Annotated in this window: 39 protein-coding genes and 1 rRNA gene; 20 read left to right on the forward strand and 20 right to left on the reverse strand. The window is 33.3% G+C overall.

Annotated elements, in window-relative coordinates; translation table 11 throughout:
* Positions 1-27 precede the first annotated feature (27 nt).
* Positions 28-137, forward strand: a 5S ribosomal RNA gene (gene rrf / locus ACYSNX_RS07380).
* Positions 138-506: 369 nt separating this feature from the next.
* On the opposite strand, the gene ACYSNX_RS07385 is transcribed toward rrf, so the two are convergent.
* The 3 genes from ACYSNX_RS07385 to ACYSNX_RS07395 form a co-directional block, all read right to left on the reverse strand.
* Positions 507-2,498 carry a heavy metal translocating P-type ATPase gene (locus tag ACYSNX_RS07385; protein WP_461754041.1) on the reverse strand — a complete coding sequence of 664 codons (1,992 nt, stop codon included), beginning with the start codon at positions 2,496-2,498 and terminating at the stop codon, positions 507-509.
* 90 nt (positions 2,499-2,588) lie between these two features.
* Positions 2,589-3,911 (reverse strand): MATE family efflux transporter, encoded by a 1,323-nt coding sequence (locus ACYSNX_RS07390; RefSeq protein WP_461754042.1) that lies wholly within the window; start codon positions 3,909-3,911, stop codon positions 2,589-2,591.
* 108 nt (positions 3,912-4,019) lie between these two features.
* Positions 4,020-4,721: an OmpW/AlkL family protein gene (locus ACYSNX_RS07395; RefSeq protein ID WP_461754043.1), complete on the reverse strand. Its 702-nt coding sequence runs from the start codon at positions 4,719-4,721 to the stop codon at positions 4,020-4,022.
* A 170-nt stretch (positions 4,722-4,891) separates the two neighbouring features.
* On the opposite strand from ACYSNX_RS07395, the gene ACYSNX_RS07400 reads away from it, so the two are divergent.
* Entirely contained in the window at positions 4,892-5,248 is a 357-nt protein-coding gene (locus ACYSNX_RS07400) for a CoA-binding protein (RefSeq protein WP_461754044.1), read from the forward strand.
* Here the strand turns inward: ACYSNX_RS07400 and ACYSNX_RS07405 are convergent.
* Positions 5,219-6,727 (reverse strand): sodium:solute symporter, encoded by a 1,509-nt coding sequence (locus tag ACYSNX_RS07405; RefSeq protein ID WP_461754045.1) that lies wholly within the window; start codon positions 6,725-6,727, stop codon positions 5,219-5,221. The genes ACYSNX_RS07400 and ACYSNX_RS07405 overlap by 30 nt on opposite strands.
* Positions 6,728-6,877: 150 nt before the next feature.
* Here ACYSNX_RS07405 and recR point away from each other — a divergent pair, with 150 nt between their 5' ends.
* The 3 genes from recR to feoB all read left to right on the forward strand — a co-directional run bounded on the left by recR (position 6,878) and on the right by feoB (position 10,067).
* On the forward strand, positions 6,878-7,498 hold the full coding sequence (gene recR, locus ACYSNX_RS07410; RefSeq protein ID WP_461754046.1) for a recombination mediator RecR: 621 nt from the start codon (positions 6,878-6,880) through the stop codon (positions 7,496-7,498).
* Between the two features lie 138 nt (positions 7,499-7,636).
* The gene (locus ACYSNX_RS07415) at positions 7,637-7,870 is read left to right on the forward strand and encodes a FeoA family protein (RefSeq protein WP_461754047.1); all 234 of its coding nucleotides are present in this window, start codon (positions 7,637-7,639) and stop codon (positions 7,868-7,870) included.
* A 22-nt stretch (positions 7,871-7,892) separates the two neighbouring features.
* Positions 7,893-10,067 (forward strand): ferrous iron transport protein B, encoded by a 2,175-nt coding sequence (feoB, locus tag ACYSNX_RS07420; RefSeq protein WP_461754048.1) that lies wholly within the window; start codon positions 7,893-7,895, stop codon positions 10,065-10,067.
* Positions 10,068-10,105: 38 nt separating this feature from the next.
* On the opposite strand, the gene ACYSNX_RS07425 is transcribed toward feoB, so the two are convergent.
* The 7 genes from ACYSNX_RS07425 to ACYSNX_RS07455 form a co-directional block, all read right to left on the reverse strand.
* Positions 10,106-10,768 (reverse strand): SanA/YdcF family protein, encoded by a 663-nt coding sequence (locus ACYSNX_RS07425; protein ID WP_461754049.1) that lies wholly within the window; start codon positions 10,766-10,768, stop codon positions 10,106-10,108.
* A 40-nt stretch (positions 10,769-10,808) separates the two neighbouring features.
* On the reverse strand, positions 10,809-12,056 hold the full coding sequence (locus ACYSNX_RS07430) for a DEAD/DEAH box helicase (RefSeq protein WP_461754050.1): 1,248 nt from the start codon (positions 12,054-12,056) through the stop codon (positions 10,809-10,811).
* A 111-nt stretch (positions 12,057-12,167) separates the two neighbouring features.
* On the reverse strand, positions 12,168-14,294 hold the full coding sequence (gene scpA, locus ACYSNX_RS07435) for a methylmalonyl-CoA mutase (RefSeq protein ID WP_461754051.1): 2,127 nt from the start codon (positions 14,292-14,294) through the stop codon (positions 12,168-12,170).
* 3 nt (positions 14,295-14,297) lie between these two features.
* Entirely contained in the window at positions 14,298-15,668 is a 1,371-nt protein-coding gene (locus ACYSNX_RS07440; protein WP_461754052.1) for a methylmalonyl-CoA mutase subunit beta, read from the reverse strand.
* Positions 15,669-15,686: 18 nt separating this feature from the next.
* Positions 15,687-16,013: an FtsB family cell division protein gene (locus ACYSNX_RS07445; RefSeq protein WP_461754053.1), complete on the reverse strand. Its 327-nt coding sequence runs from the start codon at positions 16,011-16,013 to the stop codon at positions 15,687-15,689.
* Positions 16,014-16,033: 20 nt separating this feature from the next.
* Entirely contained in the window at positions 16,034-16,642 is a 609-nt protein-coding gene (udk, locus tag ACYSNX_RS07450) for a uridine kinase (RefSeq protein WP_461754054.1), read from the reverse strand.
* Positions 16,643-17,231: 589 nt separating this feature from the next.
* Positions 17,232-17,411 (reverse strand): hypothetical protein, encoded by a 180-nt coding sequence (locus tag ACYSNX_RS07455; protein WP_461754055.1) that lies wholly within the window; start codon positions 17,409-17,411, stop codon positions 17,232-17,234.
* 465 nt (positions 17,412-17,876) lie between these two features.
* Between ACYSNX_RS07455 and ACYSNX_RS07460 the strand changes: the two genes are divergently transcribed.
* The 4 genes from ACYSNX_RS07460 to ACYSNX_RS07475 all read left to right on the forward strand — a co-directional run bounded on the left by ACYSNX_RS07460 (position 17,877) and on the right by ACYSNX_RS07475 (position 22,011).
* Positions 17,877-18,698, forward strand: a complete 822-nt coding sequence (locus tag ACYSNX_RS07460; RefSeq protein ID WP_461754056.1) for a siderophore-interacting protein — start codon at positions 17,877-17,879, stop codon at positions 18,696-18,698.
* Positions 18,699-19,183: 485 nt separating this feature from the next.
* The gene (locus ACYSNX_RS07465) at positions 19,184-20,503 is read left to right on the forward strand and encodes an aspartate kinase (RefSeq protein ID WP_461754057.1); all 1,320 of its coding nucleotides are present in this window, start codon (positions 19,184-19,186) and stop codon (positions 20,501-20,503) included.
* Positions 20,504-20,507: 4 nt separating this feature from the next.
* Entirely contained in the window at positions 20,508-21,668 is a 1,161-nt protein-coding gene (lysA, locus tag ACYSNX_RS07470) for a diaminopimelate decarboxylase (protein ID WP_461754058.1), read from the forward strand.
* Positions 21,669-21,765: 97 nt separating this feature from the next.
* On the forward strand, positions 21,766-22,011 hold the full coding sequence (locus tag ACYSNX_RS07475) for a hypothetical protein (protein WP_461754059.1): 246 nt from the start codon (positions 21,766-21,768) through the stop codon (positions 22,009-22,011).
* A gap of 45 nt (positions 22,012-22,056) precedes the next feature.
* Here ACYSNX_RS07475 and ACYSNX_RS07480 read toward each other — a convergent pair whose 3' ends face one another.
* Together ACYSNX_RS07480 and ACYSNX_RS07485 are read right to left on the reverse strand one after the other, a co-directional pair.
* Complete coding sequence (locus ACYSNX_RS07480; RefSeq protein ID WP_461754060.1) at positions 22,057-22,530, reverse strand: hypothetical protein; 474 nt, start codon at positions 22,528-22,530, stop codon at positions 22,057-22,059.
* Between the two features lie 132 nt (positions 22,531-22,662).
* Positions 22,663-24,033: a porin gene (locus tag ACYSNX_RS07485; protein WP_461754061.1), complete on the reverse strand. Its 1,371-nt coding sequence runs from the start codon at positions 24,031-24,033 to the stop codon at positions 22,663-22,665.
* A 121-nt stretch (positions 24,034-24,154) separates the two neighbouring features.
* Here ACYSNX_RS07485 and prmA point away from each other — a divergent pair, with 121 nt between their 5' ends.
* The 3 genes from prmA to ACYSNX_RS07500 all read left to right on the forward strand — a co-directional run bounded on the left by prmA (position 24,155) and on the right by ACYSNX_RS07500 (position 26,178).
* Positions 24,155-24,988 carry a 50S ribosomal protein L11 methyltransferase gene (gene prmA, locus ACYSNX_RS07490; RefSeq protein WP_461754062.1) on the forward strand — a complete coding sequence of 278 codons (834 nt, stop codon included), beginning with the start codon at positions 24,155-24,157 and terminating at the stop codon, positions 24,986-24,988.
* Between the two features lie 16 nt (positions 24,989-25,004).
* Positions 25,005-25,280 (forward strand): ATP-dependent Clp protease adaptor ClpS, encoded by a 276-nt coding sequence (locus tag ACYSNX_RS07495; protein ID WP_461754063.1) that lies wholly within the window; start codon positions 25,005-25,007, stop codon positions 25,278-25,280.
* A 145-nt stretch (positions 25,281-25,425) separates the two neighbouring features.
* Positions 25,426-26,178 carry a hypothetical protein gene (locus ACYSNX_RS07500; RefSeq protein WP_461754064.1) on the forward strand — a complete coding sequence of 251 codons (753 nt, stop codon included), beginning with the start codon at positions 25,426-25,428 and terminating at the stop codon, positions 26,176-26,178.
* Positions 26,179-26,247: 69 nt separating this feature from the next.
* Here ACYSNX_RS07500 and ACYSNX_RS07505 read toward each other — a convergent pair whose 3' ends face one another.
* Positions 26,248-26,640, reverse strand: a complete 393-nt coding sequence (locus ACYSNX_RS07505) for an SRPBCC family protein (RefSeq protein ID WP_461754065.1) — start codon at positions 26,638-26,640, stop codon at positions 26,248-26,250.
* Between the two features lie 26 nt (positions 26,641-26,666).
* Positions 26,667-27,308, reverse strand: coding sequence for an orotate phosphoribosyltransferase (pyrE, locus tag ACYSNX_RS07510; RefSeq protein WP_461754066.1), 642 nt, complete (start codon positions 27,306-27,308; stop codon positions 26,667-26,669).
* A 7-nt stretch (positions 27,309-27,315) separates the two neighbouring features.
* On the opposite strand from pyrE, the gene ACYSNX_RS07515 reads away from it, so the two are divergent.
* Entirely contained in the window at positions 27,316-27,924 is a 609-nt protein-coding gene (locus ACYSNX_RS07515) for an NUDIX hydrolase (protein ID WP_461754067.1), read from the forward strand.
* A 41-nt stretch (positions 27,925-27,965) separates the two neighbouring features.
* Here the strand turns inward: ACYSNX_RS07515 and coaD are convergent, their stop codons facing one another.
* Together coaD and ACYSNX_RS07525 are read right to left on the reverse strand one after the other, a co-directional pair.
* Positions 27,966-28,418, reverse strand: coding sequence for a pantetheine-phosphate adenylyltransferase (coaD, locus tag ACYSNX_RS07520; RefSeq protein ID WP_461754078.1), 453 nt, complete (start codon positions 28,416-28,418; stop codon positions 27,966-27,968).
* 6 nt (positions 28,419-28,424) lie between these two features.
* Positions 28,425-29,405, reverse strand: coding sequence for a D-alanine--D-alanine ligase (locus ACYSNX_RS07525; RefSeq protein ID WP_461754068.1), 981 nt, complete (start codon positions 29,403-29,405; stop codon positions 28,425-28,427).
* A gap of 125 nt (positions 29,406-29,530) precedes the next feature.
* Here ACYSNX_RS07525 and ACYSNX_RS07530 point away from each other — a divergent pair, with 125 nt between their 5' ends.
* From ACYSNX_RS07530 to purB, 6 genes are all read left to right on the forward strand, one after another.
* Positions 29,531-30,124: a PASTA domain-containing protein gene (locus ACYSNX_RS07530; protein ID WP_461754069.1), complete on the forward strand. Its 594-nt coding sequence runs from the start codon at positions 29,531-29,533 to the stop codon at positions 30,122-30,124.
* Positions 30,125-30,141: 17 nt separating this feature from the next.
* Complete coding sequence (locus ACYSNX_RS07535; RefSeq protein ID WP_461754070.1) at positions 30,142-31,200, forward strand: RluA family pseudouridine synthase; 1,059 nt, start codon at positions 30,142-30,144, stop codon at positions 31,198-31,200.
* A 127-nt stretch (positions 31,201-31,327) separates the two neighbouring features.
* The gene (gene tilS / locus ACYSNX_RS07540; protein ID WP_461754071.1) at positions 31,328-32,644 is read left to right on the forward strand and encodes a tRNA lysidine(34) synthetase TilS; all 1,317 of its coding nucleotides are present in this window, start codon (positions 31,328-31,330) and stop codon (positions 32,642-32,644) included.
* 26 nt (positions 32,645-32,670) lie between these two features.
* Entirely contained in the window at positions 32,671-34,626 is a 1,956-nt protein-coding gene (locus ACYSNX_RS07545; RefSeq protein ID WP_461754079.1) for a protein-disulfide reductase DsbD family protein, read from the forward strand.
* A 328-nt stretch (positions 34,627-34,954) separates the two neighbouring features.
* Positions 34,955-35,812, forward strand: coding sequence for a DUF2911 domain-containing protein (locus ACYSNX_RS07550; RefSeq protein WP_461754072.1), 858 nt, complete (start codon positions 34,955-34,957; stop codon positions 35,810-35,812).
* Between the two features lie 74 nt (positions 35,813-35,886).
* Positions 35,887-37,230: an adenylosuccinate lyase gene (gene purB, locus ACYSNX_RS07555; RefSeq protein WP_461754073.1), complete on the forward strand. Its 1,344-nt coding sequence runs from the start codon at positions 35,887-35,889 to the stop codon at positions 37,228-37,230.
* A gap of 603 nt (positions 37,231-37,833) precedes the next feature.
* Here purB and lpdA read toward each other — a convergent pair.
* The 3 genes from lpdA to truA all read right to left on the reverse strand — a co-directional run bounded on the left by lpdA (position 37,834) and on the right by truA (position 42,058).
* On the reverse strand, positions 37,834-39,225 hold the full coding sequence (gene lpdA / locus ACYSNX_RS07560; RefSeq protein ID WP_461754074.1) for a dihydrolipoyl dehydrogenase: 1,392 nt from the start codon (positions 39,223-39,225) through the stop codon (positions 37,834-37,836).
* 344 nt (positions 39,226-39,569) lie between these two features.
* On the reverse strand, positions 39,570-41,324 hold the full coding sequence (locus ACYSNX_RS07565) for an ABC transporter ATP-binding protein (RefSeq protein ID WP_461754075.1): 1,755 nt from the start codon (positions 41,322-41,324) through the stop codon (positions 39,570-39,572).
* On the reverse strand, positions 41,321-42,058 hold the full coding sequence (gene truA / locus ACYSNX_RS07570; protein WP_461754076.1) for a tRNA pseudouridine(38-40) synthase TruA: 738 nt from the start codon (positions 42,056-42,058) through the stop codon (positions 41,321-41,323). Before truA ends, ACYSNX_RS07565 begins: the two co-directional genes overlap by 4 nt.
* 254 nt (positions 42,059-42,312) lie before the next feature.
* On the opposite strand from truA, the gene ACYSNX_RS07575 reads away from it, so the two are divergent.
* Entirely contained in the window at positions 42,313-43,581 is a 1,269-nt protein-coding gene (locus ACYSNX_RS07575; protein ID WP_461754077.1) for a M64 family metallopeptidase, read from the forward strand.
* Positions 43,582-43,792 lie beyond the last annotated feature (211 nt).

Consider the following 43,792-nt stretch of genomic DNA (forward strand, 5'->3'; position numbering starts at 1 on the left):
GTTATCCTAAAGTGATGACAACCGATTTAGGGTGGTTATTGCAGCGGGGCTCACCTCTTCCCATTTCGAACAGAGAAGTTAAGCCCGCTTGCGCAGATGGTACTGCTAACCAGTGGGAGAGTATGACGCCGCCCTTCTTTTATAAAATCCTCAACATGTTTATGTTGGGGATTTTTTTTTGGAGTAAACTCAAGTAGATACACTCCATAATGAGGATTTTAGTATTACAGTGGGTTAGGAGTTTTATAATCGACATTGGGATGAATTAAGGTATTAGCAAGGATGATAATTTGTAATCACTAATAGGGTTAAACAAGTGCTAGCTTTGTGCTTGGTACACTAGAGTAAGCATATGGATCGCACCGGACTATACTTTAGCTATATAATGGCAGATTTAAGGGGAATTAAGACCTTTATAAGATATACTTAATATCTTTTATATAAGATAAAAAAACGCAACATTAAGAATTTAATGCTGCGTCTTAAAATTTGGCTAATCTTCTATTTTATAATTTTGAAGAATCTATATGTTGTATTCTAACTGAATTTAGAATCGCTATAATGGAAACACCTACATCGGCGAAAATAGCCTCCCATAGGTTAGCTTGTCCAAAAGCTCCCAGGATTAGTACTAATAGTTTAATACCAATGGCTAAAGAAATGTTTTGTATTACAATTTTTCGCGTTCTTTTAGCGATTTTAATAGATAATGGGATTCTACTAGGTTGATCGTTTTGTATTACGATATCAGCTGTTTCTATGGCTGCGTCACTTCCTAATCCTCCCATAGCAATACCTGCGTCGGATAGTGCAATAACAGGGGCATCATTAATTCCATCTCCAGTAAAGGCGATTTTATGGCCTAACTCTTTTAGCCTTTCAACGTGTCTTACTTTATCATCTGGTAGTAAGTCTCCGAATGCTTGGTCAATTTGTAGTTCTTTTGCTACCTTATTTACAATGGAGGTTTTATCTCCACTTAGCATTACAGTGAGAATTCCCATCTCTTTTAGCTTTTGAATTGCCTGGAAAGAGTCAGGTTTTATTTTATCAGCAATAGTAATATATCCTGCGTAATTATCCTCTATAGCAACAATAACAATTGTCTCTACAATTTCATGAATTTCGTTAGGGTAAGCAATAGAAAACTTATCTAGTAATTTTGCGTTTCCTACTAATACTCTTTTACCATTTACATTTCCTTGTAGTCCATGGCCTGCTATTTCAGATATATTTTCTACTTGTAGCTCTTTGTTAGGAAGGTTTTCCTTTACATATTGGGTGATAGCTGATGCGATAGGATGGGTGGAGTGCTGTTCAATTGCCGCAGTATACAAAAGTAGATCTTCCTCAGATACCTCATTAGGTTGTATTTGTTGTACACTAAATACCCCTTGAGTTAATGTTCCTGTCTTATCCATTACTACAGTATCTACCGTTGTCATAACGTCTAGGTAGTTACTCCCTTTAAATAGTACTCCATTTCTTGAAGCTAGTCCTATTCCACCAAAGTATCCTAAGGGTACAGAGATAACTAGTGCACAAGGACAAGAAATTACCAAGAATACAAGTCCTCTATATAACCAGTCATTAAAGACATAATCAACAAAAATAAACTTAGGGATAATTACAATTAGTGCTGCAAGAAGCACAACAATAGGGGTATATATTTTAGCAAATCGAGTTATAAAAAGTTGTGTTTTAGATTTTTTAGATGTTGCATCTTGGATCATGTAAAGGATTTGGGATAGCTTGGTATCTTCAAATTTAGCAGTTACTCGTATTTCACATACCGTATTTAAATTAATCATACCTGCTAAAACACTTTGTCCTTCTTGTTTGGTATCTGGTTTACTTTCTCCGGTTAGAGCTGCAGTATTAAAAGACGAATTTTTAGTAAGTAAAATACCATCTAAAGGTACTTTTTCTCCTACTTTAACACGTATAATTTCTCCTACCCCGATTTGTTTAGGATCGATTTCAATGGCCTTTCCCTCTCGAATAACCGTTGCAATATCGGAGCGAACATCTAATAGGGCTTGAATACTTTTTTTAGCTCTATTGGCTGCAGCTTCCTGAAATAATTCACCTACGTAGTAGAATAACATTACAGCTACACCTTCTGAATATTGGCCTATAGCAAAAGCACCAATGGTAGCGATACTCATAAGGAAGAATTCATTGAAAACCTCTCCATTTAGAATAAAGTTGTAAGCATTCTTTAATACGCCAAAACCTACAATTAAATAAGCTACTAAATACCATGCAAATTGAAATACACCTGTAAAGAAGCTTAGTTGTAGATGCTCCATCACAGCACCGGCGATAATTAAGAGTAAACATACAATAGCAAGTGAAAAATCTTTTAGGGTTAAGCTATGGACTTCTTGGCTATTTAAGTCAATGGTATCATGGTCATGGTTATGTCCTTTGTGGTCTACATTGGAATTTGCATGATTGTGTTTCACATTGTTTTTAGCATTATCTGACTGGCACATAGTATTATTATTTATGTTAATCACTCAAAGTTAAGAAAGTAAATTAGCATTTAATAGTACTTAAGTGTATTTGCAACACTGTTGCAAAGGCTAGTTATTTACATATGTTTTCTTAAATATATAGATTACTGGGAAAGTTCTTAAACACATCCAAACAGCAAAAGCTAGCCAAATACTGTACATCTGAAGTCCGAAATAATCTGCTATAAGTAAAGTAGGTATATACCCTAAGAAAGTTGCCATCATTAGATTATTACGCAAGAATTTGGCATCCCCTAAGCCTTTATAGACACCATCAAAAATATAAGCCAATGCATTAATGGGCTGCATAAGTAAAACAATCCAAAATACAGAGGTGAAGATAATGTTCACTTGTGGGTCACTATTGAAAATTAGGCCTATGTCTTGGTAGAACACTGCGCAGACTGCTACTAGAATAAGGGATATGATGATGGAGTATTTACTAATATCTTTAATCATTTTCCACATAGCTGTAAAATTTCTTTCTCCCAATAAACGTCCTGATATCGCATTTCCTGCACTAGCATAACCGTCGATAAAGAAAGAGAAGAAAAGCCATATGTTCATTAAAATACTTTGTGCAGCTATAAAATCTTTACCATAGCCAGTGGCGTATTTACTGGCCATATAAAGAGTAATATTTAAAGTAGCAGTTCTTAAAATGAAATTAAAGCTCATGATAATTAGTGGCTTTAAGGCAGGATTGAGCTTTTTCCTAACCTTAAGGCTAAAGGGTGTATATTTTAAGAAGTAATATAGGGCCATAGCTAACATAACCCCTTGTGCAATAACACTGGCATAGGCTGCTCCCATAATATGTAAAGCTGGGAAATAGCCTTCTATACCAAAGACAAAAATATAATCTAAAACAATATTTAATACAGCTCCTACCAGGCTACATTTCATAGCCCAAATAGTATTTTGTAAACCTCTAAATACCCCGTATAAAGCGAAAGTGATTAAAGTAAGTGGGAAACCCCATGCTCTAACCAAATAGTATTGTTTTGCATAAGTAAGAATCAAACCAGTTGCTTTGTAGGCAACGAATATTTCGTGTACAAAGTAGGTAGTGATTATAAATAAAAATACACTTAAGATAAAATTAAATAAGATAGCCTGCGGCACTAGAGTTTTTACTGCAAACAATCTTTTTTTACCTAAATGTTGGGATACAGTTGCTGAAATGGAGGTTTTGGTTTGGGCAACAACCCAAATAATAGCCGATAAAAAGGAACCAACAAGACCAACAGCAGCTAAAGCCTCCACTGAGTTATGTTTTAAATTACCAACCATTGCAATGTCGGTAAGAGATAGAATGGATTCAGAAATTCCTGCAAATATAGCTGGTATAGCTAGTTTATTAATGTCTTTAAAACTAATAGATTTGATCATTTTTGCCTTTTTTTAGCTGGGGGCAAAGGTCGGGCAAATAGCACATAAAAGCAAACTGCCCTAAGAAGGGCATTTTCTTAAGGCAGTTTTTTGATTTATGAGAAAAAATTAAAAGCGCATTCCTATACCAAATCCTATTAACATTGGATCTAGCTTCACTTTGGCTGGTATTGCTAATTCGCTACCAGGGGCAGCCGATGCTGGTAATAAATTGGTAGCGTCTACTGTTACGTTTGTTTTTAAGAATAATTTTTTAAAGTCAACGTTAATGAAAAATTTATCGGTAATGTCAATGTCAAAACCTAGTTGGTATCCCCATCCAAATTTATCTTCATATTTTACTTTTTGTGCAACACCATTTTTAACATCTAAGAACATAGTATAGTTAACACCCGCTCCTACGTAAGGTTTAAAGACCTTAGCAAAGGTATGGTGGTATTGGAACATTAATGTTGGAGGTAGTAAAAGTGCACTACCAAGATCTACATTTGCAGAAGACGGTCCTTCAATTGCACTTAAGTTAGAACCTAATGTTTGAACGGAGTGTCTAGATACTCCTAGGATTAATTCGGCTGCAAAATGTTCTGTGAAGAAGTAGGTAAAGTCTAGTTCAGGGATGAAATTGTTATCTGCATCTATTTGACCTCCTATAATACCTATGTCCGCTTTATTATGGGGAAATACCCCAACACCTCTTAATCTCATTTGCCATTTGTAATCTTGCTTTTTAAAGTTTTGAGATTCATGGGCAAATACACCTGTAGTACTTAATAATACTACTGCTAAAAATGAAAGTAGTAATTTCTTCATAGTGTTTAATTTTAAATTTTATTTAAATTTACGAGCTAAACTATGTTAATTAACCTATTTTAACTAAATATTATGTATATATACTTAAAACTACTGAGATAATAGTATTTTTAAATAGAGTTGATTAAAAAGCCGTAAATTTAGTAGAATCAATACTAAAAAAATAAATCATGAATGTAGTAGTTATAGGAGCTTCTTTGAAACCAGAAAGATATTCCAACCAAGCCATTTGTTTACTTAAACAATATCACCATAATGTGTATGCCTATGGACCAAGATCAGGTAGTGTTTGCCAGGTTAATATAGATACAGAATTAAACAAATACAAAGACATCCATACCGTTACAATGTATATTAACCCTAACGCTCAGATGGAACTCTACCAATATATTATTTCCTTACAGCCCAAACGAGTGCTCTTTAATCCAGGAACAGAAAATCCAGAGTTTTATGCTTTACTTAAAGAAAATGGAATCAATTACGAAGAGGGTTGTACTTTAGTTTTGCTCAGAACTAATCAATTTTAAAGGTTTGCTTATAGCAAGTAGTAGTAAAACAGTTAGAAGAGCATTAACAATGATAAGCTCTACATCAAAGGTATAGTTTTGTAATAACCAATAAGAATTAACTTGTATCCACCAAGTTAATAATGGAGTGATCATACAAATGTAAGGTACCCATTTGTCTTTTATACTTCTGTTTTTGAAGAGTATAGCATAAGAGAAGAGGCCCAATAGCGGTCCATATGTATAAGTAGCAATCTTAAAAATCATACTTACAATAGAGGCGTCATTAATTTGGTTGAAAACAATAATAACTATAAACATTAGAAAGCAAAAACCTAGGTGAATTAGTTTTCTTTGGGTGACTAATTTTTTGGTAGGCTCTTTTTCATCCATGGATAAAAAGTCAATACAAAAAGAGGTGGTTAAAGCAGTTAAAGCGGAATCTGTTGTAGCGAAAGTAGCAGCTGTTAAACCTAATAGGAAAATTACAGCTGGTACAATGGCAAAGTACTCAAAGGCAATTAAAGGAAAAAGTAGATCTGTTCGAGGCGCATTGGTAATAGGATCGATGGGTATTTGTATAGAATTAGATGATGCATAAATATATAGTAATGCTCCTACACTTAGAAAAAGTAGATTGATTACTAAGAAGATTGCTGTGAAGCTATACATGTTTTTCTGTGCCAGTTTTATATTAGCACAGCTTAAGTTTTTTTGCATAAGATCCTGATCAAGTCCTACCATGGCTAGGGTTACAAATATTCCTCCTAAAAATTGCTTTAAGAAATGGTATTTACTTGTCCAAAAATCCTCCCAGAAAAATATTTTAGAGTAATTACTTTCTTTAATACTCTCAAAGGCCTGAATTGGATTATACCCCATTTGCTTACAAATAAAGTATATAGTAAAGATAACCGAGGCAACTAAAAAGAAAGTTTGTAGAGTATCAGTTATAATAATGGTTTTTAAGCCTCCCTTATAGGTGTAGGCGTATATTAATAAAAGAGTTAGTAAAACCGTTGCAAAAAAAGGAATGTTATAATGATCAAATACAAACTTTTGCAATACAATTACCACTAGGTATAATCTAAATGACGACCCTATTGTTCTACTTATTAAAAAGATCATAGAGGCGCTTTTATAACTATAAAAGCCTAGTTTGTCTTGAATAAAAGTATAAATGGATATTAGGTTATATTTATAATACAAGGGCAAAAGAACTTTAGCAACCAGTATAAAACCTACTACGTTACCAAGTACAAATTGAAAGTATTTAAACTGTTCACCATTTATGGAGCCCACTTCTCCTGGTACAGAAATAAAAGTCACCCCTGATAATGCAGTACCAATCATCCCAAAGGCTACTAAATACCATTTGGAATTTTTATTAGCAATGAAAAATGCCTTATTTGAGCTATTGTTTTTACTGACTACTTGTGAAATAATTATCAAGATGGAAAAGTAAACCACCATTAGGCAAACAATAGTAAAGGGACTCATAGATAAAGGATTATAGGGTTATTAACCAAATGTAAAATATTAAAATAGTATTACAATTAAAAAGGGTGAAATTTTTATCTTCTTGTTAAACTCTTGGTTTTACCACGGGCTTTGTTTTTAAAAACTCTCGTATTTTAGTATATTTGCACCATGGAATTTCCTTCAAAATTATTAGAAAAAGCAGTAGACGAAATGTCGCAATTACCAGGGATTGGTAAAAGAACTGCGCTTCGATTAATGTTACATTTACTTAAACAACCCAGTGAACAATCCCTTCGGTTAGCTCAGAGTTTGGTTAAAATGCGCACGGATTTAATTTTCTGTGAGAGCTGTCATAACATTTCTGACCAACTAAGGTGTGATATTTGTAATAATGCAAGTAGAGACCACCAAACTATTTGCGTAGTGGAGGACATTAGAGATGTTATGGCTTTAGAAAACACCCAATCCTATAAGGGGGTTTATCATGTATTAGGTGGTAAAATCTCTCCTATTGATGGGATTGGACCAAGTCAACTTAAAATAAGTAGTCTTGTGGATAAAGTAAAACAAGGACAAGTAAAGGAAATCATTTTCGCTTTAAGCTCTACTATGGAAGGGGATACGACGAACTTCTATATTTTTAAACAAATAAAGGACTTTAATATTATTACCAGTACCATAGCAAGAGGTATTTCTGTTGGAGATGAATTACAATATGCTGATGAAGTTACTCTTGGAAGAAGTTTAATTCATAGGGTCCCATTTGAAAGTGCCTTTAAAAACATATAATACTGTCTTTAAAAGATCTTACAATGCCAATATTCATAAGAGTATTGGCATTTTTTTTTAAAAAAAAGTAATAATTATGACTAAATTAATTGTTAGGCGTATCTAATTTTGTATTTTTGTAACTCTAAAGTGAATGATATGACTTTATTAGATTTACATAAAGGACAAAAAGCTACTATTTTAGGGATAAATAAAAGTTGTCCTGTAGAAATTTTTCAGCGATTATTAGATTTGGGATTTGTCCACGGTGCTACTATAATTATTCATAGCATTAGTCCTTTAAATGATCCTATTGCTTATAGTATTTTTAATACTATTATTTCTCTAAGAAAACAGGATGCAAAATACATTGAAATACAAACTAAGAATTAAATTCTTTTCAAAATTTTAAATTATGGCTAAAACAGCCTGTGATATATGTGACTTAAACACTTCCTCCTCTTTAAAAAAAATGGGAGGGGATAATGTGAAAGTAGATTTTACTATTGCCTTAGCAGGAAACCCTAATACGGGAAAAAGTACTGTTTTTAATGCTTTAACTGGTTTAAAGCAACACACGGGGAATTGGCCAGGGAAGACAGTAACTAGTCAAATTGGCCATTTTAAATTCGGGGAAGATTATTTTAGCATAGTAGATTTACCTGGGACGTATTCCTTACTTTCTACCTCTGAAGACGAACAAGTGGCTAGAGATTTTATTTTATTCTCTAAGCCTGATGTAACGATTGTTGTTGTAGATGCTAGTAGATTGGATAGACATTTATCTTTAGCTTTACAAATTAGACAAATCACCTCCAAGGTAGTTGTCTGTGTAAACCTTATGGACGAGGCTAAAAGACATGGTATAGAAATTGACTTAAGAGGACTTTCTAAGGATTTAGGAGTTCCTGTTGTTGCTACTTCTGCTAGGAGTAAAGTAGGGATTACTGAATTACTTCAAGCCATTGAAAGTGTAGCTCACCAAAGAAATCCACAAGTGGCAGGCAATATAAAATTAGTTGAAGGAAAAACTAATGGGCCAATAGATGTTATTGGTAAGCAACTATCAGATCTAGAACCTAATTTACCTAGTGTTTCTTGGATTGCAATGCGTTTGATCCAACAAGATAAAAGTATAGAGCAAGCACTGCTTTCAAAGGAACTTTCCACAACTATAAATCAAGATAATTTAGCTCCAATTTTACAACAAGCTAAGAGGTACCATGAAGATTTAGCAATGGATTTTGCTCAAACATTAGCAGAGGGTATCTTTTCCCAAGTCAGTAAGATTGTTGGTCAAAGGGTAGATTCTCCAGATAGGGCTAGGGCTTTCAAATTTGATAGAGCCATGGATAGTATTGTTACTAGTAAGCGATTTGGTTTTCCAATTATGCTTTTAATTTTAGGAGTGGTGCTTTGGTTAACTATTATTGGATCTAATTATCCATCTAGCGCCCTTTCTTTCTTATTGGTGGATAAAGGATATTTTTGGTTAAAACACTTTGGAGAATTCTTACATTTACCTTGGTGGCTAAGCGGTATTCTTATTGATGGAATTTATTTATGCACTGCTTGGGTGACAGCAGTTATGTTACCACCTATGGCTATATTCTTTCCTTTATTTACTTTATTAGAGGATTTTGGGTATTTACCAAGGGTAGCATTTAACTTAGATCGTTTATTTAAAGGTTCAGGTGCCCATGGAAAACAAGCTCTAACTATGAGTATGGGATTTGGATGTAATGCAGCAGGTGTGGTGTCAACTCGTATTATAAATTCCCCTAGGGAAAAATTGATCGCTATTATCACCAATAATTTTTCGTTGTGTAATGGTAGGTGGCCTACGCAAATTTTAATGGCTACTATTTTTATAGGGGCTTTAGTTCCTACTTATCTAAGGGGAGTAATCTCCACTTTTGCCGTGGTAGGTGTAGTAGTGTTGGGGATTTGTTTTACTTTTTTTAGTTCTTGGCTATTATCTAGAACACTATTAAAAGGGGAAGCTTCCTTTTTTACTTTAGAATTACCACCTTATCGTCCACCATTGTTTTTACAAACCATTTATACTTCCTTAATTGACCGTACCCTAATTGTTTTAGGTAGAGCACTTTTATTTGCTGCTCCAGCTGGTGCAATTATTTGGCTAATATCCAATGTGAGTATTGAGGGACAAAGTATTGCTTTACATACTATTTTTGCCTTAGAGCCAGTTGGTCTGTTACTTGGATTAAATGGAGTAATTCTATTAGCTTATATTGTTGCAATACCTGCCAACGAAATCGTAATTCCAACTATATTAATGCTAACAGCGATGGTATTAGGGGATAGTGTGGTTTCTCACCAAGCTGGTGTAATGTTCGAAACAGGGGATTCAGAAATTGCTAGTATTTTACAATTAGCAGGATGGACTACTTTAACTGGAGTGAATTTGATGCTTTTTAGTTTATTGCACAATCCATGTAGTACAACCATTTATACCATCTATAAAGAAACAAATAGTATCAAATGGACTTTTGTAGCTTCTGTTCTACCTATAGTTTTTGGGGTTATACTATGTTTGATAACAACTCAAATATGGCATTTGTTTTAAATTTATAAAAAAAAAGAGGTCTACAAGACCTCTTTTTTTTATGGAATAATTATTTTATGTCCTAGAAACTTTGGTTTTTTTCCAAAGAATTGATCAAGTAGTACCTTTACTTTAGCCAGCTTCTCTCGAAGTATGGTCTTATAGCCAAAGGAAGAGTTAACATCTTTAGCGTTATAGCCAATTGCATTTAGGCCTAAGTACTTTGCGATATATACTGCTCGTTGATTGTGAAACGCTTGACTAATAATAGTAAAAGAGTTTTGATCAAAAATAGCATTAGTACGATATACCGAGTCTAGGGTACGGAAACCTGCATAATCTAAAAATATATTTTCTTGAGGCACCCCTAGAGCTACTAAATCATTTTTCATATCCAAAGGTTCGTTATAATTGGAAACACTATTATCTCCGCTTACAAGGATGTATTGAATTTTCTGGTGCTTAAAAAGTTCATAAGCCGCTACTATTCGTTTAGTAAAATAAGGATTGTCCATACCATTGGATAGTTTTTTAGACGTACCTAATACAAGGCCTACCTTATTAGATGGGATTTTATCTATATCATCGTAGATATAGTCAAAGGCATTATATGTGACGTAAAAATTTGCCAACCAAATACTAAGAAAAAGGACAGTAAAGCTTATAATTAAAAAGCGTAGGGTCTGAAAAATTCTCTTTTTTATATGTTTGCTGCATTTCATTACTATAAAGAATACTTTTTATTATTTTTAAACAGGCTTCTTAATACCAACGCTTTTTATTCTTTTTAGCGTTGCTTGATTTTCTAGATTTATTTTTACTAGTTGTTTGTTCCGCAGCCCCTTGTGTATTTTTAGTTTGTTTTTCCTGTTTTGGTTTTTCGACAAAAGGGTGATCTAAAATTTGTTTTGGCTGTGATCTTGTAAATTTTACAATATCTTGCCAATACATCTTTTCCGAATTATCACAAAAAGAGATAGCTAAACCTTCTTGGTTTGCTCTACCTGTCCTACCTATACGGTGTACAAAGGTTTCTGGTATATTAGGTAAATCAAAATTAATTACAATAGGTAAATTATCAATATCAATTCCCCTAGCGGCTATATCAGTGGCAATAAGAACTGGAATTTTCTTTTCCTTAAATAAATCCAATGCCTCTTGACGTGCACTTTGGGATTTATCTCCATGGAAGCTTACTGCTTGTACTCCTTGTTTTTCTAAATAAGTAACAAGTAAATCAGCCCCTTGCTTTGTTCTTGTAAATACAAGTACATCCTTTAATTTTTGGTTTCTAATTAAGTGATATAATAACTTCTTCTTATTAGATTTTGCTGTAAAATAAACCTGTTGTTTTACTGTTTTTGCCAAAGAAGATATTGGATCTACGCTTACATATTCTGGTTTTTGTAAAAACTCATGAGCTAATTCACGCACCTGTAATGGCATAGTAGCCGAGAACAGTAAAGTTTGTCGGTTAGAAGGAGTCAATGCGATGATTTTTTTCACATCGTCAATAAATCCCATATCTAACATTAAATCTGCCTCATCTAAAACTAAAAAGTGAAGGTGATCTAAATTTAAGTGTTTCTGTTTGTATAAATCTAATAATCTTCCGGGTGTACCAATGATAATATCTGCTCCTTTTTGAAGTTGTTCAATTTGAGGCTTTATACTCATCCCACCATAAAGTAAAATAGAAGTGATATTGGTGTATTTTGCGTACTTTTCGAAGTTATCACCAATTTGCTGAGCTAGCTCTCTAGTTGGTGTTACAATCAAAACTTTGGCGTTTTTGGATCTTTTTGTATTGCCAATTTTATGAAGATAGTGTATAATAGGCATAGCAAATGCAGCTGTCTTCCCTGTACCTGTTTGTGCACAAGCTATAACATCTTTTTCCTGTAAAATAAGGGGAATAGCTTTTTGCTGTATAGCAGTAGGCTCTTTATATCCCAGCTCAGTAACAGCTTTTAAGATGTTCTTGTTTAATTGTAAGTCTTCGAAATTCATATTATCTTCTATTTTAGTACAAAGGTAGGTCTTTTTGAACAAAACAGGTATAGTAAAGCCTCGGTTTAAAAAAAAACCACTCTTTTCAGGGAGTGGTTTTATTGGTATAATCTATTCGTTGTCTAATAATATTTCAAGCATAACACTAGCGGCCTCACTGATTTTAGTTCCTGGGCCAAATACTGCTACTGCGCCTGCATCAAATAAAAACTGGTAATCTTGGGCTGGGATAACTCCACCAACAACTACCATAATGTCTTCTCTACCATATTTCTTTAATTCTTCAATTACCTGAGGAACTAAAGTTTTATGACCTGCAGCTAAAGAAGAAACTCCAAGAGCGTGTACATCATTTTCAATGGCTTGTTTTGCTGCTTCACTTGGGGTTTGAAATAAAGGACCTATGTCCACATCAAATCCTACATCTGCATATCCTGTTGCTACAACTTTAGCTCCACGGTCATGACCGTCTTGCCCCATTTTTGCAATCATAATGCGAGGTCTTCTTCCTTCTTTTTGAGCAAATTCATTTGCTAAACGACAAGCTTTTTCGAAGCTTTTATCTTGTTTTATTTCTTTGCTATACACTCCAGAGATAGATTGGATTTGTGCTTTAAAACGGCCAAACTCTGCTTGTAGCGCATCACTAATCTCCCCTAAGGTAGCTCTGTGTTGTGCTGCAACTACAGCTAGTTCTAAAAGGTTTCCTTGTCCCGTTTTTGCACAAAGGGTTAATGCTTGTAGAGCTAAAGATACTGCTTTATTATCTCTTGTAGCTTTTATTTGCTCAATAGATTTAATTTGCTGGTCTCTTACTGTTTGATTATCTACCTCTAAAATATGGAGTGGATCTTCTTTTTCTAAACGGTATTTATTTACTCCAACAATAGTATCTTGACCGCTGTCAATTCTTGCTTGTTTTCTAGCAGCAGCTTCTTCGATACGCAATTTTGGTATTCCAGCCTCAATTGCTTTTGTCATACCTCCTAGATTTTCTACCTCTTGGATTAAATCCCAAGCTTTTCGGGCAATGTCCTGAGTTAGGGATTCTACATAGTAGCTACCTGCCCAAGGATCTACTGTTTTACAAATTTTTGTTTCTTCTTGTAAATAGATTTGAGTATTACGTGCGATTCTTGCTGAGAAGTCTGTTGGTAAAGCAATTGCCTCATCTAAGGCATTAGTATGTAAAGACTGGGTTCCTCCAAATGCTGCAGCACATGCTTCGATAGCAGTTCTAGCAACATTATTAAAAGGATCTTGTTCGGTTAAACTCCATCCTGAAGTTTGACAGTGGGTACGAAGTGCTAGGGATTTAGCATTCTTTGGCTGGAATTGTTTTAAAAGTTTAGCCCAAAGCATTCTAGCAGCTCTTAATTTGGCAACTTCCATAAAATGGTTCATTCCAATAGCCCAGAAAAAGGAAAGTCTAGGAGCGAAATCATCGATTTTCATTCCTGCATTTAATCCTGTTCTAATGTATTCTAAACCATCAGCTAAGGTGTAAGCCAATTCTAAGTCTGCTGTTGCACCTGCTTCTTGCATATGGTAACCACTTATGGAAATAGAATTGAACTTAGGCATTTTCTCACTGGTATAAGAGAAAATGTCCGCTATGATTTTCATAGAAGGAGTAGGGGGATAGATATAGGTATTTCTAACCATAAACTCCTTTAAAATATCGTTTTGTATAGTTCCTGATAGGTCTTTTATATCCACACCTTGTTCCATTGCAGCTACAATATAAAAAGCCATAATAGGTAAAACAGCTCCATTCATTGTCATAGATACAGACATTTGATCTAATGGTATTTGATCAAATAATACTTTCATATCCTCAACACTATCGATAGCTACACCTGCTTTTCCAACATCACCAACCACACGTGGGTGATCCGAGTCATAGCCTCGGTGAGTAGCTAGGTCAAAGGCTACAGATAATCCTTTTTGTCCAGCAGCTAAATTACGTCTGTAAAAAGCATTACTTTCTGTTGCAGTGGAAAACCCAGCATATTGACGAATAGTCCAAGGACGTATTACATACATAGTGGAATAAGGTCCTCTAAGATTAGGAGCTATTCCTGCTGCAAAACCTATATGTTCGACATTTTCAATATCCTCTTTAGTATAGGTTGGTTTAATATCAATTCCTTCTGCAGTTGTAAAAACACTTTGTTCTTTATTTTGTACACCCTCTAAAGGAGGTATAGCTAAATTTTGTAAGTCTTTTCTTTTCATCTCCTAACTGTTTTTATTTTTCTCTAGCTCTAATCTATCCTTCTCATATTGTTGAGCTAAGCGCTTTTCAATAATTGGAATAATTAGGGTTTTTCTAGGATTTTGTTTAACAAAAGGATATAACTCTAAGTCATCACTCATAAAATCATTGGCATTCGGATATTTATTACTACCTAATAAAACCTCTTTGCCTTGTTCAAATAACTCTTGCTCTTTATTGGCATTTTGAGTTATTTCCTTTTGGATAACCCCTTGAATAAGCAAAGTGATTAATCCATCATTTCTTTCCATTTTTTTAAAGTGATCTAATGCTTTTTGCGCAATTTGAGCAGTAAGGTATTCTATATAATAGGCACCTTCACAAGGATTGTTTACGGCATTAAAATAACTTTCTTGTTTTAGAATTAAAAGCTGATTGCGAGCAATTCTATCGGAAAATTCATTTTCTTTATGATAAATAGCATCATAGGCAAGGTTGCTAACATAATCAGCACCTCCTAAGATTGCACTCATAGATTCTGTAGTTGTTCGAAGTAAGTTAACATTATAATCGTATAATGTTTTGTTACGCTTACTTGGAATAGCCATAATTTTAAAATCAATGGCACTATTGAATTCTTTACCCACTATATCTAAAAGCATTCTTAAAGCTCTTAGTTTAGCGATTTCAAAAAAGTAATTCGATCCTACGCTTACTTGAATAAAAATAGTAGAGCTATAGGATTTTACGCGGTGTAAATATTCGCTTACTTGGGCTAAGGCATAACTAACTTGTTGTACAATATTAGCTCCTGCATTTTGATGTAAAGAAGTATTTACTCCTATGTAAATATTATCATTAGAAGCAATAGCTTCATTTAGTTGTTCGAAATCATTAGTTAAATTAGAAAACCAGTTACCTTGCTCTTGTAATTGCTTTAAAGGATCTAAGATAATCTGGATATCATAGTTTTTTTGCTTAGCGAACTGGGATAAATCTTTTATGTAATCTAACTCTAAGAAATTAAAGTTAAATAAGTACTTAGCCTCTTTAGGTAAATGCTCTAAAAGGGTTTTAGCCTCTATTTGAGCATTATCAATAGTAAAATGTACTATTTCTGCACCTTTTTCAAGTACTTGTTGCGTTTTTTCAATAGTTTTAGATACATCAAAAACATAAATTTGCTGTACAATAGCAAATTCTGTGCTTTGAGTTGGTATTGGAAGTGGATTATTATCTACATCATTTTGGTAAAAAGGGCGAACCTTAATATCCTCTAGGGATTCCCAAACTAAGGTTTGGTTGTATTCGGCTCCTTTTAAATCAAATTGAATAAGGTTTTTCCACTCCTTTGAAGATACCTTAGGGAAATCTTCAAAAAGTTCATTATTCATAGTTTTTTGGTTGTTGGGTTATTTTTGGGGTAATGAGTCAAATTCAATGATGAATATATCTTCATTATCTCTTTTCATATAATATTTTTCTCTAGCATATTTTTCCGTTGCATCTCCACTTCTAAGGCCTTTAATAGCTTGCTTGTCTTTTCGAATTTCATTTTCGAAATAAGCTTTATTGCCCTGTAATTTTTTAATTTCCTTGTCGATATGTCTATGCTCTAGTAAAGAATAAGTATCAAAGATTAGTATCCATAGTAAGAACAAAAACAGCGATAAAATCCACAATAGGGTCCATCTGTTTTTTAAAAAACTAAACTTATTTGAAATACCGTTGTTCTGCATCTATTTTTTGTACAAAAGGATTAACTTATTTTTTCATTGATTACAGTTCGAACTACATCAATTGCTACAGTGTTATAAGTGTCATAAGGAATAATAATATCAGCGTAGGCTTTTGATGGTTCAATGAATTGTTCATGCATTGGTTTTAAAGTGTTTTGGTAACGATCTAAAACCTCTGTCATATCTCTTCCTCTTTCGGCTATATCTCTTTTTAATCGACGAATTAGTCTTTCATCTGAGTCCGCATGTACAAAGATTTTAATATCACACATATCTCTTAACATTGGATTTGTAAGTATTAAAATACCCTCTACAATCATCACTTTTCTAGGATGAGTTAATACATAATCTTGTGTTCTATTATGCTTAACAAAAGAATAAACAGGCTGGTTAACACTATTGCCTTGTTTTAACTCTTGTAGATGTTGCACAAGAAGATCGAAATCAATTGATCTTGGATGGTCAAAATTAATTAATTGTCTTTCTTCCAAAGATAAGTTATCCGTTGCTTTATAGTAAGAGTCTTGAGATATAATTCCTACTTCAGTATGGGGTAACTCTGTCATTATTTGATGAACTACGGTAGTTTTACCACTACCAGTTCCTCCTGCGATTCCGATAATTAGCATATAGTATTTTATTTTTAGCAAAAATAAAGATTAATCTAGCATTGCTTGTTTTTTTTTTCTTAAAATACTCGTTAAACTCTACTTACTAAAGTATTTATCAAGTGGTTTTAAGCAAATCTTGCAATTCTATTTTAATTAAGCAAGATAAAGATTATTTTTTGTTGTGTTCTAATAAATATACAGGCTAAGCAAAATTGTTTGATATTGTTTTTTAATACACCTCTTGTACTTCCTAGCCCATTACAAGTTAGAGGATATATCCCTTTTTACTGGATTACTACCAGGAGTTAAATAATGGGATAGAGGGATTATATAGTAAGGCAAAGAGTCCTTACTACTATTCTTATCAAAAGATGGATTATCACAGGTTCTTAAAAGCGATGAATTCCGGAAATGACTTTAAATAGCAGTAGCCATAAAAGGGGTAGGTATAATAGTTGTTTGTTTTCTGAACAAAGTACCTCGCTTACTTATTAAGGGCTAAGTTGTGTGTGACTATTTTAGTGTAATCTTCCTGTATACAAGGAGTAAAGGGATTCACTGCTTGTGCAAGCCAGCCAATGTTTTGATTAGAAGTACAACTTATGACTTAGGCTTTTAAGATTATATTTTGAGTGTCTTGTGCATATTTTGTTTGTAACCCTGTAGTTGTTATATATCCATCAGAGGCGTATGACCTTAAATAGAGAATTCCACCTATAGTAACTATTTTAGTTTCTATGTAATTCTTATCTTCTAGATTATATTTTCTGGTATGTTCGACAAACATAGTGTTTAACTGTTTAGGGGTGCGTAACAATTTTGCATTAAGAGTAAAGTCCTTATTTAAATCTTTCGTGTCACTAAACCTAAACATGTTATTTCAAGTTCTACAAAGGAATTGTCAGTAGGTAAGTTCTTTTTTAGCACAGTATCTCTTACAAAGGTGTAGCTAAAACAAAAAGATAACAACATCAGAAGTGTAAACCCTTTTCTCATAAGAAGGAATGCTAAAAGTTGTTACCTACAGATAATATATTTTTTGGTAAAGAAATAATTATAAATCAGTTATTTTTATTCTTCTGTTTTTCTTGTTTGAATTAAAGCTACAATTGCTAGGTGAAAAGGGCAAAGTAGTCTTCTTTATTGTTCTACTAGGAGAAGTGCTTTACCTAAAGTTAATTAGTTGTTTTGAATAAGACTAAATAATTATAATTCCTTATATTTGTCTTTCATGACCATAAAGTAAGTAGTAATGAAAGCAAATACTAGTAGAAAGATATTCACTTTAGTGAACAGACAATATATCACTCCTCATTATATTCGATTAACCTTAACCCATCCAGAGGTAGATCAATTTAAAGAAACAACTATAGGAGTCAACAACAAAATATTTTTAGCTCCAAAAGGATGCTCCACTATAGAGTTTGGCCAGATGGATCCACAGACTAAAAAAGTAGTACACCAAGATCCTTCCAAAGCAGCTATCATGAGAACTTATACTCATAGAGGGATCGACTTGGATAAAAAAGAGATTATAATTGACTTTGTTGCTCATGGTAGTGATTCACCAGCTTCTGATTTTGCTATCAATGCTCCAATTGGTGCACCTTTAGGTGTAGCTATGGGGGTAGTAAAGAAAGAATTATATCCACAAGCAAAGTGGTATGTGCTGGCAGGTGATGCAACTGCCATTCCAGTTTTAGGGGCGATTTTAGAGAGTTTACCATCTAATGTGCAAGCAGATGTTATCCTTGAGGTAGAATCTTTAGAGGATATACAGACTTTAAATTACCAATGTCAAGCAGAAGTTACTTGGCTTATTAATCCTACACCAGGGGTAAATACCCAATTAATCCAAAAAGTGAAGGATATTGTTGACAATAAAAATCATCAAGAAAGTAAATTTGGCTATTTAGCTAGTGAAATGCAAAGTATAAAAGCTCTAAGGCATTATTTTAGAAAAGAAAAGGGTTGGTCATCAAATGAGCTTTACGCATACTCTTATTGGAAATATGGTAACGCCGAAACAGATTCTGTTTTACAACGAAGAGAAGAAAAAAATTCTATAGAATAGATTTTTCACCGATTATTATTTGTAAAAGTGTCGTTATAAAAGGTCGCTTTAGTACTTAAATATTTTAAGTATTTAGGAAAATTGGCCAAAATGGCTTTTGGTGTTTTGCTAAAAAACTGAAGTATCTTTGCTTTTATTTTGTCGAAAATCAATATTAATGGGAGTAATTGTAACAATTATACAATGGCTTGTGATTTTTGAAAATAATTTATTTTAAGAAAAGGTTTGTTTTTTAAAATAAGTAGCTATATTTGTAATCAATAATAATAAGAAAAAAACAATCATGTTTGTATCTATAATGAAGAAGGGGAAGAAGGTGAACTTACGTCAAATGTCGTGAGCAGTTTCTCTATAGATATACGAAAAATATAGTAAGGGACTTGTCATCACGACAGGTCCCTTTTTTATTACACTACTTTTTTATATAGACGCAGGAATGGTTGTAAATAAAAATTAAAAAGAAAAAATAATCAATTAATTAATTTATGAAAGTTTTAAAATTTGGAGGAACCTCCGTAGGAACCCCACAACGCATGGAGCAATTGTTAACTATTATCGAGTCGCAGCCAAGTGATGCACACTTAGTAGTATTATCCGCTGTTTCTGGAACAACGAATGCTTTGGAAGAAATTGCTCAGTTGTATTTAAATCAGCAAAAAAAACAAGCTCACCAAGCTATTGATGTTTTATATGAGAAATATAAGACTTTCATAAAGGAATTATTTACTACAGAAAATGCCTTAGAGCACGGTCAAGCTATAATTGATAAGCATTTTAACCTATTGTATGAATTAGGTAACGATATCTTTACTAAAATAGAGCAAAGAATTACCTTAGCTCAAGGAGAGTTACTTTCTACTACTTTATTTCATTGCCATTTGCAAGAAAAAAATGTAAAGTCTGTTTTATTACCGGCTTTAGACTTTATGAGAATGGATCAGGAAAACGAGCCAGATGTAGATTTTATACAAACTAATGCAAAACTAACTTTGGATAAATACCCACAAGACACTCTTTTTATCACACAAGGATACATTTGTAGAAATGCTTTTGGGGAGGTAGATAACCTGCGTAGAGGAGGATCGGATTATACTGCTTCTTTATTAGGAGCTGTTTTACAAGCAGAGGAAATCCAAATCTGGACGGATATTGATGGATTCCATAATAATGATCCTAGATTTGTTCAAAATACAAAACCATTATCTCATTTGAGTTTTGATGAAGCAGCGGAGTTGGCTTATTTTGGAGCTAAAATCTTACATCCTCAAAGTGTTTTCCCAGCTAAAAGGTTCAATGTTCCAGTACGACTATTAGATACTATGGAGCTTACTGCAAAAGGAACCTTGATTTCTTCTCAAAGTCAAAGTGAGGATCAAATCGTTGCTATTGCTGCTAAAGATGGTATTACTGCTATTCGAATTAACTCTTCACGAATGTTACTGGCATACGGATTTTTAAGAAGAGTATTCGAAGTTTTTGAACGTTATAAAACACCTATTGATATGATTACTACCTCTGAGGTGGCTGTATCTTTAACTATTGATGATACAACTAACTTAGATAAAATAATCAAAGAATTAGAGAATTTTGGGACTGTAGAATTAGATCATGACCAATCTATTGTATGTATTGTTGGGGATTTCAGAAGAAATACACATGGACACGCTACAATAGTTTCTGAGGCAGTGAAACACATTCCAATTCGTATGATCTCTTATGGAGGTAGCGAACACAACATTTCTATCTTAGTACCTACTACTTATAAAGTAGAAGCTTTAAGATCTTTACACAACCGTTTATTTTAAAAAAATGAAAAATAATTTCGATAATTTACAAAACCATTCTACTCCTTTCTACTATTATGATTTGCCTTTATTAAGACAAACAGTAAAAGAGGTAAAAAACCAAGCCGATAAATATAACTACCATGTTCATTATGCGGTTAAGGCCAATAATAATCCTGTTATTTTACAAACTATTGCTTCTTTTGGTTTAGGGGCAGATTGCGTTAGTGGTAAAGAAATTGAATTAGCCATTGAAAATGGCTTTAAAGCCGATGAGGTTGTATTTGCTGGAGTTGGTAAAACAGATAAAGAAATTACTACTGCTTTAAATAAAAATATTTTAGCCTTTAACGTAGAATCCGTTGCTGAATTAAAGGTAATTGGAGAAATTGCAAGTAAATTGGGGGTTAAGGCAAATATAGCTTTGCGTATTAATCCTAACGTAGATGCTAAAACTCACCATTATATTACCACTGGGTTAGACGAAAATAAATTTGGGATTATGGCCCATGAACTAGATAATTGTTTAGATATTTTCACTAATAATTCGCAAAGTTTAAATTTTGTGGGATTACATTTTCACGTGGGATCTCAGATAACGGATTTAGATGTGTTTAGAAATTTATGTGTAAAAGTAAACCAGTGGAATGCCTTTTTTATCGATAAAGGAATTACAGTACCTATTTTAAATTTAGGAGGAGGATTAGGTATTAATTATGCAGAACCGGATAAAGAGCCAATTGTAGACTTTTCTTCTTTCTTTGGTTTATTTAATGAGTTCTTGGAGATAGAGAAAACACAAGAGGTACACTTTGAATTAGGACGTTGTATTGTTGGGAATTGTGGAAGTCTTATCTCACGAGTACTTTATATTAAAAATGGAGTAAATAAGAATTTCGCTATTTTAGATGCAGGTATGACAGAGCTTTTACGACCTGCTTTATACCAAGCTGTACATAAAGTAGAGAAAATAACTAATAGTTTAGACACCAAGGAGCAAGAACTAGTTCGTTATGATGTAGTTGGACCAATTTGCGAGAGTAGTGATTGTTTTGGTAAGGATATCGCTTTGCCTTTATTACACAGAGGTGATATGCTTGCTATTCGTTCAGCTGGAGCCTACGGAGAGGTAATGTCTTCTCGTTATAACCTAAGAGAGGAATTAAATTTTGTTTTTAAAGATTAAATAACCCCTAGGTAAGACAGAATTTAAAATAGTTTACTATTTTTACAGTAGCTAGTTCAACAATGGTACTAGATGTTGAAAAATAAAAAGATATAAAATGAAATTAGGAGACATTGATATTGCTGGAGAAATAATTGATTTAAATTTCCAATTACTAAGAACACAGATTCTTTTAGAAGAAGTTTTAAAACACAATGCAGATACATTGAAATTACCTTCTCAAGAAGCAATGGCAGAAATTAATGAATTCGCTCTAAAGTCGATTCAAAAGAAATTTCCAAATATGAATATTGCTCGTAAAGATGATCAAATTCAAAGTGAGCCTTCTACGGATGTAAACTAAAAAATAAAACGCCAAATAGATTATCTATTTGGCGTTTTATTTTATTTAAATGCAGTAATCTGCGCTCCATTCTTGTTGACCTCTATTTAAGCGGCATTGGTAACTTTCTCTTATTTTAGTAACCTTAAAGGTGTTGTCCTTCGACTTTACAAGTTCCATGATAATTCTTTTTGCACGAATAGCTGGGTGATTAACTTGATCTTCTAATAAAGAGATAGTAATGTTCTCAGGATCTAAGTTTATCTTTTTCCTTAGTACATATAAATACTCACTATTTGGAGTCTTGTCCTCTGGAGAATACTCTTGCATGATCTGAGCTTCCGAAATCAAGTTTTTCTCCTTGATTGCTTTATTCAAAGTAGCTATGCGATTAGAGCCAATTACTCTAAACTCTTTATCTTCTGCTGTTTGGTCAGTATCTAAGATAACATGATAATCTAACTTATTGTCATTTTTAGTACCGCATGAACTTACAAAGCAGCCTAGGACAAAAATAATTACCACTAAAATATTTTTCATAAATTAAAAAGTTATGTACTTGTTGCCAAAGGTACGAAAAGGGAATGTTGGTTTTTTAGTTAAATAGTGAAATTATTATTAAATCATAGTTAATTATATTTCGTAATTTAACGTGTAACAGGGTTTTGAGTATTAAATACCAATTTCTACTTGCATGCGTAAATACCAATTGTTTTTGGAAGGAGATGCAATATAGTCTAGTTTATCATAGGTAAGTTCTGCCTGTATTTTAAAGGCATGCTCCCAAATATATTTAGATACCCCAATGGTATATTCTGTAGTGTTTGGCAAGTTAAAATTATCTCTTAATACACTTTTCATATTTTGAGTAGAAACTCTTCCTATTAATGAATAGTGACTAGGGAACATATAACTTAATTCATAGTCTAATCCATGTCCTGCAAAAACATAGTTATAACTAGTAGTCCCATCTTGGTTAACGATAGAAGAAATAGGATCACTTAATTCTCTATTCATATATGCAACCATTGCCGCCCATCCATTATACTTTAAGATAGCATCGGATAAAACAGCCGTATAATTTTTAGGTGTGAACAAAGGGCTTCCTAGTTGTCCTTGGTTAAGATGAGATTGACTTGCGTAAGAAAACGTAGTCCCTAGCATTAATTTAGGGGTTATTTCTCTGGCTAAATCTCCCTCAAAAAAGGCTCCGTTCTTAGAGAAAGCTCCTAATGGATATAATTCTCCACGACCTGTTAAGGTATAACTGCTGGTTTTTTGTTTAGCAACAAAGTTTCTTCCTCTACCTGTACTTATGGCAGTTTTAATGGCATAACCAAATTTGTCCTTAGGTGTTCTTACATAATATGCTTGTAGACCAAAATCACGGTCTAAATTAAATTTAGAATTATTAATCGAACGATCCGTTAATTCCAAAGCTCCAGAAGAGTTGGTTCTTTGTCTGTTTCCTGGTAGTTTTGTTTGTCCAAAAATAATACTCCAGTAATTATTCGGCTTATAAGTAACAGCTGCATCACGGATAATATTAGGGTGTTGTCCAATTGTTGGGGTTCCCATATCACCAGGAGCAAAGGATAATTGAATAGCATATAGGAATTTTGGACTTCCAACATAACCATCAAATCGTAATCTTAATCTTTTAATCTGCGCATCATATTGTGCCTTTTCATCTTGATTAAAATAGCCAGTTACTCTATTTTGCATTCTAAAGCGAATGTTTAATTTAAAGATACTATCTTTTGATGTAATACCTAAACCACTACCATAGCTATAATACGGTAAATCTTCTAAATGAGTGTCTGAGATGTGATTAAAGAAAGAGTTTGTAGTCTTTTTTTGCTCATCTAGTTCTTGGGCTTGAAGTTCCATTTGCTTTTTTTGATCTTCAAATTGCTTTTGTAACTCGGTAACTTGTTTGGATAATTCCTGTAATTTGGCTTGCTGCTCTTGTAAAGAGGGCTTTTCTTGAGCAAATACTACCGTAGTGGCTAGTAGTATTAATGCCGTGTAAATATTTTTCATATAAATTAAATGTGTTGCATTGCAAAAATAGCATTAGTTTTGCAAAAAGCTATGAAGCGGCGTTTTATTTTAAAGCAAATTTATTGTCTTTTTATTGCAGTCATTTATAAAAAACACACACATGAAATATATAGGTTATCATTTTTCAATCCAACCAAAGGAATTAGGTAGTGAAATATTATTGGCAGAACTAGGCCAAACTGCCTTTGAAAGTTTTCAAGAAACTAGTATAGGATTAAGTGCTTATGTACAAGAGAGTTTGTGGACAAGTGATATCCTAGAGGGTATTTACATTTTAGACAATCCAGAGTTTTCTATTTCATGGGTAAAAGAAGATATTGCTCAAGTAAATTGGAATGCGGAATGGGAAAAGAACTTTGAACCAATTGATGTAGATTCTATTTGTTATGTGAGAGCTCCATTTCACGCCCCAAATAATAGTAAATACGATGTAGTTATCGAGCCAAAAATGAGTTTTGGAACAGGACACCATGAAACTACTTTTATGATGATTCGTCAGATTTTGAAAAATCCGATGCAAGATAAAGTGGTATTAGATATGGGATGTGGGACATCTATTCTGGGAATCTTAGCTAGTATGACAGGAGCAAAGAGTGTAGATGCTATTGATATTGATCCGTGGTGCTGTGAGAATTCTATCGAAAACGCACAACGCAACGGATGTAGTAATATCTTTGTAGCAGAGGGAGATGCTTCTATTTTAAGTAAGACACCAAAATACGATGCTATATTGGCCAACATTAATAGAAATATCTTATTAAACGATATGCATACTTATGTAGATTGTTTAAAGCAAAATGGAGAAATCTATTTTAGTGGATTCTATACCCAAGACATAGAAAGTATTGATCAATGTGCTAAAAATTTAGGACTTGTTTTACAAGACCAATTAGAAAGAAATAATTGGGTATCTTTGAAGTACATTAAACAGTAATAGAAAATTAATACAAATGAGTACACAGGAGCAAATCCAGTCGGATATACAGGTAGAGGAATTATTATCTGGTCAAAGTGAAATAATTCTTCACAATGATGATGTAAATACTTTTGATCATGTGATTGAGACTTTGATAAGGGTATGTGATCACACCCCAGAGCAAGCTGAGCAATGTGCTGTCTTAGTTCATTACAAAGGAAAGTGCACAGTTAAAACAGGAGAGTTTTCTGTTTTAAAACCTCAATGCCTACAACTCTTGGATGCTGGTTTAAGTGCAGAAATTCAATAATTCAATAATAACCAGGTCAACGCCTAGAAGTTATTATACCATATAGAGCCAATTCTTTTAAAGGATTGGCTTTTTTTGTCTTTTGTATTTTTTTATGTTAGCGGATAAGGGATTAAAATAGTATTTTTATCAGAAAAATAATCTTATGAGAAACGTGCTATATGTTTTAAGTGTTTTTGTCTTCAGCTTTTTTATGCAGTCTTGTCAATTAAAAGAGGAGATAAAAGTTAATAAAAAAGGAGAAATCGATTATACTTATTTAGTAGACTTTAGTGCTATGGTGGATATGATGGGACAAAGTGCGGTAGAGAAAATGGTCAGTGAAAGTAAAGATTTTTTTAATCAACCACCAGTTTCATTAGAACAAGTGTTAGCCTCTAAGGGGGCCGATGAAAAATCCAAAGAACAATTAGATAGTATTTATAAAGTACATCCTAACTTAAAACAATTGGCCAAAAAAGTAAAAATGAGTGCGGTAATGCAGGAAAATACCGGACAAATTTATTTTACTTTTAAAAGCGATAATTATAAACAACTTAACGAAGATATAAGGGATTTACAACAAATTTTTCAGGCTGATAATTCTGGGAATTCCCAAGGATCAGCTAATGATCAAATGTGGGTAACCACAGCAAGTGAGTACTTTTATAACCAAAAGAAATTTACTAGAAAGTTACCTACCCAGGCCGATCAGCAATTGAGTCAAGAGCTTTCTACAATGGGAAATATCAATATGATGGAATACCAGATAAAGATGAGTTTTGATCAAGTCATAAAAAGTGTTTCCTATCCTGAGGCAAGAATTAGCTCTGATGGAAAGAGTTTTACCCATATTTTTTCTTTACAACAAGTCTTTGAAAATCCGAAAGTGTTGGAATTTGAAGTAGAGTTTAAGTAAACTAAACTAAAATAAATAAGAGATAAAAAAACCGATGTAAGAATATATCGGTTTTTTTATTTAGGTTTCTTATAGTTTAACCATATTGCTTGAAAGAGCTTCTATGAATTTACTAATTGGACCTTTTACCATCATAGCCATCATGGGATTAAAGCTACCTTCAAAATCCAATTGAATCTCACAATTATTATCGTCTAATGCATGGATATTACCAGTTAAAGTAAAGGGAAGTTTATCACTAGCTGCTCCAAGAACTACTTGAGAAAAAGGAGTCTGTGATTTTTTCTTTAATTTAATTTCAGGCATACCTTTTAAAGCAAAAATAAAGGAATCATCCGATGTAACTTCAAATTTAGCGATAGACTCAGGCATTAAAGTTTCAAAGTTTTTAATGTCGTTTAAAGCATTGAAAATCTGCTCAGCTGATTTACCTACTTTTATTTTAGGACTTTGTAAATTCATAGTAATTTGTTTTATAGGTTAATGTATTATTGGTTCCAAACCGATGGATCTTCTCTCCATTGCATTAAAGTTTGCATATCTTGATCTGCAATATAGTTTTGTGCAACCGCTGCCATTAGTAAAGAGCTATAATTACTTAAAGTAGTTAACTCAATACCTGCATTTGCAAAATTGTCTTTAGCAATTTGGAACTCGTAAGTAAAGATAGCTGCCATTCCTAAAATAATAGCATCATTTTCTTTTAAAGCTTCAACTGCTTGTAAAGAACTTTTTCCTGTACTAATTAAGTCTTCAATTACTACTACTTTTTTTCCTGGCTCTAAATGTCCTTCAATTTGGTTTTTTCTACCGTGTTTTTTTGGTTCTGGCCTAACGTAAACAAAAGGCAAATTAAGTGCTTCTGCTACTAATAATCCAATTCCAATTGCTCCTGTAGCAACACCAGCGATTACTTCTACATCTGGATATTTTTGTAAAATATTCTTAGAAAACTCTTCTTGAAGAAATTTTCTAATTGCAGGAAAGGATAATGTGATACGATTATCACAGTAAATTGGCGAATTCCACCCAGAAGCCCATATAAAAGGATTTTTTGGATTTAATTTAATTGCGTTAATTTGCAAAAGCGATTCGGCCGTTTTTTGTGCTGTTTCTTTATTAAAAATCATAATACAAATGTATAAAGTTTTTGTAAACGACAAACCATTGTTCTTAACTGATAAGATCGAGAAAGAAACCGATTTTCAATTGTTTTTATTGAACAGTGTCGATATTGACAAAATTATCATTAAATATTTTCAAAATAAAATAGATAAGGCTTTTTTATACCATCCAGATGAAAAAGAGATTTTAAAACAGATAAAAGCTAAGATTCCGGTACAAAAAGCTGGAGGTGGAGTAGTGTTTAATCCAAAAGGGGAAGTTTTATTTATTAAACGTGGAGGTAAATGGGATTTGCCAAAAGGTGGAACGGAAAAAAATGAAACCATGGAGCAAACAGCCATGCGTGAAGTAGAAGAGGAAACTGGGGTAGGAAATTTAAAAATTGTAGAAAAACTTCCTAAGACCTACCATATTTTTAAACGCAATGGAAAATATCGTTTAAAGATTACCTCTTGGTATAAGATGACCTCCGACTTTCAAGGCGAATTAATAGCCCAAAGTGAGGAAGGGATTGAACAAGTAAGATGGAAGAGTGTTAAGCAAATTAATAAGGCTATGGATAACACCTATGAAAATATACGCTTGATCATCGATGGATTAAATATTTTAGAACAAGAATAAAAAAAAGGCTGTTTAATTAGGAACAGCCTTTTTTTTTATTTTTATATCCTTACAGAACTTGGAACTAACTTAGTATAATCTCCTTTATTTCTTATAACGTCTCTAACGATACTAGAAGAAATAAAAGAAGTACTAGCGGCAGTAAGTAAAAATACTGTCTCCATCTTGGTTAAAAAGCGGTTGGTGTGAGCAATAGCTTTTTCAAATTCGAAATCGGCTGGGTTTCTAAGCCCACGTAAAATAAATTGAGCATCTATTTTTTCGCAAAAATCGGTAGTTAACCCCTCATAAGTTACTACTTCAATTTGAGGGTTACCTTTAAAGGCTTGTTCAATAAAATGTTTTCTTTGTTCTAAAGAAAACATGTATTTTTTATCGGAGTTCACTCCAATGGCAACTACAATTTTATCAAATAAAGGTAATGCTCTATTAATAATATCTACATGCCCATTGGTAATTGGGTCAAAAGAACCTGGGAAAACTGCTTTTCTAATCATTTGTTATTGGTGTTTTTCTAGGGCTAATTCAATAGCATTACTAAATAGATCTTTTAAAGATATCCCTCTTGCATTTGCTTGTTGAGGTAATATACTTCCATTGGTTAATCCAGGTACGGTATTCATCTCTAATAAAAAAGCAACATCATCTACTAAAATAAATTCACTTCTAGAGAAACCATCCATATTAAGTATTTTATAGATGCGAGTAGCTTCTTCTATGATGTGCTGCTCTACTTTTTCACTTATGTTAGCTGGGGTAATTTCTTGACTTTTTCCTTCATATTTAGCCTGATAATCAAAAAAGTCGTTCTCAGAGATAATCTCCGTGATTGGTAATACGGTAATATCCCCTTTATAATTGATAACACCAACAGAAAATTCTCTACCATCTAAAAAGCTTTCGATGATAATTTCATCGTCTTCTTTATATGCTAGTTCAATGGCTTTGTCTAATTCCTGGGAACTTCTCACTTTGGAGATACCAAAGGAAGAACCTGATCGGTTCGGTTTAACAAAACAAGGAAGTCCAACTTTATGAATAATAGCCTCAGTGTCGATTACATCTCCTTGATTTAAGTAGTAAGAGATGGCTGTTTTTATACCATAGGGTTTTAAAACAGATAGCATATCTCTTTTATTCATAGTAAGAGCACCTTGGTAAGAATCACAAGAAGTACAAGGCATACCGATTAATTCAAAGTAAGCTTTCATTTTACCATCCTCGCCAGGTGTTCCATGAATCGCATTGAAAACAACATCAAATTGGATTTTTTGACCTTTATAACAAACAGAGAAATCATTCTTGTCTATTGGAAATTCCAGACCTTGTTTATCTACATAAACCCATTTATCTTTAAATATATGGACACAATAAGGAATGTACTTTTGAGGGTCTAAGGTTTCAAAGACCACTTTTCCACTAGCCAAGGAGATCTCAAATTCACTAGAATAGCCTCCCATTATAATTGCTACATGCTTCATTTGGAAATGTTTTTAAATTAAATACCAGCTAAATATATAGCCTTTGTTATTGTAAACAAATTTATAACAAAACCAAGAAACAAAAAATGTTTTCGATTTTATATCTTTGCTAAAAATCAATAACTATGAAATTATTTAAATTTTTGGTAAGTAAAGCTTTTTTTAGGTCGATTATCATTGCTGTAATATTAGCTGTGGTAAGTGTTTTTGTCTTATTAGAGTGGCTTAAGAACACCACTAATCATGATCAAAAAATTGCAGTACCTGAATTAATTCAATTAGATACTCAGCAAGCCCAAGAGGTTTTAGATAGTAGTAAATTGCAGATGGTTGTTTTAGATACTTTAGAGTATGATAAAAACTTACCCCCTTTTACTATTTTAGAGCAAGACCCTAAGGAGCATTCTTTTGTAAAACAAGGAAGAAAAATATATGTGAAGATTAATGCTGGAGGATATGGAAATATTATTCTTCCAAATTTAGAACATTTGACCTATCGTCAAGCTCTAGCAACTATTCATTCTTTGGGATTAATTCCAGGGAGTATTACCTATAAAAGTTTTATTGGGAAAGACGTTGTTTTACAAGTTTCTCAAAAGGGGCAAGTTTTAAAAGAGGGAGATAAAGTAGTTAAGAACTCAGTGATTAACTTTGTATTGGGAGATGGCCGTGCTCCTTTATCGGCTGAAGAACTGGATAGAGCACCAGGGATTGATTAATAAATCATTAGAAATAGATGCAACAACAAGATTTTGATATGTTCGAAGATTTCGAACAAAATACACCGAATTCTGAATTATTCGAACACTATAGATTCGAAGCAGGAAAGGGACAAGCTCCACTTCGCGTGGATAAGTTTTTAATGAACTTAGTGGAGAATGCCACTAGAAATAAAATTCAACAAGCAGCGGCTAATGGCAATATTTTTGTCAATGAAGTTGCGGTAAAATCTAACCATAAAGTTAAAGCAAATGACGTTGTAAGGGTACTTATGGAGCAACCTCCATTTGAAAACCATATTATACCGGAAAATATTCCTTTGGATATTGTTTATGAGGATGACACTTTACTTGTAATAAATAAACCTGCTGGATTGGTAGTTCATCCAGGACATGGAAATTATACAGGTACTTTAGTAAATGCTTTAGCATACCATTTTGAAAATCTACCTCTAAATTCAAGTGAGCGTCCAGGACTTGTACACCGTATTGATAAAGATACAAGTGGTTTATTAGTTATTGCTAAGACCGAAAGTGCTATGGTAGATTTACAAAGACAATTTGCAGAAAAAACCACAGAGAGAAAATACATTGCTATGGTATGGGGTAATGTGGAACAAGAAAATGGAACAGTGGAAAGTTATATTGGTCGTCATGTAAAAGATCGTATGCAAATGGCTGCTTTTGAAGATCCAGAAAAAGGTAAATGGGCAGTAACGCATTACCAAGTATTGGAGAGATTGGGATATGTTACTTTAGTTTCTTGTCAATTAGAAACTGGACGTACCCATCAAATTAGAGTACACATGAAGCATATTGGTCATACTTTATTTAATGATGAGAGATATGGTGGAAATATTATTTTAAAAGGAACGACTTTTACAAAATATAAACAATTTGTAGATAATTGCTTTAGCCTATTACCAAGACAAGCATTACATGCGCAAACTTTAGGTTTTGAACACCCGGTTACTAAGGAATTCATGCGTTTTGAATCCCAGATACCTACTGAGATGACTCAAGTGATAGAAAAATGGAGAAATTATGCCCATAACTCTATTGTCGAGAATGAATAATAATAAAAGCCACAAATTAAAATTGTGGTTTTTTTTTTGTTAAATTGTTTGTTTATGTGAGCTTGTAAGGCTTATTTTTACGTTTTAGTAATTTACATTTATCCATTTTTGTGGAGGTCTTTTTACAATGATCGAAGAATTTAAAAAACACCTAACAACACATTTTGCCCCACTTTTTAACGCAAAATTGCTTCTAGCTATTAGTGCGGGGGTAGATAGTGTGGCTTTATGTCATTTGTGTAAAGCCTTAAACCTTGATATTTCTTTGGCACATTGTAATTTTCATCTAAGAGATTCTTTTAGTAATGAGGACCAAAAGTTCGTGGAGGATCTGGGAAAAGACTTAAACCTAGAGGTTTTTGTTAAAGAATTCGACACAGTAGACTATGCTAAAGAAAACAAGCAATCCATCCAAATTGCTGCAAGAGAATTGCGATATACTTGGTTTGAAAGTCTTGCAAAACAGCATGGGTTTGATTTTGTTTTAACAGCACATCACTTAGATGATAGTATTGAAACTTTCTTTATTCATTTATCAAGAGGGACAGGGATTGAAGGGTTAACTGGTATTCCAAGTAATAATAAATCCATTGTAAGGCCTTTACTAGCTTTTACAAGAGAAAACATTATGGACTATATGTTGGCTAATAACTACCTTTGGAGAGAAGATCATACCAATGCACAAAATAAGTATTTAAGAAATAAAATACGCAATCAAATTGTGCCTCTCTTTAGAGAACTACCAGGAGATTTTACCTCCGCGTTTTCTTTGACTCAGGAAAATTTAAAACAAAGTTTTCAATTAAGTCAAGATGCCCAAAAATGGGCTTATGAAAAAGTAGTTCACAAAAAAGGGGATGGTCTTTATTTCAATATACATCAAATCAAGCAATTATCTAATGTGAAAGCTTATTTGTATCAGTGGTTACAACCTTATGGTTTTAGTGCTTGGTCAGATATTGTGGATTTATTAGATGCTAGAAGTGGAAAATATATTTTAGCTAAAGAATATATATTACTAAAAGACAGGGAATATTTAATACTTAAAAAAGCTAGTGAATTAAATTTCGAAGCACATAAAGAGTATAGTATTAACAACAATACGTATATTACCACCCCAATTAAATTAGAGATGAAAAGCTGTAGCCAAGCAGAGATGTCCTTTAACAATCATGTTGTTTATCTAGATGCTGATAAGCTTAGTTTGCCTTTAAAAATAAGGAAAGTTCAGCCAACAGATCGGTTTATGCCATTGGGAATGAAGGGAACAAAAAAGGTGAGTAAATTTTTTAAGGATCAAAAATTAGATCTTTTTCAAAAAAAGCAAACCTGGGTTGTTACCAGTAAAGACCAAGTCGTATGGGTGATAGCTCATCGATTGGATGACAGATTTAAAGTTACAAGTTCAACACAAAACATTATTAAATTAGAATTAACAGTATGAGAAAATTTATTTTTATTTTCTTTTTAATGATTACTTCTTTGCAAGCATCTGCTCAGATGTTTGAAAATCCATCGGTATGGAAGTCTTCAATTGAAAAGAAAAGTGATACAGAGTATATTATTACTTGGAATGCCACTGTAAAAGAAGGGTGGCATATCTACTCGCAATACACTCCAGAAGGTGGGCCATTACCTTTAGAATTTATTTATAACAATCAACAAGGGAATTATAGCCTAGTTGGAGAAGCTTCAGAGAGTGAAACTGCTACAAGTTATAATGATATCTTTGGAGTAGATGAAACTTATTTTGTTGGAGACATCACTTTAGTTCAAACTATCTCTTTAGATCATCCAGATGTGGCTACTATTCAAGTGGAAGTTGCTTACCAAGTTTGTGAAGAGGTATGTATTAATCAAAGTAATTTATTTGTATACGATTTAAAGACATTAACCACCACTGAGGTTCAAAACTTTGAGGATATTGTAGCTGTAGATAATACAGTTGTAAACCAAGATACTGCAAATGTTCAAGGAAATACAACTATTAAAAAAGAGGAGCAAAAAGGATTATTTACTATCTTTTTCTTTTCTTTCTTATCTGGTTTTGCAGCTCTTTTAACTCCTTGTGTATTCCCAATGATTCCAATGACAGTGAGCTTTTTTACCAAACAAAGTAAAACTCGCGCTAAAGGAATTAAAAATGCTATTTTCTATGGACTATCTATCATATTTATTTATGTTATTTTAGGTACAATTGTAACAGCAGTTTTTGGAGCAGACTCTTTAAATGAGTTGTCTACAAGTGTAACTTTTAATATTGTTTTCTTTATTATTTTGATTGTTTTCGCAAGTTCTTTCTTAGGAGCTTTTGAAATCATGTTGCCAAACTCTTGGGCAAATAAAGTAGACTCTCAAGCAGATAGAGGAGGACTTATTGGAATTCTTTTTATGGCTTTAGCCTTGGCTATTGTTTCTTTCTCTTGTACTGGTCCAATTGTAGGAACTTTACTTGTAGAGGCTGCATCTAAAGGTGGAATCGCACCAATTGTAGGAATGTTTGGTTTCTCATTGGCTTTGGCTTTACCATTTATGTTATTTGCGATGTTCCCAGGATGGTTAAACTCTATGCCACGTTCTGGAGGATGGCTAAATACAGTGAAGGTATCTTTAGGGTTTTTAGAATTAGCTCTTGCTTTCAAATTCCTATCCAATGCAGATTTAGTATTACAAACGCATTATTTAGAAAGAGAAATATTCTTAGCAATTTGGATCGCTATCTTTGGTCTATGGGGCTTATATTTACTTGGAAAAATACGTTTGCCACATGATAGCCCAACCGATAGTATATCTGTAGGTAGATTGTTTATGGCTATTTTAGTGAGTGTATTTACCATTTATATGATACCAGGACTTTGGGGTGCCCCATTAAAACTTATCTCTGGATTCCCACCTCCTATGACTTATAGTGAGAGTCCTTATGGAGTAGGAGCTAAGGGTGGGTCTGGTGGTAGTGCAACTTCTATTGGAGCATTACCTGATGGTGCTAAATTAGGAGCTCATGATATTATGGCCTTTACCGATTACCAAAAAGGGATGGATTATGCCAAGAGTGTAAACAAGCCTGTACTTTTAGATTTCACAGGTTTTGCTTGTGTTAACTGTAGAAAAATGGAAGACTATGTATGGTCAGATGCTAGTGTACAAAGTATCTTAAAAAACGAAATAGTGTTAATTTCTCTATACGTTGATGATAGAAAAGAGCTTCCAGAAAACGAGCAATATGTTTCTAAAACAAGTGGAAAAAAGGTTAAGACAATAGGTAATAAATGGAGTGATTTCCAAATGGAAAACTACCAAGCCAATGCTCAGCCTTACTATATTATTTTAGATGAAAATGGTAAACGTTTAAGTGAGCCTGTAGGTTATATGCCTGATATTTCTGAATACCAACAGTGGTTAAGAAACGGTGTAGATAAAAAATAATTAACAATAGAAAGGGGTATTTTGCAAAAAATATCCCTTTTTGTTTTATAGAATTTCAAGACTCGAAATCAAAGGTGCTCTATATTTCAATATAAGGGGTGGTGTGGCTTTGTATTTTTTACTTTACTTAAAACATCCTCTTTTTATATGTTTTTTTACAATGCTAAATAAAACATAAATCCCCTTTATGTACTTTATAGCCCAGGGAAGTGAGCATTGTTTTTCGTATATTTGATAGGGTAAAAAACCTGGGGAAGGGAGGAGCTTTTTATGGCACTTTTTTTGTATATACTTCAGGAAATATAGAACAATTTAATTTTAAGTTCAGATGATACGCAATATGATGCTTTTTGGGATTTTCTTGTTAAGTTTAGTTTCCCAAGCCCAAGTACTTACCCCACAAACTAGCCCTAAAGCTAAAGTGGAGCAAATAGTAGGATTGACCCAAGTTAATGTAGAGTATTCTCGCCCAAATGTAAAGGATCGTTTGGTTTTTGGAGATTTAGTCTCTTATGGGAAATTATGGAGGACAGGGGCTAATAACAATACGGTTATTACCTTTGCAGATGATGTAGAAATTCAAGGAAAGACTCTAGAGAAGGGGTCTTATGCCTTATACAGTATTCCTAAAGTAACCCAATGGGAGATTATTTTTTATAAAGATACTTCTAATTGGGGATTACCAGAAGTATGGGACCAAGATAAAGTCGCCTTGTCGGTAAATGTCAAGGCAGAGAATACCCAAAGAAAACGAGAAAGTTTTACCATTGGAATTAATGAGCTATCTATCGATGGAGCCGCTTTAGAATTAATGTGGGACTATGTTGTGGTATCGGTTCCTTTTAAGGTACCAACTAATGCTATTGCTATGCGTTCTATAGAACAAACTATGGAAGGACCTTCGGTTGTGGATTATTATAGTGCTGCGGAATATTATTATGCAACCAATCAGGACTCTAATGTAGCTCTTTTGTGGATTGATAAGGCAATTGAAAGAGAGCAAGGACAAACTCCTTTTTATTTTTTACGTTTAAAATCACAACTACTATCCCGTCTTAATTTAAAGCAACAAGCCGTTGAGGTAGCTACTCAGGCTTTAGAATTAGCCAAACAATTAAATAATGCCGATTATATTAAATTAAGCCAAGAGTCCATAAAACTATGGTCTACAGAGATTGGTTCTTAATTTTTTGTGGTATTCTTTTTTAAGATTTTTTTTAAAAATACTATATTTGCTAGTATAACAACACAAACTAAGTCATGCTTACAGAATTAAATGCTATTTCTCCAATTGATGGGAGATACAGAAGTAAAACAAAGAATTTATCCAATTATTTTTCAGAAGAAGCCTTAATTAAATATAGGGTTTTAGTGGAGGTAGAATACTTTATTGCATTGTGTAATTTAGAATTACCTCAATTGAAAAATGTGGATCCTACTGTTTTTTCCTCTTTGAGAAAGTTATATGAGGAGTTCAATAGCCAGGATGCAATTTGGATCAAGGACAAAGAAAGAATTACCAATCACGATGTTAAAGCCGTAGAGTATTTTGTTAAGCAAGCTTTTGATCAATTATCCTTAGAACCTTATAAAGAGTTTATCCACTTTGGATTAACTTCTCAGGATATTAATAATACGGCTATTCCACTTATGCTTAAAGGTGCATTTTTACAGGTATACATGCCATTATTAAATAAGTTAATCCTTAAGATTGAAGATCTAGCAAAACTTTGGCAAGATGTTCCAATGCTTGCTAGAACACATGGTCAACCAGCTTCTCCAACTCGCTTAGGTAAGGAGATAAATGTATTTGCAGTTCGTTTAAAAGAACAGTTACACTTATTAGAGCAAGTGCCTTTTGCAGGTAAGTTCGGTGGTGCTACTGGAAATTTTAACGCACATAAGGTTGCTTATCCTTCTATGGATTGGAAGCAATTCGGTACTGACTTTGTGGAGTTGACCCTTGGGTTAAAGCATTCTTATCCAACTACGCAAATTGAGCATTACGATCATATGGCTGCTTTTTTTGATGCATTAAAACGTATTAATACAATTTTAATGGATTTAGATAGAGATATGTGGAGTTATGTTTCTATGGAGTATTTCAAACAAAAGATAAAGGAAGGAGAGATTGGTTCTTCAGCTATGCCACATAAAGTTAACCCAATTGATTTTGAAAACTCAGAGGGAAATTTAGGTTTAGCTAATGCAATGTTTGAGCATTTATCGGCTAAATTACCAATATCACGTCTACAAAGGGATTTAACAGATAGTACTGTTTTAAGAAATTTAGGAGTGCCAATTGGACATACTATCATTGCTTTTGAATCAAGCATTAAAGGTTTAGATAAATTGCTTTTAAACGAGAGTAAATTTGAGCAAGATCTAGAGAATAATTGGGCTGTAGTTGCTGAAGCGATTCAGACTATTTTAAGAAGAGAAGCTTATCCTAATCCTTATGAAGCCTTAAAGGACTTAACTAGAACTAATCAAGTGATTAACAAAGCTTCCATTCATGCTTTTATTGAAACCTTAGAGGTAGATCATGCAATAAAAGAGGAGTTGAAAAATATTTCCCCAAGTAATTATTTAGGGATAAAATAAAGATAATTTCCAATACGTAAAGTAAATTTATTTTTACTTATTGTTACATACATAAGGTAAATTCTATAGTGCATAGTAGCTATAGGATTTACCTTTTTCTATATCAAAAGGTTAATCGGCAGAGTTTTTTTGTTATCTATTTTGGCACAATTATAAGGGATACATACACCCATTAGAATCTACTAAGCTAAGGGTATATAAATAATTAACGCTTGTAGAGTGAGCTATTCACCTCTAACAAGCGTTTGCTGTGCTTTTAAAGAATATTGTCTTTAAAAGACTCTTACATTTTAATCTCTTTTTTACATTCTGATTTTCCCTATTTGCTTTTTTTGGTTAATTCCTAAAATACCAAGTACTATCAAAAAGATAGCTGTAATGGTATTTAGCAAGTCCATTTGTTTTCTAAATAGTAGAAAATCTAGATTTTTAATGAATAAAATCACCCCAACGACCAGAATTAAAAATGATATCACTTTTAATAAACTAACGTAAGACCGACCCATAAAGATTAGTTTAAAGAATTAATAAAGGATAAATGTATGAAAATAAAAAGGTCTATCAAAACTTGATAGACCTTTTATAATTATTTAAAATACTGTATTACATGTGGATAACTTCACCGTAAGCATCTGCTACAGCTTCCATAACCGCTTCACTCATTGTTGGGTGAGGGTGAACTGCCTTTAAGATTTCATATCCTGTTGTCTCTAGTTTACGTGCTACAACTGCTTCAGCAATCATATCTGTAACTCCAGCTCCAATCATATGACATCCTAACCATTCTCCATATTTAGCATCGAAGATTACTTTTACAAATCCATCTGCTGCGCCCGAAGCTTGTGCTTTTCCTGAAGCAGAGAATGGGAATTTTCCAACTTTGATATCATAGCCAGCTTCTTTAGCTTTTGCTTCTGTCATACCAACAGATGCAATTTCAGGAGAAGCATAAGTACATCCTGGGATGTTTCCATAATCTAACGGCTCTACGTGTAATCCTTTAATTTTCTCAACACATAAAATACCTTCTGCAGAAGCAACGTGTGCTAAAGCTTGTCCCGGCACTACATCTCCAATAGCATAGTATCCAGGGATATTTGTTTGGTAGAATTGATCTACAACAATTTTATCTCTATCGGTAGCAATTCCAACTTCTTCTAAACCAATGTTTTCGATGTTAGTTTTAATACCCACTGCAGATAAAACAACGTCAGCTTCTAAGATTTGTTCTCCACTGGCTGTTTTAACAAATGCTTTTACTCCTTGGTCGGTGTTTTCTACTCTTTCCACAGAAGCATTAGTCATAATTTTGATACCAGCTTTTTTCAAAGAACGCTCCATTTGCTTAGAAATTTCTACGTCTTCTACCGGAACAATGTTTGGCATAAATTCTACAATAGTAACATCTGTTCCCATTGAATTATAGAAATAAGCAAACTCTACACCGATAGCTCCTGAACCTACTACAATCATCTTTTTAGGTTGCTCAGGTAAAGTTAATGCTTGACGGTATCCAATTACCTTTTTACCATCTTGTGGAAGGTTAGGTAATTCTCTAGAACGCGCTCCTGTTGCAATGATAATATGATCAGCGCTTAATTCGCTTACTTTACCATCTTTATCAGTAACTTGTACTTTATTATTTTTTAATACTTTTCCAAATCCGTTAATGATTTCGATTTTGTTCTTTTTCATTAAGAATTGAACTCCTTTACTCATACCTTGAGCAACGTTTCTAGAACGCTCTACAACAGCTTGGAAATCTTTATCCACATTTCCATCAATGGTTAAACCATAATCAGAAGCATGTTTAAGGTATTCGAATACTTGAGCAGATTTTAAAAGTGCCTTTGTTGGAATACATCCCCAGTTTAAGCAAATACCACCTAGACTCTCTTTTTCAACTACAGCTACTTTAAAACCTAATTGTGATGCTCTAATAGCAGTAACGTAACCCCCTGGGCCACTTCCTAAAACAATAATATCGAATTTCATATGTATATATTCTGTATTTAACCCTACGAAAATAATCAATTATTTCTGTTGAAAAAACTTTAGAGGTTAAAACTTGATTTTTGTGGCTTTGTATTATTTTAATTCCTCTTAAGGTATTTTTGAAATTAATTAGAGAATAATTATAAAGGGTGGGTATATTTTGTTTAAAAGCTATTATTAGTAAAAAGATTAGCGTATAATTCGTAGCATGTTTGTTATTATTTAGTTTTAAAAAGATCTACACCTTAATAGCTTAAAATGATTTTAAGGTCAATAAAAAAGGAGTATATCCCCTTGAAAGGTGTATATACTCCTTGATTAAATATAAGAATACTTAGGTAAAATTAGGCTACTTGATTAGCACTAAATTGAGAGTCATATAGTTTTTTATAATAACCATTATCAATGGCCAATAATTCGCTATGTGTTCCTTTCTCTACAATATGTCCTTTTTCCATTACAATAATTTGATCTGCGTTTACTACTGTAGCTAAGCGATGGGCAATAATAATAGAGGTTCTATTTTTAGTCAAAGTCGCGGTTGCTTTTTGTAATAATTCTTCTGAATGTGTATCTATAGAAGAGGTGGCCTCATCTAAGATAAGTATACTAGGATCGCTTATATACGCTCTTAAGAAGGCAATTAATTGTCTTTGTCCAGAGGACAACATAGCTCCTCTTTCTTTTACATTGTAATTATACCCCGAAGGAAGAGTCATAATAAAATCATGTATGCCTATTTCTTTAGCAGCAGCTTGTACTTTTTCCAAAGAGATAGCGGAATTATTAAGACGTATATTATTTAAGATACTATCGCTAAAAAGGAAAACATCTTGCAATACAACGGCAACTTGCTTTCTTAAGGATTCTAATGTGAAGTCTTTTATATCGGTTTGATCTATTTTGATACTTCCTTTATCTATATCATAAAAGCGGTTAAGTAAGTTGATGATTGTACTTTTACCAGCTCCAGAAGAACCTACAATAGCTACCGTACTTCCTGGCTGTATATGTAAATCAATGCCTTTTAATACTGGTGTATTAGCAATGTAGCTAAACTCTACCTTTTCCAGTTGTATGTCTCCTTTGAAAGGTTTGGCAATAATTTTACCTGTATCGGGCATACTATCGTCTGTTTCTAGGATTTCAAATACTCTATCAGCTGCTACAATTCCCATTTGCATTACATTGAATTTATCGGCAATTTGACGCAATGGATTAAACAACATAGAAATTAGCATTGTGTAGGCGAATAAGTCTCCAAAACTAGTAGTGTTATCCCCTTGTACAATAGACATTCCTCCGTACCATATCACAAAACCTAAAGTTAAAGAGGATACTATATCTGCTATAGGGAAGAAGATGGAGTTAAGTAGAATGTTTTTAAGCCATGCTTTATTGTGTTTTTCGTTGATTTCCACAAATTTTTGATATTCAATGTCTTCTCTGGTAAAAAGTTGTACTATTTTCATACCAGTTAATCTTTCTTGTACAAAAGTATTTAAGTTGGAAATTTGTGTTCTAACTTCATTAAAGGCTGTTTTCATTTTCTTTTGGAAAACACGCGTGGCGTAAAAGATAATTGGCATAGCTAGTAAAACAATAACGCTTAACTGCCAGTTCATATACAGCATAATACCAAAGACAACTATCATTTTCAATAGGTCACTTACAATCATAAAAAGGCCTTGTGAAAAAATACTAGCAATGGATTCTATATCCGATACAGATCGGGTTACTAATTTTCCAACCGGTTCATTATCGAAATAACGCATTTTAAAATGCAGGATCTTCTTAAAGAGGTCTTCACGAATGTCTTTGACTATATCTTGACCTAACCAAGAGGCCCAGAAGGTGAAAAAATATTGAGAAGCTACCTCTAGCAGTAGAACTATTCCCATAAGACCAACGTAAATCAGTAAACCGGGTTTGTCTTGAGGTTGCACGTAATTATCCACTGTTTGCTTAAGCATATAAGGACGAGCGGCAGCAAAAATAGATAAAGAGATGGCAAAGACAATTACCCAATTGAATCTATTTTGATAGGCCTTTGCATATTTTAATACCTTTTTTAAGGAATTAGATTTGTTCTGTTTCATAGATAAGGATAGCTTACTTTTGTTAAGAATAGCGCTTTTCCAGGTACGGAGAATCCCGCCTTGGAACGGTCTTTACTTTCGATAATACTATGGATGTGCTCTACCGGAATTTTTCCTGTGCCCACCTCTAATAAAGTACCAACAATTGCTCTTACCATATTTCGTAAAAAGCGATTAGCTTTTATAGTAAATACAATTTTGTTGTCACTGGTTTTTTCCCAATAAGCTTTTTCAATGACACAGTTAAAAGTGAATACATCAGAATTGGTTTTTGAAAAACATTCAAAATCTTCATAGTCCAACAATAGTTGTGCGGCTTGATTCATTTTATCTATATCTAGCTTTTTATAAAAATAATAGCTAAAAGCATTACAAAATGCATCCTTATGGGTATGTATGTGATATTGGTAAGTTCTTGCTGTGGCATCAAAACGCGCATGAGCTTGGTCTTGTACTTGCGTAATAGAGTAGATTACAATGTCACTTGGTAAAAAGGAATTCATTTTGGAAATGAGTTTTTCTTTATCAAAATCCAAAGGATAATCAAAATGGGCAAACATTTGTTTTGCATGTACTCCACTATCTGTCCTACCAGCTCCCACTAGTTCAATAGGCTGTTTTAAAAGCGTTGAAATAGCATGAGTTAGTGTTTGTTGTACTGTAATAGCATTAGGTTGTATTTGCCAACCGTGGTAAGCAGTACCATCATAAGCGAATTCTAAAAAATATCTCAAAATGATTTGTATTTCTTTATAAAGAGCAAATATACTTCAAAAAGGTGACTACCTTAAAGATGTTATTATAAAATTAGCATGTGCAAGGGTTTGTAAAAGGCCTCTTTAGGGAGGGTATGTGTTTAGTAAATACCTTGATAGGTCTTACTTTAACGAAAAAAGTAGGAGTACAAAATAAGGTAAAAATGGTTTTTAAGAAATAAAACATTTACATTTACTAGCTTAATAACCTAACCAATAATTATTATTTATTTATGAGAAAAATTCTTAGCTCTATAGCCCTTCTGATAGCTATGTGCGTACAGGCACAGAACTTTCAAGATCACTTTGAGGATAAAACATTACGCCTAGATTATATTTTTGGAGGTAATGCACAAGGTCAACAAATCCTTCTAGATGAATTATCCTCTTTGCCTAAGTGGGCTGGAAGAACCCATAATTTATCTGAAAACCACTTACAGGGTAACGGACAAGTAAGGGTTTATGACGCTAAAAGTAAAGAGTTAATCTATACCAATAGCTTTAGTACTTTATTTCAAGAGTGGCTATCTACCGATGAGGCGAAAAACCAAACTAGAAGTTATGAAAATACATTCTTAGTACCTTTCCCTAAAAATAAAGTAGAGGTTGAATTAGTTTTATTTGGGGCTCCTGGAGAAGTTGTTTCTTCTTTAACTCAACAAATTGACCCCACTGATATCTTAATCCATGCTAAAGGAGAAAAGGATGTTACCGATCATGTGTATTTACGTAAAGCAAAAGACCAATCTAAAGCAATAAATGTAGTATTTGTTGCCGAAGGATATACAAAGGATCAAATGGATAAGTTTGTAGAAATGGCTAATTTATCTATAGATGCAATTTTATCTTACCAACCTTTCTCTAACTATGCAGATCGCTTTAACTTTATAGCTGTAAAGAGTCCTTCTGTAGATACTGGAGTAAGTGTTCCTAGAGATAATAAGTGGATTAAAACTGCAGTAGAATCCAATTTTGATACCTTTTATTCCGAGCGCTATTTAACAACTAACCGCATTAAAAAATTACATGATGCTCTAGCGGGTATTGACTATGAACATATTATTATTTTAGCCAATACAGATGTGTATGGTGGGGGAGGAATCTATAATGGATATACTTTAACAACAACTGGTCATCCAGCTTTTAAACCTGTTATCGTGCATGAATTTGGACATAGTTTTGCGGGATTAGCGGATGAGTATGCTTATACCAATGATGCTTTAAGTGATTTTATTTCGGAAGATACGGAGCCTTGGGAGAAAAACATTACCACTTTAAAAGACTTTGATCAAAAGTGGGGTAAATTATTAAAGCCAGGTACTCCTGTTCCAACGGATCTTAAAGATGCTACAAAATATCCAGTAGGGGTATATGTTGGACCTAATGAGAAAAAAATCTATAAACCTGCGGTAGATTGTAGAATGAAAACCAATACTTACCATGAGTTTTGCCCAGTATGTCAAGATGCCATAGAGCAACTTATTTTATTTTATACTGAATAATAGACTTTCGTAGGCTTATTTATAGTGAGCACAAAGAAAGCTATCCATAAAAAACACCCCCAAAAAGATTTCTTTTTGGGGGTGTTTTTTAGTGTGCCCAGCATGGGTAGTAACTCTAGGGTGTAAGTCCCGAACACGCCTTTACAACGGGAAGTGTTAGCCAAATGCAAGGGTGTCCATCGCAAGGTGGAATCTGAAGGAAGCGCTAGGC

The sequence above is a fragment of the Myroides sp. LJL115 genome (assembly GCF_054871665.1).

What these genes read in the sequence shown, in the direction of transcription:
- ACYSNX_RS07385 (WP_461754041.1), bottom strand. Translation starts at nt 2,498, where the DNA reads ATGTGCCAGTCAGATAATGCTAAAAACAATGTGAAACACAATCATGCA.
- ACYSNX_RS07390 (WP_461754042.1), bottom strand. Translation starts at nt 3,911, where the DNA reads ATGATCAAATCTATTAGTTTTAAAGACATTAATAAACTAGCTATACCA.
- ACYSNX_RS07395 (WP_461754043.1), bottom strand. Translation starts at nt 4,721, where the DNA reads ATGAAGAAATTACTACTTTCATTTTTAGCAGTAGTATTATTAAGTACT.
- ACYSNX_RS07400 (WP_461754044.1), top strand. Translation starts at nt 4,892, where the DNA reads ATGAATGTAGTAGTTATAGGAGCTTCTTTGAAACCAGAAAGATATTCC.
- ACYSNX_RS07405 (WP_461754045.1), bottom strand. Translation starts at nt 6,727, where the DNA reads ATGAGTCCCTTTACTATTGTTTGCCTAATGGTGGTTTACTTTTCCATC.
- recR (WP_461754046.1), top strand. Translation starts at nt 6,878, where the DNA reads ATGGAATTTCCTTCAAAATTATTAGAAAAAGCAGTAGACGAAATGTCG.
- ACYSNX_RS07415 (WP_461754047.1), top strand. Translation starts at nt 7,637, where the DNA reads ATGACTTTATTAGATTTACATAAAGGACAAAAAGCTACTATTTTAGGG.
- feoB (WP_461754048.1), top strand. Translation starts at nt 7,893, where the DNA reads ATGGCTAAAACAGCCTGTGATATATGTGACTTAAACACTTCCTCCTCT.
- ACYSNX_RS07425 (WP_461754049.1), bottom strand. Translation starts at nt 10,768, where the DNA reads ATGAAATGCAGCAAACATATAAAAAAGAGAATTTTTCAGACCCTACGC.
- ACYSNX_RS07430 (WP_461754050.1), bottom strand. Translation starts at nt 12,056, where the DNA reads ATGAATTTCGAAGACTTACAATTAAACAAGAACATCTTAAAAGCTGTT.
- scpA (WP_461754051.1), bottom strand. Translation starts at nt 14,294, where the DNA reads ATGAAAAGAAAAGACTTACAAAATTTAGCTATACCTCCTTTAGAGGGT.
- ACYSNX_RS07440 (WP_461754052.1), bottom strand. Translation starts at nt 15,668, where the DNA reads ATGAATAATGAACTTTTTGAAGATTTCCCTAAGGTATCTTCAAAGGAG.
- ACYSNX_RS07445 (WP_461754053.1), bottom strand. Translation starts at nt 16,013, where the DNA reads ATGCAGAACAACGGTATTTCAAATAAGTTTAGTTTTTTAAAAAACAGA.
- udk (WP_461754054.1), bottom strand. Translation starts at nt 16,642, where the DNA reads ATGCTAATTATCGGAATCGCAGGAGGAACTGGTAGTGGTAAAACTACC.
- ACYSNX_RS07455 (WP_461754055.1), bottom strand. Translation starts at nt 17,411, where the DNA reads ATGTTTGTCGAACATACCAGAAAATATAATCTAGAAGATAAGAATTAC.
- ACYSNX_RS07460 (WP_461754056.1), top strand. Translation starts at nt 17,877, where the DNA reads ATGAAAGCAAATACTAGTAGAAAGATATTCACTTTAGTGAACAGACAA.
- ACYSNX_RS07465 (WP_461754057.1), top strand. Translation starts at nt 19,184, where the DNA reads ATGAAAGTTTTAAAATTTGGAGGAACCTCCGTAGGAACCCCACAACGC.
- lysA (WP_461754058.1), top strand. Translation starts at nt 20,508, where the DNA reads ATGAAAAATAATTTCGATAATTTACAAAACCATTCTACTCCTTTCTAC.
- ACYSNX_RS07475 (WP_461754059.1), top strand. Translation starts at nt 21,766, where the DNA reads ATGAAATTAGGAGACATTGATATTGCTGGAGAAATAATTGATTTAAAT.
- ACYSNX_RS07480 (WP_461754060.1), bottom strand. Translation starts at nt 22,530, where the DNA reads ATGAAAAATATTTTAGTGGTAATTATTTTTGTCCTAGGCTGCTTTGTA.
- ACYSNX_RS07485 (WP_461754061.1), bottom strand. Translation starts at nt 24,033, where the DNA reads ATGAAAAATATTTACACGGCATTAATACTACTAGCCACTACGGTAGTA.
- prmA (WP_461754062.1), top strand. Translation starts at nt 24,155, where the DNA reads ATGAAATATATAGGTTATCATTTTTCAATCCAACCAAAGGAATTAGGT.
- ACYSNX_RS07495 (WP_461754063.1), top strand. Translation starts at nt 25,005, where the DNA reads ATGAGTACACAGGAGCAAATCCAGTCGGATATACAGGTAGAGGAATTA.
- ACYSNX_RS07500 (WP_461754064.1), top strand. Translation starts at nt 25,426, where the DNA reads ATGAGAAACGTGCTATATGTTTTAAGTGTTTTTGTCTTCAGCTTTTTT.
- ACYSNX_RS07505 (WP_461754065.1), bottom strand. Translation starts at nt 26,640, where the DNA reads ATGAATTTACAAAGTCCTAAAATAAAAGTAGGTAAATCAGCTGAGCAG.
- pyrE (WP_461754066.1), bottom strand. Translation starts at nt 27,308, where the DNA reads ATGATTTTTAATAAAGAAACAGCACAAAAAACGGCCGAATCGCTTTTG.
- ACYSNX_RS07515 (WP_461754067.1), top strand. Translation starts at nt 27,316, where the DNA reads ATGTATAAAGTTTTTGTAAACGACAAACCATTGTTCTTAACTGATAAG.
- ACYSNX_RS07525 (WP_461754068.1), bottom strand. Translation starts at nt 29,405, where the DNA reads ATGAAGCATGTAGCAATTATAATGGGAGGCTATTCTAGTGAATTTGAG.
- ACYSNX_RS07530 (WP_461754069.1), top strand. Translation starts at nt 29,531, where the DNA reads ATGAAATTATTTAAATTTTTGGTAAGTAAAGCTTTTTTTAGGTCGATT.
- ACYSNX_RS07535 (WP_461754070.1), top strand. Translation starts at nt 30,142, where the DNA reads ATGCAACAACAAGATTTTGATATGTTCGAAGATTTCGAACAAAATACA.
- tilS (WP_461754071.1), top strand. Translation starts at nt 31,328, where the DNA reads ATGATCGAAGAATTTAAAAAACACCTAACAACACATTTTGCCCCACTT.
- ACYSNX_RS07545 (WP_461754079.1), top strand. Translation starts at nt 32,671, where the DNA reads ATGATTACTTCTTTGCAAGCATCTGCTCAGATGTTTGAAAATCCATCG.
- ACYSNX_RS07550 (WP_461754072.1), top strand. Translation starts at nt 34,955, where the DNA reads ATGATACGCAATATGATGCTTTTTGGGATTTTCTTGTTAAGTTTAGTT.
- purB (WP_461754073.1), top strand. Translation starts at nt 35,887, where the DNA reads ATGCTTACAGAATTAAATGCTATTTCTCCAATTGATGGGAGATACAGA.
- lpdA (WP_461754074.1), bottom strand. Translation starts at nt 39,225, where the DNA reads ATGAAATTCGATATTATTGTTTTAGGAAGTGGCCCAGGGGGTTACGTT.
- ACYSNX_RS07565 (WP_461754075.1), bottom strand. Translation starts at nt 41,324, where the DNA reads ATGAAACAGAACAAATCTAATTCCTTAAAAAAGGTATTAAAATATGCA.
- ACYSNX_RS07575 (WP_461754077.1), top strand. Translation starts at nt 42,313, where the DNA reads ATGAGAAAAATTCTTAGCTCTATAGCCCTTCTGATAGCTATGTGCGTA.